Consider the following 56360-nt stretch of genomic DNA (forward strand, 5'->3'; position numbering starts at 1 on the left):
AACGTGGATTTCCTATTTTATGCTCCACTGAGAGATAGAAATAAATAACAAAGCCCATAGACTAGCACGTACCCGCGGCTTCGTTCAACAGGGATTTGCGCAATTGCCGCACAGCTTTTCTGCCCATATGATTACGACACTAAAGGCCTTCATTAGTGGTTATGAAGGTCTTTTTTTCGGGCAACTGCGCAACCAATCCAGAGTGTTATATGAGGGTCAGGTCGTCTTTGAAATGCTAACGAATATTTACTATTTTATTTATTTCTTCTTCAATAATTCTTAATTCTTCTTCTTCTGAATAATCCATTAATGGTGTTGTATCAGACGAAAAATATTTAAAAATACCAAGGACCGCAAAAACTCCCCCTATAAATGTTATTTACAAACAAACCTACCGGTACACCTGTACCGATACCAGCTCCAATACTTAGCAAATAGTTTTTTTGATTTTTCAATTCTTTTCTTCGAAGTAGTAGCTCATTTATATGTTGTAAATTATTATTTTGACAATATACAACAGCTTCATTCTGATAAAAATTCGCATTTTTGTAATGTAATCGCGGTACATAAATTGATTATTGTAAAAGCTTTGAATTCTAAACTTTCTCACTATATAACCATAATTAGACGAACTTTTCATAGATAAAAAGTCGAACATTTCATCCTTAGCATTAATTTTCTCTTTGATTCCCATGTATTGAAGCACTCATTCCTTAATTATTTGCTTTCCTGACTTTCAATAACGTAATATTCACGAAGTTCGCCAATTCCACTGGCGAAAGCATCTTAAAATTGATTCACACGAACATCCCATCAATGAAAAGTCTGCATACTGTAACTACGAATACCCAATAGATAACAAGAAAGGCTTCTTTCGTGCTTGGCGGTTTCAAAAGCCTCTTCCGACCAAGGGAACAAATTCACCGGGTTATATGTATATTGCAGCAAGTACGGCGACTTCTCCTTGGCAAATCTATTGGGTACTTTGTGAGTTGTCATGGGGCATCACCTCGTTTCCTGTTGTATTTGGGTAGAGTATTGCATAGGGTTAGTTTAATCAAAATGAGGGGGAAAGCGTAGAAAGGTGAAAAAAGGCGAGTCCAGATATACGAAGTCACCCTGCATTTCATAACATTCTTATTTACCTTTAAAATTAACTAGTAAAATACTTAGATAAAGATCCTCTGCTCGAAGACAGGAAACAGTTTCGCAAGCTGTTCAACCGTTACATGAGAAAAATCCTGTCTCATAATAAACACCGACTTTCTTTTGTTAAATGGCTATCCACCAAAACACACCATATTTATCAATCAGATTTGAACAACATCGGTTCCATTCGCATGGCCCCAAAGAATCAATAACGTTACCACCGTTGCTCAATACATCATATGCCCTTCGAACAGCTTCTTCACTGCCCATGTCATAGACATTGAATGCCATCGTCTGCCAAGACTTTTTTTCACTAGTATCACAGTTCTTTGGCGCTTCACTGACAGCCATAAACAACTTCCCATTTAATGTTAATTCGCAATGCATGTATTCGTTCTTCGTTTCATCTTTTATTTCCAAACTTTTCTCTAAACCAAAGGCTTTACAATAGAATTCAGCGGCTTCTATACTTCCTTTGACATAAACCTGTGTGCTAATTTTCATGGTTATCCCCTTTTCCTCATAAAAATTGTTATCCTCCTCGTGTTAATTACCTAACAACACATTAATACTATGTATTTCAATCCTATCTTTCTCTGCGCGGTAGTCATAATATTCGTGTTCCTCGTCAATAAGGATCTCTTTACTCCTTAAAAACCCGAGCAATCTGACTGCCTCTTTCCTTATGCTGTCCATGTAACTTTGAAATTTCAAATGATCTCTTTTAAGAATCTCCTTGTACTCATCAGAAGTTGTAATATAGGTTAAAGCAATATACCTCAGAAAGTTGTAGCCGTCACAATATTCATCATACAATGTTCCCAACATTTCCAATTGCTCTGTTGCATCCCCATTCGTTAAGAGGTCATCTAAAATTAAGATGATTCGTTCTTGCTCAAATGGGCCAAATGTGATCATTCTTCTGATTTGCTTCTCCGTTTCATCAAATGCACGTTTGTCCTTATAGTTTCTGGAGATGAGTTCGAAGTATTCCTTCTCACCAAAAATCTCTTCCAATTCATCATGCTCATACACCCATTGCTCAAATGTTAAAATGGAGTGCTCGTCCTTTTTATCTTTAATGAAATAATACAAGTAACGTTGTCCCGTGATTTGATCCATTACTCACACCTCTGCATAATCCAGTCTCGCGGTCTTTACTATGATGATATCATAATCCCTTCAATGTATAGACTCCAATACCATTATTCACTAATCATCCTTCTCCCCCGCCCCCATCACCTCAATCATCATCAACGCCCCCAGCCGGAACCCTTCCGTATATGCGGTAGCAGAATACATGGAGGTACTTTGCCCCAACAAATCAATTAACTTTTCCAACTCATCGAACTCTTCCGGAGAGAGTTTCTTGTGATAAGCTTCAATTAATGAAGAAATCTTTCGGTTAAGGTCGTAGTATTCGGAATGTTTAGGGTGTATGCCTTCGTCTGGTCTGATGTTGCCATAGAACAAGGCTTCCAATATACTGCCCATGATTCTCCTCCTTTGTATAGCTAATAAAAGCTTTCGGACACAGTGCCCCTCTGCTGTAGCATACCTGATCAAATGGCAATACATTGCATTTTAGCGATTTAATCACTAACATTTTTTATCACATAGAAAAAAGCAGCCTATTAGGCTGCTCCATCTGAAATCTTTTCCCGGAAACTCTCTCCTCACTTCACCACCTCAGCACCAACCACCGGATGCGGCACATATGGCTCTTCCAGCGAAGCAATTTCTTCAGGTGTTAGTGTAATGGACAGAGCGGCTGAAGCATCTTCGAGATGGGAGCTTTTGGTAGCCCCGATAATGGGAGCGGTCACGGGTTCTTTCTGCAATAACCAGGCTAGGGCAATTTGAGCGCGGGGAACGCCGCGTTGTTCTGCGATTGCTGCAACCTGTTCTGCAATCAAGCGGTCAGTATTTGCCGTTGCATCGTATTTGGATTTCTGAACTTGGTCCGTCTCGGAGCGGTGTGTGGTTTCGGACCAGTCCCGCGTTAATCTGCCTGAGGCCAGCGGGCTATAGGGAATCACAGCGATTTTTTCTTCCTTGCATAGCGGGAGCATCTCCCTCTCCTCTTCACGATATAAGAGGTTTAAATGATTCTGCATCGATACGAACCGGGTCCACCCATGTTTCTCAGCGACATGCAGCGCCTTCAGGAACTGCCATGCGAACATGGCTGAAGCCCCAATGTATCTTGCCTTCCCAGCTTCAACCACATCATGTAAGGCTTCCATCGTCTCTTCGATCGGCGTATGGTAATCCCAGCGGTGAATTTGGTACAGATCCACATAATCGGTTCCCAGCCGCTTTAGGCTTTTATCGATTTCACTCATAATTGCCTTTCGGGAAAGTCCAGCCCCATTGGGGCCTTGATGCATACGGAAATGTACTTTCGTCGCTAGAACAATTTCATCCCGATGGGCATAATCCTTCAAAGCCCGCCCCACAATTTCCTCGCTCGTTCCATCTGAATATACGTTCGCCGTATCAAAAAAATTGATACCCAGTTCAAGGGCTTGTTTTATAATGATACGGCTACGATCTTCATCCAGTACCCATGGATGAACCCATCGATCTGCTTCACCAAAGCTCATACAGCCCAGACACAGCCGGGAGACATCCAAGCCCGTATTACCAAGTTTCACAACTTCCATTTGATTGTTCCTCCCTTTCCCATTGAAATGTTTCCTTCATATACAGTTTACTCCTTAGAGTAAACTCTAAGGCAAGCCTTTTGCTGTTTCGGCAAAGATTGTGCAGTCTCCCATGATCACACCAAACAGCTGCTACGTATCCCGTGGGAAGGTCCGGTTGATTTCGGATGGTAATGATGATGTAAGCTAAATCGATAGTTTATGGAAGCTAAATCGGTAGTTTAGGCCTACCTGGTGGGATAAGGTTGGATAGGAAATACATTATCTCTAGAAAGGGGAATATTGATGAGGCTGTTTGAAGTTTTGCTTCTTGTATCGAACATAGGCTTGTTAGCATTAGCAACACTATTAAAAAAAGGGCGGCGTAGGATTCCGGTATTCGTCGCAAGCGGAACCGCCACGCTTTTACTGGTCATCCATGGGATGGTGGAAGGTTACAGAGCGTTGCTAATTTTCCCATACTGCATCACGATCTTGTTCTTGGCCATTTCGATTCATGCCTATTTCAATAAGGCTGGCCCCCTCAAGATCCCGCGGTTCCTATTGGGTTCGGCTTATACCGTTATGGCGATCGTGCTGGTCGTAACAACGGGATACGAATAGGGACGAGATTTTCGACGAAGCCGATGAAGGCAAAAGAGAATTGATGGTTCAAATATGGTACCCGGCGCAAAATACGAAGGGAAACCCTGCCCCTTTTATAGCGGATGAACCCATGCTGAAAGAGGAACCTTTGTCCAAAACTCTTGGACTACCGGCAATCATTATGAATTACCTGAAATACATTCCAAGCCATTCCTATGAAGGAGCCGAGATTTCTACCGAAAGCGGTTCTTATCCTCTCGTTCTCCTGAATCATGGTTACAAATCATCCAGAATCTATCACACGTCGCATGCCGAAAATCTGGCTAGTCACGGTTATATCGTCGCATCCATCGACCATACTTACAGCACGTTTGCGACCGTTTTTCCCGATGGACACACGACCACGATGAAAACGGACGAATATCAGATACGCGAAACGGATTATCGGAACAAGGTCGGGAAGGTTTGGACGGACGACGTGAAGTTTATCCTGGATCAGTTGGAGCAGATCCATTCCGGCCAAATTCCAACCCTGTTCATTCTCCGAAGATACATTCGACCGCTACGATAAAGTCAGCCAACATTACGTTTACACCGATGAAGAACTCCAGGAAATGGGAGCAACAAGAGAAGAAATCGACAAGGAGACGAAAGATGACGAAAATCAGATCGAACACTTTAAGAACGCGGCCAATCACGGCGGTCAAGTCCTGTATGTCGAAGGGATGCAGCATTATAATTTTGCCGACGCTCAGTTCCTTTCTCCGATCCTCCGGCTGATCGGAATGACCGGGAATATGAGTACGGCAAGAGCCGCTTCCATCGTTAATCACTATACGTTGGATTTTTTCGACAAGTATTTGAAAAACAAAAACGGAAGTTTGCTTGAAGGGCCGAATAACGAGTATCCGGAAGTGAAAATGGGTACATTTCTGTTTGGTGAAGATTCTAAGTAAATACAGTTACGGCAATCCGTTAGGCCTCATTATGTAAGCAGAATTCCCCCTAAGGCGAAGTCCTCAGGGGGAATTCTTTTTTTTGAATAGGGAGCAAGATAAATCTTTCCAAACGTTAAATCCGATTCATTCGTCTAGGAACATATCGTTGCCCTCGAGATCGTTCAGCTGACCGAATTCAAGTTCGAAATCTAACTGGAGGTTAGTATGGAAAAACCTCAAGGTTTTTTGTTGTAAATACAATAAAAAAGGTGTACTATTTTTTTACCACGTTTGAAAAATACAATAGTAGTGGAGTGAAATTATGAAGGAAATTTTACGTGAGATTGGAATGATTGCTAGGGCATTGGATTCAGTAAGTAATATAGAATTTAAACAATATGACCTTACAAAAGGACAGTACTTGTACCTCGTGCGAATATGTGAAAATCCGGGAATTATTCAAGAAAAGTTAGCTGAAATGATAAAGGTAGACCGGACAACAGCTGCTCGAGCTATAAAGAAACTGGAGATTAATGGATTCATTGAAAAGAATGATGATCAATATAATCAAAAAATCAAAAAACTTTTTCCTACAGAAAAGGGGAAGACTGTTTACCCTTTTATAAAAAAGGAAAACGATTATTCCAATAGGGTCGCACTATCTGGGTTCTCCGAAAGTGAAGTAGAAACGGTTTTCAACCTGCTGCAAAGAGTCAGAAAAAATGTAGAAAAAGACTGGGAGTTTGTAAAAAAGGGAAACAAGAGAATTTATTGATTGAGTAAAAGGAGGCACATAAAGTGACTATAAATATAACAAAGTGCACATTCGAAGATCTGGGATTGCTTCAAGAAATTAGTGTTGAAACCTTTAATGAGACCTTTATGAATCAAAATTCACCTGAAAATATGAAAACCTACTTGGAAAAATCATTTAACTTAACACAATTAGAAAAAGAATTATCAAATATCGCTTCAGAATTCTATTTTATTTATTCTAACGAGGAGATTGCCGGGTATTTAAAGGTAAACACTAATGATGCTCAAACTGAAATAATGGGCAATGATTCGCTTGAAATCGAGAGAATTTATATCAGGAAAAAATTTCATAAACAGGGGCTTGGCAGCTATCTACTCAATAAAGCTATAGAAGTAGCGATAAAACGGAACAAAGAGAAGCTCTGGCTCGGGGTTTGGGAAAAAAACGAGAGCGCAATTACCTTTTATAAAAAAATGGACTTTGTTCAAACAGGAGCCCACTCTTTCTATATGGGTGATGAAGAACAAGTTGATTTTATAATGACCAAAACACTCAGCTAAAGGGTAACTATAATTTAATTAGGTGTTTAATGTCACTTCCTCAGAATAAATCTCATTATATATTAACATTGTAATTTAATTCTATTTGTACATTTCATTTGTAAATCCAAAGAAATTGGAGCGGAATGTAAATGGTATACGAACAAGGCGCCTCAGACTCTGAAGGATATGCTATTGTCATATCAGGAGCAGGCAAAAGTCTGAACGACACAAAAATCATTAGGGAAGTTTCTTTTCATGTACCCCACAACAGCATTTACGCCATTATTGGACCTAATGGTGCAGGAAAAACAACACTTCTCCGCTTAATGATGGGCTTACTCGATTTGGATGAAGGAATGATCCATTTTGCCGGTGACGAACAAGCGGTATCTGTGCTCCTTGAAAATGATTATTTGTTTGAAGGCAAAACAGGATGGGAAAATCTACGGGATTTTGGTATTTATCTTGCTGTAGACTCTTCGCTGGTTTCAGCAACCACCATGAAGTATGCCAGTTTGTTACAATTAAACACCGCCCTTGATAAAAAAGTTGCCACTTATTCCAAAGGCATGAAACGAAAACTCTCCTTACTTATTACTTTACTCAAAGATTCACCCATTCTAATGTTGGATGAATTAACTTCCGGGGTTGACCCTGAATCTAGAAGAGTTATGCGGGGCGTATTACAGCTTCTGAAGGAAGAAGGTAAGACAGTCATCATCACTTCGCATGATTTGGCAGAAGTCCAAAAAATCAGTGACTGGATCACCATTCTGGCAAATGGAACAATCGCAGAGATTATCAATAATCAGAATTTCAAAGGAGATTTGGAGGAAAGATTTTTTGACATACTGGAGGAAGTAAAGTGATAGGCATTCATCCAATTGTTAAACTTAATTCTAGAGATGTTCTAAAAAGCTCTTCCTATTTAGCTATGGTTATAATGATGCTGATCATCCCACTTAACTCCGTTATTCAAATTTTAAAAACGAATACAGGTCCATTGGATTACCTTGCTGTGTATATCCTTCTAATTCTAAATATTTCTATTTTTTTCTTCTTGAATATGTTAACCATTAGCTTGATTGTCATCTCGGAAAAAACTACTGGACGCTGTGAATATTATCTCGCTAACAAATTGGAAATTCATAAACTTGTGAAAATATATGGCTGGTCCTCCTATTTACTATGTATTGGTCCCATCCTTATTTTCGATATTATGATTTTCGGTTATGCTCTCTTTACTAATCAGAAGGTGCTTATAGAGCTGTATCTGAGCGTATCATTTGGTTGCTTTGCGGTATCATTTATTCTATTTAGCTATTTCGTGACAAGCACACTAACTTTGCTTTCTATGTTATCAAAGTCACCTGAAAGAATTCGCACCTATTTGTCAGTCAGCTCTGTTTTATTCATTTTTGCTGCAACGTTTCCTGGAACGTTCATAAAAAAGTTGGGATTCACCCCCGATCGCAACTCCATTGCTTGGATAATCGGCTTAACTTTGCTCGTTCTTGCTTTCGTTTGTGCACTTATACGATATGTACTGAAAAAGAAATTAAAAAATGAAGTTGTTGTTCTATCTTTCAAACAATAGTTATGGCTCGGCTGAACCGTCTGACAAGGCCTCCCTTTGTGTCTTCACCGTTTCTCCAGTAAAAAATGGCTGCCTCTATGAGACAGCCATTTTTTTGCGGTTCTAAAATACTTTCGTCGTCCACGATTCGCAGTTCCACGTATCCGTCACGATATCACGGTAAAATTCGGGTTCATGGGAAATCAGCAAAATGCTGCCCTTATACGCTTTGAGCGCACGCTGTAGCTCGTCCTTCGCATCGACATCGAGATGGTTGGTTGGTTCGTCCAGCACGAGCAGGTTTGTCTCGCGGTTGATCAGCTTGCACAAACGGACTTTGGCTTTCTCGCCGCCGCTTAAGACCGCGACCTTACTCTCGATATGCTGGGTCGTCAGGCCGCATTTGGCAAGAGCCGCCCGTATTTCAAACTGCGTAAAGGACGGGAACTCGGTCCAAATCTCTTCAATACAGGTGTTGTAGTTCGTACCCTTTATTTCCTGTTCGAAATAGCCGATTTCCAGCAGGTCGCCGAGTCTGGCCGAACCTGAAATCGCTGGTATTTGGCCGAGAATACTGCGCAGCAATGTCGTCTTTCCGATCCCGTTCGCACCGACTAGTGCAATTTTTTGCCCCCGCTCCATTTGCAAGTCCAGAGGTCTCGACAATGGTGAATCGTAGCCGATCACGAGGTCCTTTGTTTCGAATATCAGCTTGCCGGAAGTACGCGCAGCCTTGAAGTTGAACTGCGGTTTCGGTTTATCCCTGGCGAGTTCGATAACCTCCATCTTGTCCAGCTTCTTCTGCCGGGACATCGCCATATTCCGCGTAGCCACACTGGCCTTGTTCCGCGCAACGAAGTCCTTCAGATCCGAGATTTCCTGCTGTTGACGTTTAAAAGCGGACTCAAGCTGCTGCTTTTTCGCCTCGTACACTTGCTGGAAATACTCATAATCCCCCACATAACGTGTCAGCGACTGATTCTCCATATGGTAGATCAGGTTGATGACGCTGTTCAGGAACGGAATGTCATGCGAAATCAGAATGAAGGCATTTTCGTATTCCTGCAAATACCGCTTCAGCCATACGATGTGCTGCTCGTCGAGATAGTTCGTAGGTTCGTCAAGCAGCAGAATGTCCGGTTTCTCCAGCAGCAGTTTGGCCAGCAGCACCTTGGTCCGCTGACCGCCGCTGAGATCATGGACATCCTTATCCAAACCGATGTCTGTAAGTCCAAGCCCGCGGGCGGTTTCGTCGATTTTGGCGTCGATCATATAAAAATCCTGATTCGTTAGCGTGTCCTGAATGGTTCCGACATCTTCCAGCATTTGCTCCAGTTCCTCCGCGGACACCTCGCCCATTCTGCCGTACATGTCGTTCATTTCTTGCTCCATATCGAACAGATATTGGAACGCCCCGCGCAAAACGTCGCGAATCGATTGTCCCTTCGTAAGCACTGCGTGCTGGTCCAGATAACCGGCCCGCATGCGTTTCGCCCATTCGACTTTACCTTCGTCCGGCTGAAGCTTGCCAGTGATGATGTTCATGAAGGTGGATTTACCCTCACCGTTGGCGCCGATCAGACCGATATGTTCACCTTTTAGCAGGCGGAATGATACATCGGTGAAAATCGCGCGGTCTCCGAATCCGTGACTCAATCGTTCTACATTTAATATGCTCATGAATTAACACCTTTTCCTTTATACTGTATACTCGTCATATTATAAAGGCTAAAGCGCCACAACTCCAGACAGGTTTTAAAAAAACACTCTCCTTGACCACCGAAAGCTGGGAATTGGGCAGAAAAAGCAGTGTTTGTATCGGCAATTTATCAGTGATGAAGATAGTCAAGAATAAAAAACCATATAGGCAATAGTCGTTACAGAGACAGGGACAGATACATATTATGGGTGTGTAAGTTATATCAAAGGAGGGACAGTTATGAGCGGTTGCGCAGGGTACGGAGGATTTACATCTACTACTGTAATCTTGGTGCTTTATATTTTGTTAGTCATTGTTCTGAAAACTTTCTAAATTGACATTTTTCAAAAAAACAGAGCCTCCGCAATAGAGGCTCTTGTTCCCCATTATGTGTACAATAAAGTAATGACGAGCAGTTCGTATAGGACAAGAGTTAGAATCAGTTCATCATCATTGTAGGAAGGACTTCCGAAAAAAGCACGATGACCCCCTTGTTTTCGAACGGCCAAATACATTAAACCCCTGTCGCAATTCACGATTCTCCCCATATACACTTGCCCGTCAAGTGTTTCAATTCGGACATATTGATTTGCATGTTGACTGCAAATTTTGTGCAGGTGATTCCTAATGGATTTTAAGTTTTGGATTGAATTAGTATCTGCTTGATACAGCACTTGTTGTTGGTATCCTCCCGGCTGAAAACTCATCGTTAACACACTCCTTCCTTCTAAACTAATACATCATATGCCTAGTGCGAGTTCGAGGTTCGCTCCTTTCGGAACAATAATAGGCCTGAATACGTAACCTTTTAACAGTCGAATGATACATCGGTGAGAATCGCACGGTCTCCGAACCCGTGACTCAGCCATTCTAGGACCTGTACCCTTTCGCGTACAAGTCATGAAAACACAATAAAAGTACGCTCCCTTGCCGAGGCATAGGAGCGCGCTTCTTTTTTAATCTCTTCTGTTAAATTTATTCCTTCGCTTCGCAATTATTTCCTGTCCGAAGATTGGAATACGTACTCCCCTTCGCCGATCCGCAAGGTTTGACCGTCCAGTTGTTCGGAGTCCGTGTCCAGAATTACCTGCATGAACCGGTTCTCCTCCCCCCTAATGAAATCGTAGTACTTGTCCCCGATCCGCAAGACAGCTGAAGTATCCGATGACTCTACGACATCCAGGCCAAACAAATTCGCCCAGTGCCCGGCGGCGGCGGCGGGGTCCGGCACGCGAAAGACCGCCCGCCTGATCTCAACATAGCCCACAGGATGAGGCCGGGCGATGCCGGCGGCCGTCAGCTTGGCCAACCGCTCCTCATCCGTCCCTTTCCACTGAATAATAAACGGATAGACCAGCCCGCCGAAATCTCCGGCAATGGTCATCATGCGCCATTCGATCAAGGCCCCGGACGTATCCAGACGTTTGCCATCCATAATGGGTGACACGCTTAATCCAGCAGCGGTTAACGAAGCCGCCATCGCTTCAATATCGTCGGTGCGGATCACAACCCGGCTCAGCACTTCATGTTCAGGCAAAGTAGCAACGGCATCCTTAACAACCAGGTTGTACTCCGTGGACCGGGCCAATTCGAGTGATTCAATGCCCAGAAACTCGATATAGCTCAGACCGAAGTAGCTTAACGTATTGAAGGTACCCCAGTCTTTATGAGAACCTCCCTTAAAGGCAATCAGACCCTTCTCCGCAAAGACCTCGACTACATTGTCCAAGTCGTTGATATAATGAACCAGGTGATCCCATTTTTTGCTCGCCATCGTCTATTTCACTCCCAGTTCAGTCGTTCGCTTGACCGCTGCCATTACGCTGCGCTGCAGGCCGGCCGCGAAATCGCTGTTGTTCAGTTCGTACAGACCGTGCATCCCCACCCCGCCCGGCGAGTTGTTGATGTCCAGCAGCTGTCTGGGATGCAGCCCCGTCTGCCGCAGCATAAGCACAGCTCCTGCCATATTCTCCAGTGCGACATTCCAGGCCTGCTCACGCGGCAATCCCGCCAGCACTCCGGCATCCACAAGAGATTCAATGAAATAATAGATATAGTTCGGCCCGGCTACACCGTATCCGGTAAAGACATCCAGAAGCGCTTCCTCCATATACTGGACTTTGCCGAAGCCAAGCAGGAACTCGTCCACCTGCTCCCGCGCAGCATCGGCATTCAGGACGACCCCGCTGTAGCCGTATCCCGTATCCGTCAGCGTATTCGGAATGACCCGGACGATCGGCCGTCCGGCTCCAAAAACTCCGGCCAGTTTCTCCAGCGTCAAACCAGCCACTATCGAAACAACCACGGCGCTCTGCGAAGCTAGCCGGGTTACAGCTTGTCCCAGCTCGTCCAGTGCATCCTGCGGCCGGACAGCCAGCACAATCAGTCCGGCTTCAGCCAGATACGCTTCCTGGCTCCGGCCCGTGTCCACACCATATGCCTTGGTCAACACCTGAAGACGCGCCTCATTGATATCCGTAACACTGATCCGGTCGGCGGCAATCGTCTGATTGGCTGTGATTGCCCGGATGATAGCCTCCGCCATCTGTCCGCCTCCGATAAAATGAATCCGTTGCTTGATCAACGTTCTCCCCCCTCTGTTTAGTTGTTCTTCCACGCTTCCGGCAGAATGAATCCGTCGTATTTCTCCAACCCGGTAATATATTCTTCAAATGCTTTGGACTCGTAGGCAGCCTTCAAATCCTTGGCCCACGGCGTATTCTCATCCTTCCGGTTCACGGATACGATGATGCGGTGCTGCATGGGTGTATTTTCAATTTTGAGTGCCTCGGTAATCTTCTTACCTGCGCTGGCGATGTAATTCCCGTTAATTACGCCGTAATCCACATCCTGCAGGGATACCATAATTTGCGCCGGATCGAGAATTTTGATATCGATGTTATATTTGTCCGGCTCCATGTTGTTGATGTTGAAATCCGCCAGGTTCGAGCCTTCTTTAATCTTGACCCAGCCCAGCTCTTCCAGTATGCGGAGCGCCCGCTCCTGGTTAACAGGGTCATTGGGAACAGCCACCGTTGTGCCGTCCTTCACATCATCTAGTGTAGTGTGCTTTACAGAGTAGACCCCTTGCGGTGCGCTTGGCACATAGGCGATTCCAACCATATCCGCGCCAATTTCGCCATTGATGGCTTCCATATACGCTGTGCTCTGAAACGCGCTCGCATCGATTGTACCTTCCTTCATAGCCGGGTTGACCTGCATATTCTGCGAGAAGGTCTTAATATCAACCTTGTAGCCCTGCTTCTCCAGAATCGGCAGAATCGCTTGGCGGAACTGTTCTTCATAGGTGCCGACGCCAAATCCCATAACAATCTCCTTCTTCCCACCTTCTGCGGCCCCAACTTTTGAGTTGTCCGCAGCATTGTTGGAGCCACAAGCCGTCAATACCAGAACGAAACCAATCAGGAATAAGGACATTGCTTTTTTCATACATGATTCTCTCCTTCAAATACAGATTTTTTTAATGACACCAGCGCCTCGTCGGTAACACTCAGTGGAATGGCGCAGTTGGGAGCGAGTATAAACGGCTGATCCTTCATCTGATTCAGCGCTGCTGAAGCTTGCTGCTGAATTTGCGTGACGTCACTTACGGCAAAAAGGGCGTGATCGACGCCGCCAACCTTCGTTGCTGTCACAGCCGCTTCCAGTCCCGGATTCCCTTCAGCCTTTGTATCCCAGCTGATCCCGTCTACCGGATAGTCGTTGAACCGCTCGGGATGGGCGTGAGTCCCACAGGTGTGGAGCACATTTTTCCCATAGCTCGCAGCGTCCAATACAATACTGTCATAAGGTCTGGAAAATTCGTTGAACAGCGACTCATCGAACATTCCAGGGTGTGCAGTACCCGTCACCGCATAGAACAGGCCGTCCGATCCCGCCCGCTTCAGCTCCTGCACATAATCAGCCAGCGTCAGGGAGATCGCATGCAGTGCATGATGCGCGGCCGCCCGGTGCTCTTTGAACAAGGAATCCAGGGTCACCGGCTGTTCGATGCCGAACACGGTCGGGTACACATAAGCGGAACGCCCGACAATGAACAGCAGCACCGTCAACGGGGAGAAGACGGTCTGGATCAAGGGTGTATCCGGCAGCCCCCGGCGGATTTTCGCTACAGCTTCAAGCTGCTCCGACAAAGGCACTGACTGTGTGGCCTTCTTCACTTCAAGCTGCCATAGATTAGATGCTGCCGGTACCACCGTTGTAAGCTGCCGGGGAAATACCGCCCTATAATGCCCGAAATCATATTCATTCCCCCAAGCTTCAGCCAAATAGGTGGCTCTGGGGTTGATCTTGACCCAGTCCCAATCATATTGCTTGGTAAAAGCGATGGTCGTCTCCGCCAGATCGTCTGCGTTCTGCTCCCTGTCAATGAAATGGCGCCAGCCGCTGACTATTGGCCGATCCGCCTGCTCCCCTGATAAAATGGCCTGAAACCGTTCCTGTCTGCTCCATTCACTCACTTCGTTTCCTCCTGTTGTTAGGACAGTCTCTAATACCGGCGGATCTTTCTCGCCAACGAGTTGCCCAAAGATTGAATTCCCTGTACGAAAATTACAAGTATAACCACCGTCGCAACTACAACTACGGTGTCAAACCGTTGGTACCCATACACAATGGCCAAGTCTCCGACGCCACCGCCGCCGACCGTCCCGGCCATTGCCGTCGCGCCGATCAATCCGATCGTTGCAGTCGTCAAAGACAGAATCAGCGAGCCGACAGCCTCCGGCAGCAAGAAGTAGCGGATAACCTGAAACGGTGTGGCTCCCATCGATTCCGCCGCTTCCATAATGCCCGGGTTTACCTCAAGCAGGGAATTTTCGACTAGACGTCCGATATACGGTGCGATATACAGGATGAGCGGTACGATTGCGGCGTTCGTCCCGATGGAAGTGTGGACAATCATCCGGGTGAACGGAATAATCGCGACAAGCAAAATGATAAAGGGCAGAGAACGGATGATGTTGATTACCGGATTGAGCAAGGTATACAGCAGCTTGTTCTCCAGAACGCCCCCGGGACGGGTAACGACGAGTAAGATGCCAATGGGTATCCCGATCAACGCGCCTACAAATAAGGACATCCCCACCATATAGACCGTATCGATGATGGCCTGTATAAATTGCTCACTGGTCACTGTTGTTGTAAACATGCTTTCCCACCTCCTCCAAATCGATTTCTCTACTCTTCAGGAAGGCCAGCGCCTTGTCCATCTCCTCTGAATTCCCCTTAAGTTGAATGATCATCGTCCCCAGTGTGGTGTCTTGAATCTCCGTCATATTGGCAAACAGAATATTGACCTTTACCTCACTGGAGCGAATCAAATCGTACAATACCGGCTCCGAGGCGCGTTCCCCGAAGAATTCAAGCTTGTACAAGCGGCTTCCCTCATCTGTAGTCAATGTTCTCTGCATACTGCTTGTCATGCTGGTCTGAATAACGGTACTCACAAAATTTTGTGTCGTCGGATGCTGCGGATGCCCGAATACCTCCAGCACGCTGCCCTGCTCGATGACCCGGCCTCCTTCCATCACCGCCACCTTATTGCAGATCTCCTGTATAACAGACATCTCATGGGTAATAATCATGATCGTAATATGATATTCCGCGTTAATCTTCTTGAGCAATTGCAGAATAGAGCGGGTCGTCTGCGGGTCCAGCGCCGAGGTCGCTTCATCGCACAGCAGCACTGAAGGGTTCGAAGCCAGTGCTCGGGCAATACCCACCCGCTGCTTCTGACCACCCGACAATTCGCTCGGATAGCTGCCTGCTTTGTCGCTCAAGCCCACGAACTCGAGCAGTTCCATAACGCGCTGGTGAATCTCGTTTTTATTCTTTTTCAGCAGCACAAGGGGAATGGCCACATTGTCAAAGACTTTTTTGGATTCCAGCAGGTTGAAATGCTGAAAGATCATGCCGATATTTTTTTTGGCGGCACGCAGCTCTTTATCGCTGTACGCTCCCAAATCATGCCCGTCAACAAACACCTGTCCCTTCGTCGGCCTTTCCAAATAATTGACCAGCCGGATCAGTGTGCTCTTTCCTGCGCCGCTATAGCCGATCACCCCGAAGATATCGCCTTTATCAACCTTCAGCTGAACTCCCTTAACGGCATCATTGGAGATCCCCTTGCGAATATACGTCTTGTAAACGTCTCTTAATTCGATCATCACCATTCCGCTCCTTTCATTCATATTCCGGGGCTAAGCCCGCTCCTTCAGCTGCACCAGCGCTTGCTCGGCCAGGAGCGCAAAATAGCAGGCGGCAGGAAGCAGTGCGGCTTCGTCCACGTCGAAACGCGGATGATGCAGTGCATAGGCGGGACCCGTGCCGATATTTACAAAAGCGCCCGGTATTTGCTGCAGATACAGCGCAAAATCTTCTCCCCCCATTTGCGGCGGGATATCGTGCACCTCATATCCGGCCTGCCCGGCGATCTCTTTGCTGAAGTCAGCCCAGAAGCCGTCGTTGATCGTCGCCGGCGGCCCTGGAGCCCAATGCAGCCGCGCCTTCGCTCCGGCGGCTCCGGCGATGCCTTCAATGATCCGGGTGATCCTCTCCGGCATGCTGCGGCGAATTTCTTCATTATAAGTGCGGACCGTTCCCTCCAGTTCCACCCGTTCCGGCAATACGTTCCAGGTATGGCCTCCGTTGATCCGGGTGACACTCAGCACTACCGTTTCCCTTGCACCACATTGCCGGCTGACGATGGTTTGGAGCGCGGTAATGATCTGGGCAGCCGTTACGATCGCATCCACGCCATTCTCTGGAGTGGCGGCATGAGCGCCAATCCCTTCCACCGAAATTTCAAACCGGTCGACACCCGCCGTTAGTGGTCCTGTTCTCGTTCCGAAGGTACCCGTCGGTAATTCCGGCGAGTTATGCAGCCCGAATATTGCGGCCACATCGTCCAGTCCTCCCGAAGCCAGCACGCTCTCGGCGCCATGACCGGTTTCCTCTGCTGGTTGAAACAGAATTTTTACTCTGCCAGGCAGCTCGGTTTCACGGGCTTTCAGTATCATTGCGGCTCCCAGAATGACTGCTGTATGAAAATCGTGGCCGCAGGCGTGCATTTTCCCCGGAATTTCGGACGCATACGGCAACCCGGTCTGTTCTTCAACCGGAAGCGCATCGATATCGCAGCGGATAGCCACCACTGGCCCTTCACTCTGCCCGACTTGGGCAATCAGCCCCGTTGGCAAAGGAAGATCCAAGACGGAAATATGAGCATCGGCCAGCCATGTCCTCAGCTTGTCCGTTGTCTTAAATTCTTCATAAGATAATTCCGGCTCGCGATGCAGATTTCTGCGAACGTCAATCAAGTGTTGGCCCAGTGCTTGCATCATTTCATCCTGCGGTTTCACCGGCATCATTCTTCCCCCTTGTATAAGCCCATATTTTATTTAGAAATGGAGTTCCGCTCAGCATAAGGGAACAATGCCGCCAGCGCTTGATCGAAATCTGCGATAATATCGTCCACATCCTCCAGCCCGACCGAAATGCGGATCAAACCGTCCGTAATCCCGAATCGAACCCGCTCCTTCTGCGGAATGGAAGCGTGGGTCATAGAGGCCGGATGCTGCACCAGCGTCTCCGGATCTCCCAGGCTGAAAGAAATCATCGCCAGCTTGAGCGAGTTGATCAGCTTCTTCCCTTCTGTCAACCCTCCTTTGACTTCGAAGGAGACGATACCGCCCATGCCTTTCATCTGCGCAAGAGCCAGCTTGTGCTGGGGATGGGATTCAAGACCCGGATAGAACACTCTTTCGATATAAGGATGAGCCTCGAGATATTCAGCGACTGTCTGGGCGTTGCGGCAATGTCTTTCAACCCGCAAGGCCAACGTCTTCATTCCTCTAAGAATCAGGAATGAGTCCCAAGCGTTCAGATTCTGCCCCAAATCACCCATCAGCTTTTTTCTCATAAAGCGGATCATATCTTTGTCGCCTATGACAAATCCGGCCAGCACATCCCCATGACCATTGATGTATTTAGTGGCACTGTGCACTACAACATCGGCTCCAAGCTCCAAAGGCTTTTGCAGACAAGGGCTCATAAAGGTGTTGTCAACAATGACGGGAAGCTTATGCAGCTTGCAGGCTTGGGTAATTTGCTTAATATCAAGGACCGTCAGCTTCGGGTTGGAGGGGGTTTCTATATAGACAGCTTTCGTATTGGGCTTAATCGCCTGGAGCATTGCCGCAATATCCGTACAATCGACAAAGTCGCATTCGATACCGAAACGGGGTGCGAGGGAAGTCAGGAAGTTATATGTGCCGCCGTACACATCCTTTGTTACCAGGACATGATCTCCATGCTTCAGGAAGCCAAGCAGGGCAATGGAGATGGCGGCCATTCCGCTGGAAACACCCAAGGCATCTTCGCCGCCTTCCAGTGCCGCGATCTTTTTCTCCAATATACGGGAGGTCGGATTTCCGTATCTGCCGTAATATACGCCTTCCGCTTCACCCGCCACCACGGATGCTGCTGTTTCCGCATCAGGAAACGCATAGGCAACCGCAGGGGTAACACTTTGGGAAATGGCGCCCGTCCGGGGATCGGGAGACTGGCTCTCATGAATAATCTGTGTGTCGATCTTCCATTCTGATTGCATGCTGGCTCAGTCCTTTCTGGTTTTGTCAACCTCTTTTAGACGTTTCAGCGCCGTGGACAAACTGTTGGATATGTGATCCTGCATCACTTTTTCCGCGCCCTCTTCATCTCTGTCAACGATCATCTGCAAAATCAGGCTATGCTCTTCATAGGCCTGCGTGTTCCACTCTCCGTGAAGGGAGACGTAGCGGCAATAACGTAGCGTGTGATCCCTGAGCTGGCCCAAGATTCTTTCAAAAGTATGCAGGCCGCTGATTTCCGATAAATAATCATGAAATTCAAAGCCAAACGGGAGCGCATCCTGATCGGAGCCTAAGTGCAAGGATTGATTCGTTTTTTCAACCATCGCCGTCATATGCTGAATATCTTGCGGTGTGGCGTTTTTGGCGGCATTTTTGGCAATATGTCCTTCCAGCATGCCGCGAACGAGAAAGATCTCTTCCAGCTCTTCCAAAGTCACGGGCGCTACCTTCAGCCTCCCATTTGGCTGGCGGACAAGAAAATCCTCATTCTCCAGACGCTGGATGGCCTCTCTCAATGGAGTACGGCTGACGCCTAGCAGTGCGGCAAGGCTTTCTTCATGCACGTTTTGACCTGGTTTCAGTTCGTTGTCAATGATTTTCTGCTTCAGTTCAAAATACGTATTATCCTTGGACAACCTGCGTGTCCGTAACATTGAGCTGCTCATTAGCGCATCCCCTCTAATTCCGAATTCTTAAGTCCAAGCTCTTAATTGTGCATTTGTGTAATTGTATAATTGTATACAATTAATGCTGAGGTCCCACCCCACTCTTTCCCTTTTTCACTTCGGTTTGTAGATTTAGGTTTATAATACCGATTGAAAATCACTTTGTCTATACCTTCATGTCATTTTTCATTACATTTCTACATATTTTTCTTAAAAAAACGCTCTCAAAGATATTAATATCGAATTTCATGTAATATTAGATTACATATAAAGCGCCCGGAATGCATAGCAACTCCTGCTCCAGCCTGCTTTTCAGGTAATGGGCATCTTGCGAAAATATTCCTTCTGGACTCTGCACAGATCACAAAGCCCTTCCTTCTACCTTCCACAGCCTGTCTACTTATCGAGCCTATCTCACCAAGCACTTTAAGCAGAAAATAAAGAGACACTAAACGAAGATTAGTGTCTCTTTACGTGTTATTTAAAGTTATATCGCCTTTAAAGGTCATATTGACGAATAAAATCCTCAAGCGAATCACATAGATATTCGGCATGACTTTGATTAAAGACTTCAGTATAGGCTGGATGTAAAATAACTTTTGTCGGGCGATAGTGCACAATATAAACATGTCTGTGCTTATCTATAGCGGCGTATCTATTCTCATCCAGACGCAGCACTGTATAATAGTGCCTATCTATTTTAAACAAACAAGTATGCTCAATATCCAACTTCTCCAAAAGTTCAAGCGGATATTTTTTTAATAAGCCTTTCAGCTTCTTCCGTTCACTTTGGTTCGTTAGCTGTTGAGTGATTTGAGCATGGGCCATGGATAGTTGATCAGGCACAAGTCCGAATCTATTAAAGTCGGGAATATAAAAGTGTGTCAAAATGTTATGATTGCCCAGTGCACGGAAAGGTAAAAAGCCTTGCGCTGTGGGACTGAATATCCCTAAATTATTAACTTCTGTCCGTATCGCCTGAAATGGAGCAAAAGGATCAAAGGTCTGGGTATCATAGCGGTAAAAGAGCTGGACTATCAACTCAGAATCATTCCAACTCCCTACCTTATATTCATAATGAGTACAAGCCAAATGATTGGTATAGAGATCCGGCAGACGCTGCCTTAATGAACGATAGGTATGATCTATGAACGTTTTTATATCAAAACCCTCATCTATGCTGTTCACCCGCAAAGCTCACTCCTTCTCCCAAAACGAGATGAATTGGATCTGCGGACTACGACTCTTCAGCGCCAATCCTCTCACAGCTCCGCAATCCGCCTCTGGATACGCGGAAACAACCCAAAGGCATTCTGGTAAAACACCTTCTCATGATGCTGCTCCGGTACAAGCCGGCGAACGAATTCTGCATACAGGTCGATCGGCGCGAGCGGCCAGTCGGTTCCGAAGAGCATTTTCTCGTAATGATCCGAATACACCAATGCCCGGCGGAAATGGTCCATGAATAACGGCTCGTTCATGAACCGTTCAAAATGAGGCCGGTCACCCACCACAAGGCCGGACAAGTCGGCATACACATTCGGGTTCTTGGCCACCACTTCGGCTGCGTCCATTACCCAGGGATCACCCAGATGACAGATCATGAAGTTCACCCCGCGCTGCTGGTAGGCCAATTCATCTACAGTGAGCGGATGTGAATACTTGAGCAGACCGTTCATCGAGTAGGTATCGCCGGTATGAATTACCACAGGCATATCGTATTTGGCAGCCAGTTCATAGACCGGTGTGTAGATTGGGTCATAGACGTAATGATGGTAGTACCCGGCATACAGCTTGATTCCCGCTACCTCGGGAGCTTGTAACCGCGTTTCGATCCGGTCAAACTCCTGTTGAGCTTGCTTCCCGGTGAGCCGGTTTGGATTGATGCCGACGCATTCCATCAGGAACGGTGGAACACTGTCTTCCAGGTCAAGGCCCATTGGATTGGGTGAATTGGAGTCAGGAAAAGCGCCCTTGGTCTGCTCCGTGACGCCCATTCCGATGCCAAGAAAAACGTCATTTTTGTCAAACTCCGCCTTGAGGCCTGCGGCGGTGTAATCAACTTTGGCCAGCTCCATCGCTGTGTGATGAAAGCTGTCGATATCTGACAGATGGATATGAATATCAATGATCGGCATTTAAGGTCTCCTTTTTGTCGGAAGGATTGGCAAAGGTCAGCTTAAGAAGGCCTTGGATATCCTCCAGGTTCAGCGCGATTCGTCCCAGAATCAGAAAGATCGGCTGCGTCCAGACCGTTTCACCATGGCGAAGAGTAAGCTGGTGTTCCACACCGTGACTGACTACCTTGTTATTAACATAAGCAGATGAATTCTGATTAGGATAACTGTTTACCACATGCAGCATATCCTGACGGGAAACTGCGCCGATTCGCACAAGCCCCTTGGAATGAAGTTCAGCTTCCAGCTTGCCGTGGAGGTATTGTCCTTCACCGGGAATTTCGATCCATCCTTCTGAGAAGACAGGCGAAGGTTGCAAAAAAAGATAATCTGCCAGCGAATAATGCGGCAGAAGCGCACCACTCTCATTGGTAACCGAGTGCAACATACAGAGCACAGGGACACCAGGCAGCATAAGGTAATGCTGGTCGACCGTAATTCCCCGATACGTTTCGTGTTTCTGGATGCGGGTGGTCATACGGATTCCCGTCCAGACATTTCCTTGCTCATCCCTGCGCTCCACCGTGGCCGCCTCTCTTGGCTCCTGCTGCCGGCTGAAGCCGCTGATGCCAGGGATATCTACGCCAAGTCCGCCATGCCAGGGATTCCACCACGAACGCGGGACCGGCTCCGGATACGAGCTGTCCAGCCATTCTTCCCCCCGGTGCTTCAGGGAATGCACAACGCTGCCGAATCCGGGGGCAGCCGCTATGGAGAGAACTCCGTTGTTCACCGTGTATACAGGACCGGCCGCTCCTTCTTCTATTTCACAAATGACGTTTGCTTCCGTCCGGGGGAACCACAGTGCAGACCGCTCCTGGATCCGGTCCTCACCGCGATATACCGCCCGCACCTTCCAACCGGATTCATTGTTCTTCTGGCTATTTTTTTCCTCAGGAGAGAAATCCACATGCGCAAAGTGCAGGTCCTGCTCTCGGCTCAGCTCAATGTCGGCGACCTTCCGCTCCGCTTCCCCATCACTTTGCGCATAAAGTTCGAGCCTCCCGGCCAGTGGAACCGTCTTGCGTTCGATTAGCGCCGCACTCAGCGTCCCTGCCACGAACGGATTACCGCTGCCCAGCGCCAGTTCGAGATGATTGTCCAGCACCGGAACTACCGGATTCGGCAATTTCCGGGCGAAGGAGCGAAAATCCGACCACTTGGCGAAGGCGTTCAGCGCAAATACAGTCGGCTTCGTCTTCACTGCGGCTCCGGCAGCGATTCGGCCGAGATCATGCTCCAGTCCGAGCGGATATTCCGAGCGAAGCAGCTTCAGGGAAGGGTCCCAGCAGATACCGCAAGCGAAATTCGCTTCCTGGCTGAACAGCCAGTTCTCAGTGATCTGAGCGCTGTCCCATTGATTCGGATCGCTGGAGTAAGCCTCGCCCAGATCGACATAACGGCCTTGGTAGGGCAGGATGAGCCGCTTGCCGAAGAAACCGAAGTTCGTCAGCAGATACAGGTTCTCTTCCAGCCTTGTACTGCTGATATTACAGATTTCATGATGAAATTCGGCGATGCCGCTTGCGTACAGCTTGGACACTGACTTGATCTGCAGGCCGGGGAAGTCTTCGGACTCGTAGAGGGCTTCGAGAACCTGACTCTCCCCTTCCGGATAGAACTTCACTTCTGTGGCCTGCTTCTTGGAGAATTCCTCTGCGAACGGCTTACCCAGCTTCGGATAGTTCCACCAAAAGCTATGATGGGAGCCTGGATACTCCACCCACATATTATTATCGAGCTTGCTCAGGTGAAGGGAGTATGCACCGTTCACGGCGACCCATTGATCCCCGTTCTCCCCTCCGTAACGGCCTCTCGTTCCCTTCATCAGAACGGACAGCTTGCTGGTGAAGGAAATCGCCTTCCCTCCCGCCGGAACAGCTGTTACCTCAATTTCGCGCGAGTAGAGTCCGTAAGACTGTAAGATGAAGGGTAACGGTACTGAGGCTTTACCCTTAGCGGAAACCGTGAAGCGTACCGAACGTTCGGCCCATTCCACGAATTCATCCTCCGGCAAATCAAACGAGAACTCCGCATCCGTGGTGAAATTGTTCTCTACATTCAGATACAGCTCAGCCGGAATGCCCGGCTGCAGCTCCCTGGCTGGCAGCACCATCTTCATCTTGACCGGAAATTTCGGAGCGATGCCAATACGGAACTCGGCCCGCCTGCCACCGATGATCCAGGTACTCTTCACTACGGGATGGGTCTTCTTGTCGTTCTGCTCCTCCAGAATCGGGTCTAACTCGAATTCCCCCTCCACGATTACCGTTTCGCCCGAAGCGATCGTTCGTGAGGCATCCAGGGCGAACCGAATACACTTATCGTCCTGACCCTTGATCTCTATCGTAAGTTCGGCTCTTGAGCGGTTCTCGATACGATAGCGAACCTTATAGGCGGAACCGAACACGAGATCATGCTCATCCATCTCAGTAGAGATTGCATATTCGGGCGTGTCGAGAGCGGTCAGCCCGCGGCCGGTCTTCTCAAACTCGGCTCGCAAGGCAAGCTCCCCCTTCTGCCAGGTGTAATCCAGGAAATCGAAACCTCGCTCATAATGGCCATCCGGCTCAATGATGAGTTCCCGGGTGCTGTCAACATACCAATCCAGCTCCTCGAAATAAGGGGCGAGCGCTTCGGTTTGTAATACCGTCGGAATGAAGTTCATCAGGTGGACGTAATCATCATTCCGCTCCCAGAAGAACCCGCATTTCTTGTACATCGGTACAGCCTTGGTGTTACCTGCCCAGGTGAACAGATCCAGCCTTGGCCAACCCGCTTCGACGGTCTTGCGGACGGCGTTCAATATCAAATTACGGCCGACCTTATGGCCGTGATAATCGGGCCGCACATTCAGCAGCGGAACATATAAAGCCCCTTCGTCTTGACGGTAGTGGGCAAAGCTGCAGAAGCCGACAACCTCCTTGCCGTCCACAGCCAGAAACGCATGGAGATTAGACGATATTTCCAACTCCCGACGCACACTGTCTTCCGTTCTCTGGTTGGTGCCGCCGCCCCAACTTTCGTTGCTGCGGTTCCACATATCTGCGAGTGCTCCGGCGTAAGATGGGTCGTATTCGATAATGCGGATTTGTTCAGTAGTGGTATTGGATGACATGTTCTCATCTCCTTATCTTCATCTAGTAGTGCAGCTCTCACAAATATTCCCATGAGCTATATTCCTATCATACTATAAAATGGAAGTATATTAGAAATGTACGATCCACCAAGGAAGGGGATTGGGATGGAAGCTTTGGGGCGGTCCTAACGCTCCTCCCGTTCTTTGCTTTTAATGGTGAAGCTACGGACTTTCATCCATTTCCCCGCAACCCACTCATCGATCGCTCCCGTTTTGGTTCTGACGCAAAATTTATGCTCCGTGCCCCGGTCAAAGCCTGATGCCTCAAACAATAAATCATCACCCGCTTGTCCTTTGTAATACACCTGCTTCAGTCCGAGCCTGTTTAATAACTCATGCTTTACATTTTCGATATATATACGCGAATATTCTTTGGGCATCGATGTTCCTCCTGAGATGTTCTTTTTCTTAATCTTTACTATACCAATATTTAGGCAACCCTGTTATCAATCATACAGCTATATCCTCGAGAATTGAAACAAGAACAAAAAAGGCGACCCTCCGTCAGGAGGAGTTGCCTAATCGTATCTTATATAGATTGGTATTTACCGTTACGTGTGGCGCATGTAAGCGCGGACTGTAATCGGTGCGAAGATTGCCACGACAACAGCGGCGCCAATAAGCGAATATAACAGATCTGAGCCCATCGTTCCATTATTGACAAGATCCCGGACAGCCGTAACCAGGTGGGAAATCGGGTTGATTGTTGCGAACCACCGGAGCCAATCAGGCATGGTATTGACCGGTACAAAAGCATTGGAGAGAAAGGTAATCGGGAACAGCACAATCATGGATATTCCTTGCACACTGGAAGCCGTACGCGCAATGACGCCGAAGAAAGCGAAGATCCAGCTGATGGCCCAGGAACATCCAATCACAAGAACCGCAGCGATGGCTACGTACCCGATCCCGCCTTCAGGACGAAAGCCCATCAAATACCCCATGATGAAGGTCAGCACAGTTGCTATCGTATAACGGACGGTATCAGCCAGCAGAGCACCCGCCAGTGGAGCAATCCTTGAAATAGGCAATGATTTGAAGCGGTCGAATACGCCCTTTTCCATATCCTCACGCAGCTGGACACCTGTAACAATTGAAGTCGTGATCACCGTCTGCACAAGGATACCCGGGATGATGACCGGCAAATAATTAATTACATCACCTGAAATTGCCCCACCGAAGATATAGGTGAACATCAGGGTAAAAATAATCGGTTGAAGCGTTACATCAAACAGTTGCTCGGGTGTGCGTTTGATTTTCAGCAAACCGCGGTAAGCCATCGTGAGTGAATTCCGCACCGCCTGACCGAAGCTGGAATGGTTTTTGAGACGGCGCTCGGCGCCCGGTTTAATTAATGTACTCATATTGTTGCCCCTCCACTTTGTTCGATTTACCGGACACCTTGGCTGCGTCCTCCTGTACACCATGGCCCGTAAGGGTCAGAAACACTTCGTCAAGGGTAGGTTTCTGCACACTCATTTCAGACAAGGGGATGCCTGCCTCCCGGAGAGCGAGCAACAGGTCCGTGACTTGATCCGCATTGCCCATCGGGGCAGAAATCTTGGCAGCTTCCGCCGATACTGCGGACTGCACCTTAAGCACCCGTTCGACGGTCTGACGGGCAAGCTCCATGTCCTGCAGATTCTGCACTCTCAGTTGCAGCGACGAGGTGCCGATAGACGACTTCAGATCATCCACTGTGCCTTCGGCAACCACCCGGCCATGATCAATCACCGCAATCCGGTCAGCCAGCTGATCGGCCTCTTCCAGGTACTGCGTTGTCAGCAATACGGTTGAACCCGATTCGACAAGCCGCCGGATCGTATCCCACATTTGGTTGCGTGTACGCGGGTCCAGACCGGTAGTCGGTTCATCCAGGAAAATGAGCGGTGGCTGCGCAATAAGGCTTGCGGCCAAATCCAGCCGCCGGCGCATGCCGCCGGAGAAGTTTTTGAGCGGACGTTTGGCCGCTTCGGTCAGCCCGAATTCCTCCAAGAGCTCCGCTGCCTTACGCCGGGACTCGGCGCGCCCCAGACCTAACAGCCGGGAGAAAATCACCAGATTTTCGGTGGCACTGAGCGACTCATCGACGGATGCGTACTGGCCGGTCACTCCGATCAATTGCCGTACGATATGCGGTTCGTTCACCACGTCATGCCCGAAGACCTTAGCTGAACCTGCATCCGGGCGTAATAAGGTCGCCAGCATTCGAATCGCGGTAGTTTTCCCCGCTCCATTCGGACCAAGCACACCATAGATCGAACCGGTAGCCACTTTAAGATCCACTCCGTCCACCGCGCGGTTGTTTCCAAATACCTTGACGAGCCCGTGCGCTTCGATGGCCCATTCCCCATTGTGCGGTTCTGTTTTTGTTTGATTCACTTGCTACTCCTCCTTGACAACTTTGTTTAAACTAAATATAAATAGGGTATGTATTCCTTCGGTGCTGCTTCATTATAATCCCAATCCCATGAGCCGCTTAACGGTCTGCAAGACCATTTATGTCTCGGTCCCAGGACGTAGGAACAGATCAACATCACCCTACGGGTGAATAACAACTCGGAGCTTACGAGGCCCGGATTGTTGTACAATAGGCAAGATTATCGTCATTTGGCTTGCTTAGAGCTCACATTGTTGTACAACGTGCACAACTCTCGCCCATATAGCGTGGTTAGGACATGCATTGTTAACCGTGCGATTGTGCGTGGGTGCCTCTACGGACATGATGAGGTCCCTTCACGATCTATCCGCGGCTGATGCGGACAGGAAATCCCTTATTGGGGAGGATTCGTCTATTCAGCAGGATAAACGGACAGAGATTCCGCTAATTGTCCTATCTCCCCTCATTCTAGGCCCAATCGAACGATATAACGGCTCCTGAGTCCGAATTCACCAGGAAAGCACACTTTTTCACAAAATAAGCTCTTCTCTGTCCGCTTCACTCCGTTGATGGAGCCCAATCCTCCTGCACTGCTATATCATCTGAAGCTTCCTAGATATCCACATTTTTTGGTATTGATAATTTCCTATACAACCAAAAAAGCCGCTCCTCACGGAACGGCCAGTTATTTCACTTAAATATCCTGTTACCCAGCAACCACCGAGGTTTGAGACGTTATCATCCTGACTTTGTTCAATCCGCCGTGAATAACGGAGGAAGATTGAAGATCTTATGAATAGACATTTCAGGTTCATTAAATCTGTTATAGTTGATGAGGAAACCTTCTATGTAATAGAAGGAACTAAGTAAAAGAAAAGGATGCGCATCAGCAATGCGGTTGAAGGCACCACGCACACTCAGTAAAAGATCCATACTATTTTTCTCTTTTATTATGCTTGCAAAAAGTTATTTTGCCTGGTTCTACTTGTTCGATGACGGGCCAAGCTGGAGTACATGGTTCAAAGAAATTCCTTTTGTACTATTAATCTTCTGCATGATTGAATGGTTCGCCACGAAACGGAAGATTGCCATCTATATGCTTGTTAATCTTCTAATTACTTTATTGTTCTTCTCCTTGATAGTCTACCATAATCACTTTGGCATTATTGCTACTTCTCAGGTGCTTGGCCAGGCCAAGCAAGTAGGAGCCGTCAAGAAGAGTATTTTTGCGGGCATCCACCCTCAATATATGCTTTTTTTTCTGGATATTATTATCATCAGCCTGATTATGCTCAGCCGGAAGAAAGCGCTGGCCTGGAAGAAATCCATGTCACGCCCTGGCAACCGGAAGGCGGTCGCTGGCTTGTTCTGTATATCCTTGGCGATATGTATGATGAATATCTTCCCGAACCAGGCCAGTATGAATGAAACCATCCAGGCCGAGCAAATGGGCATTCTGAATTACGAAGCTTACGCCCTGCTTGCGGATCAAGAGGAAGAGCAAATCGAGTTCTCCGAAATAACACAATCCGTCATTAATCAAACAAAAGGCGTTCACTTTCAGTTCAAACCGGCTTTATTTGGAGCTGCCAAAGGAAAAAACCTGATCATTATTCAAATGGAGTCCTTTCAGAACTTCTTAATCCATTTGTCGATCGATGGACAGGAAATTACACCGAATATGAATAAGCTTGCGGACAGTAGTACCTACTTCCCCCGATTCTTTCAACAGGTCGGGCAAGGCAACACCTCCGATGCCGAATTTATCGTGAACACTTCCTTTTATGTTCCGCCGGATGGCGCGGCTACGGAGATGTACGCTTCCAAAGAACTTCCAAGCTTACCCAGACTGCTGCAGGAACAAGGTTACGACACCGCCACTTTCCATACAAATGATGTTGACTTCTGGAACCGCGGTGAGCTGTACAATGCACTGGGATTTAACCGGTACTATGACAAAGCCTTTTTTGGCGAAAACGACACCGTGTTTTATGGAGCGTCCGATGAAGTTCTGTATTCGAAGACATCCGTAGAACTGGCCCGAATGAATGAAGGCAATTCGCCTTTCTATTCACAGGTCATTTCCATGTCCTCGCATAATCCGTTCTCAATTCCGGAGAACAAATACCACATGCAACTGCCGGAACGATTCGAGGGAACGTTCATTGGTGATTACATTCGTGCCCAGAATTACGCTGATTACGCGCTTGGCCAGTTCATCGAAGAACTCAAGCAGAACGGTGTATGGGATGACAGCTTAGTCGTACTGTACGGCGATCATCGCGGACTACCTATTTTCTCGCTGAAAGATGAAGATAACGCCTTATTGGCGGAAATTCTGGACCATGAATATACGGAACGCGATCTGATCAATATTCCATTGATCATTGCCTCTGGCGGGGTTGCGACTCCAAGCGTTAAGAATCAATTGGGCGGACAGGTTGATATTCTACCGACTGTAGCGAATTTATTGGGAATTCCCCTTCATGACCATATTCATTTTGGGCAGGATTTATTGAATCAGACAGCCTATAATTTGCTGCCACAGCGCTATTATTTGCCGACCGGATCATTCGTTAATAACGAAGAGCTGTTCTTATCCGGCAGCGGGTTCGAGGACGGCCAGCATTATACCTTGTCCGGTGACGGCAACAAACCGCTTCATTCCACAGAAGATGAATTCAATCGTGCGCTGAAGCTCCTCCACCTGTCCGACAGTTATGTATCACAATTACCGGATAGGGAAGTCAATGAGTAAAGCAGATACGGACATTCCTCTCGGCAAAGAAAGCAGTGTATAGGCACAGCTACCCCCGCTTCGCAACTATGAAACGGGGGTAACCAGAAAGAATATGAACCTCAAGCCTTGAACAATACAATAATCTCGACAAGCAGAACCAGCCCGGCGGTGGACACACCAAGCGAATTGATCACCGTCAGCGCGTCAGGGTAACTCTCCTTCCGGAACTGTGAGCAGAGCGACACTGTCCACAGCACACTGAAAAAGAGTCCCGCCGACCCGCAGCCTGGCTCGCCCAGCGCCCGTCTTCTCCGGTTGAAAAATCTGCCTAGCCCGGCAAAGGTGATTAACATGTAAAGAATAAGTTCAGCAGATGAAATCACTATGGCTTCACCTGCTGAAAACAGGTGCATTAAAGCGTACTGAATGCCGAGCCCCATAAACACAAGCAGGTTAAAGGAAACTTTGTTTAAGCTCAACCTTTTCTCTCCTCCTTTGCGTAAAAATGTACAACAGCATTTAGATAACGCTTACATTGTAACTGTAATCACTCCCTTTTACTGTGATATTTCCCTCTTCCATCCTTTTTATATAGGAAAAGAAGACTACTACTGATGAGCGATGGGCAACGTTGCTGCAGAATGGTCGGCTTTTGTTCAGGCCATGGGTGAGCGGGAGCGAAGGTTCCCCGGATTTCTGAATGAACCGGTTACAGAAGATGAAATTGCCGAAGACGAAGAGGATGATATTTTCTTAAGCCTGGAGTCCCATGCAATTGATGTATGGAAAAAGAAAAGCGAACATTGTTCTCCCTTAGACTTTTTTATCAAAAAACGTTGTTGTGTCACAAATAGACCGCTCCCTGTCAGGGAACGGTCCATCTCCTAGGGTTGTTGTATCAAATAGATTTCAAAAAGTCATTGACAGCCTGAGTTTTCTTATCTCCGTTCTTCTCCAGCAGCACCAGGAAATCACCCAGCTGTGTCAGCAAAGGGCTGGCCTCGGTCTGATCGGGCCCTGCTTCCGCCAATGTATTCTCATAAGCTATTGCTGCTTTCTCATTCATTATCTGTGTTTTATTGTCGAACAGCGGCGTGTTTTTGGTGCCGTAGAATACATACATCTTCGCTACGCCAAAAGCTTCTTTAACAGCCGTTGTACGGTTAGAGATCTTATAGGTTTTCAGAAATTCCTCATATTGCAAAGCCCTTTCCACGACCTTATACCAGTCGATCAGTAAAGTTCCGTTCACCGCAGACGGTTGCTCTGACTCGGCAGCCATCAGCTCGATATAGGCTTGCAGATCTTTGGTGACATAAGGTTTGAACACTTTGAAGCTTTTGTATTGAATAACCGGATAAAAATAGCCGCCGCCTGATTCTAGCTTATAGTCCATATAAAATAAGTCCTGCAGGACAACCCGGGTTCCGGGCTGCTTCACCTTGGAGCGGGCCAGCACCATCGGCATGCCTGGTGTATAAATACTCTTAATATCTTTTTGAATGGCCGGCGTATTCATCCGTTTGGTTGCTGTGGGCAGATAGGCTTTCAGCGCATTTTCTAGATGCAGGACCGCCAGACTAGCCTCTGTGGCTGTCATTTCATCAATACGGTTGACTAAGGTGGCTTGGGCCAGACCAAGTGAAGATGGCTTCTTCACTCTCTGTTCAAACAAGTCGAATGAGGCAGAAGACTTCACCACCGCTGCTTCTGTCCGTTGCGGGAAGACGCCGGATACGGCAAGCAGGCCACTCGTTAAGAACAGGATGGAGCCGAGACCGGCGGCTATGGATCTTGTAAGATTGGTTTGTTTCATAGAGAACTCCTTCTATAGATAATATTGGGAATGAATCAATATTACCACCAAATCTAACAGATAAACAGCAGCTTTAAATGATCGGGTAGTCCACGACAATGACACTTTCAATCCATCCGCCTACACTTTGCAAAAATTGCTGATGGAGCGGGTGATGGAAGTAGTCCTTGCTCGCCTGCTCATCTTGGAATGTAACCCGAATACCGAAGCTATATCCATTCATATTCTCAATTTCTTCAGTAACATTGATGCCTGCGCTGAGTTCGATAATTCCAGGAATACAGTCTTTAAAGGTTTTTACTGTCTGGATTATTTCTTCTTTTTGTTCCGTCGTAACGTTTCCCTTGAATTTAAATAGAACAATATGCTCGTACATGATTAAACCTCCAATTCAATGATCAAAAAGATCATTTCTATAATTGATTTTTTGTCAAAGGATGACATAAGCTATTGTACATAGAACCAAATTTCTCTGGAAGAGATGTGGTTATCCTGGGATTGGCAGTCCTACTCTTCTTATGAAGCTTATACGAAAGGAAAAATATATATGTCGATACCCCCATTGGATCGTTATCAAGAACTGGCCCGTTTTTTGCGGATTCGCCGAGAACGGATTACACCCGGGCAAGTCGGGTTGCCTTATAACGGACGCAGACGTACTCCTGGGCTCCGCCGTGGAGAAGTTGCTATGTTAGCGGAAGTAGGAGTAGATTGGTACACCTATCTGGAACAGGGACGCCACATTAATGTGTCCACCGAAGTCCTCGAACGATTGTCCAATGTGTTGATGCTTGATGCATCCGAACGCAAGCATATTTTTTCTTTGGCCCGCAAGGAACTGCCCTTAGAACAGGCTAAGGAGGCTTCCACCATCAGCGAGACACTGCAACGTTTTCTGGATGGTCTTGGCACCTCCCCTGCTTGCATCATGGACACCCGGATGAACATCGTCGCATGGAATTCTGCTTACTGCGTTCTAAACGGCGATTTATCCGTCATGTCGAAGCGGGAGCGGAATTTCGTCTGGATGACTTTTACCTCAGCACAGTTTCGGTATCTCAAAGGAGATCAATGGGAACCACACGCCCGGCGCATTGCAGCACAATTTCATGCCGGTTATGCCCGTTATATAGACGATCCCTGGTGGTCCGAGCAGTTCGAGGCTTTATCCAAGGCCAGCTCTGAATTCCGGGAATTTTGGGAAACCCATGATGTGAGAGAAGCCATCGACGGCCCTAAAGCTTTGCGTTGCCCGAACTTAGGCATGTTGAATTTCGACCATGTATCCTTTCAATCCTTGGAGAATCCAAATCTTATCGTATCGATTCACGTTCCGCACCAAGACGGCACAATCGAAAAAATGCGGCAGCTCATGGGTGAGATTTCATTATGATTCGCTTGCTCGAACATTTGAAAGAGCTTGCCGGTTTTAAGATCATTGGTAAAACAACGGATGGTGAAGTTAACAGAGCAAGAGCAGCCCACCCTTGGAGGATGGACTGCTTTTATTTAGGGGTATCTGTTTATCAATTCGATCTGCATTTTATACCAAGGTATGACTTTTACAGGGCTCTCCTATCAGCGCCATGCTACAAGCTTTTCCATATCACTTCTCGTTTTGGCACGTTTCGGCTCTTCTTGCCGGTAGCCTAACGCCATCATAACAGCACTTTGAAAGTTTCCGTTCTCCAGCAGGCCTTCATCTGCCAGTATGCGGTCAACTTCCGCATAATCAAATCCCTCAATTGGGCATGAATCAATGCCGATTAACGCTGCAGCCGTCATCATATTGCCTAATGCAATATATGCTTGCTTTGCAGACCACTCATACAGCAGCCGCTCATCGTCCAGCAAGCCGCGCACTTGTTGAACATCCTTTAAAGCACCGGATATATATTGTACAACCTCTTCCGGCATTTGCTGTACTTGTCTCATATGATCCAGCACATAAGGTGAATTATACTGAACATTTGTTCTGGCCAAAATAATAACAAAATGGCTGGCAGTGTCCAGTTGTCCCTGTGCCCCAAGCGCTAAGTGCTTGAGCTTATTCCTAAGTTGGCGATTTTGCACCACGACAAATTTCCACGGCTCAAGGCCGATGGAACTTGGCGACAATCTGCCTGCTTCCAAAATATACTGAGCATCCAAGTCGCTTATTAACCGGGCCGAGTCAAACACTTTTGTCGCATGTCTGTTCTGCAATGCTGCCAGCACCTGTTCTTTGCTGATTTCTCTCATGGTATCCATATCCACACTCTCCCTTGTTTGTTGTTCAAAAAATATCATATGATAAAATATTATCGTATAATAGTATTATAAAAGCTTCATTACAGCGTTTCTACGCTATAACTAGAGCGTAAGTATGTCATTGGATACTAAGCGAAAGAGGTGGCGATTATGCCATATACAAATGAAATTCTGGAAGAATGCGGCTTCACCAGTGCCCAAAAGATTTTATCGGGCAAGTGGTCTATGCTGATTATTTTGTTTTTGAGTGAAAAAACCATGCGCTTTAATGAAATTCAACGCTTATTTCCAGACATTACACATGCTACCTTGACTAAGCAGCTGCGAATTCTGGAGGACTATGGCATTGTAGACCGAACCGTTTATCCCCAAATTCCGCCAAAGGTTGAATATGCATTGAGCGATGTCGGCATGCAGCTCAAACCCATCCTGGACTCCGTCATGTTATGGGGAGAGGTATACAAAAAGCACCAAAACCAACCAGCGTCAGCCACTAAAGCCTGAAAAATGCGATTCATCGAAAGGTGTCTTAAATAAAAAATTTTATAATACCCTAATGTGGAATATGATGTCGATATAGACCATTACTTTAGAAAAAGCTTCATCAACCAGTTATAGATAGGATTTATGATATAACCTGTTGGATTAATTGCATACCTTTTGCCGGTGTTTAGCCGGCTGATTTTCTCCATTTCATCTGCATTCAGCCCAAAATCAAAAATCTGACTATTCTCTTTCATCCGCTTGGGATTTGATGATTTAGGGATAACAATAATGCCCCGTTCCAGATGCCAACGCAAAATAACCTGGGCCACCGTTTTCTGGTGTGCATGGGCAATGATCTGTAATTCAGGATGTGCCAATAATGTTTTATTTCCTTGGCCCAGTGGGCCCCAAGCCTGATGCAAAATCTGATGTTCCTTGAGATAGTTATGCAGTTTATTCTGCGGAAACTCCGGATGAGTTTCAATCTGATTAATCATGGGTGGAATCTTGGCATGTTTTAGCAATTCTTCGAGGTGCTGAATCTCAAAATTCGCCACGCCGATCACTTTGATTTTGCCTTGCGAATACAATTCCTCCATCGCCCGCCACGTTCCCATATAGTCCGGTGAGGCGAAATGGATCAAGTACATATCGAGATACTCTACCTTTAGTTTTTTAGCAGTTTGTTCAAAAGCCCTTTTAGTGGCTTCATATCCATGATCCGTATTCCAGACTTTTGATGTGATAAAAAATTGTTCGCGGGGAATCCGGCTTTTTTGAATTTCGATGCCCAACGCTTCCTCATTGCCATAAATTTTGGCGGTATCAAAATGCCGATAACCAATACGAATAGCCTCTCTTATCGCAGTTTCAAATTCACCCTTATTAGTCAGCTTATACACGCCAAAGCCCAATTGAGGGATTTGCACCCCGTTTACCGCTTCTATCCTCTGGTTTTCTAAATCCATTCTTATTCTCCTCCAGTTATCACTCCATATTTGCTTGTAAACAAAATCCCCATTTATATGTACATATATAATATTCTAAATATTTAATATATATAGTTTAGTCCAAAAAAAAGGGGCTGAATCCCCTCTTCTCTAACCCATTAAATCAATCAAGTAGGTTTCTTGCAGACGATTCTGCATGGCTATCTCCGCTGCTTGCAGACTATCGGCGATTTTTTGTTTCACTTCATCAACTTCCTTGCCTTGCAGCGTCACATCCGTATGAATTTTAAACAGCGCTTTTCCAGGCTCAACGGCCAGAAAAACATCCAATAAGGTAATTTCCGCTAAAGGCCTCGCCAGTAAGATGCCCCCCTTTGCGCCTTCTTTGGCAATTGTTAGCCGGGCATTGTTCAAGTTACGGATGACTTTAACTGTTGTTGGAACGGGGATATTCAATTGCTCAGAAATAACTTTCGTTGATAAAAAGTTATTGCAGTGTTCCTCCGCGATCCCATGAATATAAAGTAAAATTGAAATGCCTTGTGACAACGCCGTTGAGTAAGCCATTTGAATTCATCCCATCTGCTTAGCTTTCTAAATATACTATATATCTTTTAGATTCAGTTAGCAATAGGCACATAATTATTTCTCGGAACTATAAATATATTTATACCTTCATGCCCATTATCTAATTGGATATATTCCTGAGCCAACTATACAATGGGGACATCAAAACAAATTCCTTAAAGGAGAGAAACAACATGCCAAAAAATATAGCCATCATTGTTACATCAGCGGATAAAATGAATAACGGGAAGCCAACCGGTCTATGGCTATCCGAATTTGCTGAGCCTTATCTGGAATTCAGCAAACAAGGCTACCGCATCACCGTAGCCAGTCCACTCGGCGGACAGACGCCAATTGATGAGTCCAGTATAAATGCGGACACACCCAAGGAGATTCTTGACTCTGTCCGCTATCTGGAAAATACGGTGTCAATAGAGGAGATTAAATCCGAAGACTTTGATGCTATTTTCCTTCCCGGTGGTCACGGTACGATGTTTGACTTGCCCGGGAACCAGAAGCTCCAATTACTGCTGAGAGAATTTTACGAAGCGGGTAAAATTGTCGCCGCAGTTTGCCACGGACCCGCCGGATTGATCAACGCCACTTTATCCGACGGAACGCCTCTGGTTCAAGGAAAACGAGTGACAGCTTTTACCGACTCGGAAGAGAAAGCGGCCACTTTGGACGCCTATATGCCTTTCTTGCTGGAATCCTCATTGCGCCAAGCGGGGGCCAACTTTGTAGCAGAATCCGACTGGAGTAATCATTATGAGGTTGACGGAAATTTGATTACCGGACAAAATCCTCAATCTACCGAAAGTGTTGCCAAAGCAATCATTAATCAACTGGGTTGAAGAGTAGTGAACAAGCATTTGCGAAGCAACTGAGCTTGATATAAAAAGGCGTATAGCCAGCTTTCCCAAGTGTGGGAAGGCTGCTTTACGCCTTTTGGCTTAATCCGGATAATTCGTTATGATCCCATCTACGCCGAGCTTTTTCATTCGCTTCATATCCTGATCATTCCGTATCGTCCAAGCCATTACCTTGCGGTTTCGACTATGGATTTCCAGGGCGATTTCCTCGTTAAGCAGATCATGGTTATAGTTAATATATGATGCATAAGATGCGAGCTTATCCATTGTCTCGTCCGATAAGGGGTGCTGATCGGGGTGGATAAGGACGGCACCGGGAATGTCAGGCAGCAGGGTGTGAATACGGTACATCGCTTCGAAATCGAAGGATTGAATGATGATGCCTGCGGTATCTTCGTAGGGAAGCTCATACCGACGCACAATCTCAGCCAGTTTCTCTTCAATCCCCGGGTACAGTGGCGGGTCCTTGATTTCTATGAGAATACCGATCCTTCCCGCAAAACGGTCCATCACTTCTTCAAGCGATACTATGGCTTCGTTTGAATAGGCTGCACTAAAGAAGCTTCCCGCATCCATCCCATGAAGCTCCCGCAAAGTATAATTGTGTACATAACCGGTATACTTCGTCGTTCTGTCCACCGTTTTGTCGTGGAAGACGACAAGCTCCCCATCCCTGCTCATCCGCACATCGAGTTCGATGAAGTCGGAACCAAGCCGCTCGGCCAGCTCAAAAGAGGCCATTGTATTCTCGGGGGCATACCCGGATGCCCCGCGATGCGCGATGATCAAAGGACCCTCCGACTTAGAGAAGCTTGTAGCAGATACGGTTAGAGCCGCGCAGCACAGCGTTAATAATAGTAATCCGGTCTTATGCCAATCTAAAGATGCTTGTCGGCTGGCCATCGCTTCACCTCCTGACAGAACCGCTGACTTGGGGTGCTCCTTCCGTTCTTTTATTTCACGCCGTTATACACGAATGCTTTAATAATTTGACGCTGCGACAGGAAAAAAACGAGCAGAATCGGAGCTACCAAAATCAGGTTTCCGGCCATCAGGATATTCCATGTCGCCACGCCTTCCACTTCTCTTATCTTGGCGATGCCAAGAGGCAGCGTTCTCGCCGTTTCGTTCGTCGTCATGACGAGCGGCCAGAAGTAATCATTCCAATGGGCAATGAAGCTGAATAAGGCAAAGGTAACGAGCACCGGCTTCACCATTGGCACCATAATCTTTAAGATAATTTTCCACTCAGCCGCCTGATCGAGCCGCGCCGCTTCAAGCAATTCATCCGAGATTTGCTTGAATGCTTGCCGCAGCAGAAAGATGCCAAAGGCGCTCGACGCAAAGGGAAGAATGAGGCCAAGATGTGTATTAAGCAGTTTGAAGGCGCTCAGCTCCAGGTAGACGGGAAGAAAAATTAACTGGGCAGGAATCATCAATGTCACCATAACGATGCCGAACAGAAAGTTCGATCCTCTGAATTTATAACGTGCAAAAGCATAGGAGGCCGGAATAATCGTCAGCATCTGAAGAATGAGTATGCCGACCGAAATAACGACGCTGTTCACAAAATAGCTCAGGAACGGTCCCGTGTTCCAGGCATCGGCGTAATTTTGCCAAACCAGGTTCTTCGGTATCCACTCCGGCGGAAATATCATTGTCTCCGGCATGGTCTTCAACGATGTGGAGATCATCCAAACAAACGGCATGGCGAAGATCAGCACAAGCACCAGCAGGCCAACCACATTTAACACGCTGAGCACAACCCGTAGCGTTTTTCGCAAATTCGCTTGTATACTGCGCTGTCCCGTCCACTTGTCTTCGGCAGAAGCCCCGATAGGAGTCCCACCAATCGTATTGTTGTTAACAGCTTTCAAGAACTTCACCCACTTTCTAACGGTAATGAACGCGATTCGATAACATTTTGAAGTAAATCATCGTTAATATGCCTACGATGATGAGCAGGATGACGCCGGCAGCGGAGGCATAGCCGATCTTAAAGAAACGGAAGCCGTATTCGTAAATGTAATACACCAGCGTATTGGTCGAATTGACCGGGCCTCCCTGGGTCATAATCGCGATGGTCTCGAAGACTTGAAACGACCCGATCATGTTGATGATCACGAGGAAAAATAGAGTCGGCGACAACATCGGCAGGATCAGCTTCGTAAAGGTCCTCCAAGGTTTGGAACGGTCCAGAGAAGCCGCTTCGTAAATGTCGGTCGGGATGCTCTGCAGACCCGCGATAAACACAAGGGTGTTGTAGCCAAGCCCTTTCCATACGGCCACCATTACCAGCGAAATCAGTGACGTGCTCGGATGCGACAGCCACTGCAGCTTGTCGAAGCCAGCAAGGCCGATCACCCAGTTCAGCAGCCCGTATTCGGGATCCATCAGCCAGCTCCACAACAGCGAGATGGACACCAGGGAAATAATATGCGGGGTGAAAATGGCGCCCTGCACGAAGCCGTAGAAGTAGCTCTTCCTGTTCAGCCACAGCGCAAGCAACAATGCGATCACGGTCGTTAACGTCACCGTCAGAACCATATAGATCGTCGTATTCGAGAGCACCTGCCGGAAGTCCGGTTCCATTAGAAGATCCTTAAAGTTCTGGAAGCCGACGTACGTCTTGACCGGGCTTACAAAGTTCCAGTCGAACATACTTAAATAGATCATGTAAAAGATTGGATAAATAAAAAACAGGGAAAAAATGATAATGGCCGGGGCAACCATTCCGTAAGGGCGCAGCTTCTCCCATACTGTCATGTCAGATCCCTCCAGCAGGAACAGGCCGTTTTGTACTTACCTCAATGCCGCGCAGCCTTTCCCCGCTCAGACCGAAATAATAGAGATCGTCATGCGGAACCGTAACCGTCACACGATCGGCGGTCACTAAGGGCGCGAGGAATGTTTTAACGTAAAAGATGCCGGTCCGGGACTGGATCTGATAAATATTCTCCGCTCCCAGACTTTCACGGATCAGAATCTCGCCTTCCAACACGTAACCTTCGATATCCGCACCAGCGTTAATCATTGCTTGCTCCGGACGGAACCCTACATAGCCGATGCCAGCAGCTGACTGGATATCCAACCCTTGCACATCCTTCCTGTTCATTATGTTCATGGCCGGAGTTCCGATAAACTCCGCGGTGAACAAATTAGCCGGGTCGTGATAGATCTTCATCGGAGAGTCGGCTTGTTGAATAACCCCCTTGTTCATTACGACAATCTCATCCCCCATAGACATGGCTTCCACTTGATCATGCGTCACGTAGACAAAGGTTGTTCCCAGCCGCTTGTGAAGCTGAATCAGCTCCGTTCTCATTTGGTTGCGCAGCTTGGCGTCCAGATTGGACAAAGGCTCATCGAGAATGAATACCTTCGGTTTCTTCACCATTGCCCGAGCGAGGGCAACCCGCTGACGCTGCCCGCCGGACAAGCTCTGCGGCTTCTTATCTAGATGCGGAGTTAACCCGACAATCTCCGAAATGTCCTTCACCAGCTTCTCGCGCTCTTCTCTAGGAACCCCTCTATTCTTGAGGCCGAACTCGATATTGCCACGGACGGTCATGGTCGGATATAAGGCATAATTCTGAAAAACCATCGCCACATCCCGCAGCCCGGGCGGCGTATCGTTCACACATTTGTCGTCGATCCATATTTCTCCGCCGGACTGCTTCTCAAGCCCGGCTACCATGCGCAAGGTCGTTGATTTACCGCAGCCTGACGGTCCAACCAGAACCGTGAACGAACCGTCTTTGATCGTTAAATTCAAATCCTCAATTATGGTTTCATCTTTAAACTTCTTGCTTATATGTTTCAGCTCGATCTTCGCCATCCGGGTATTGCCCTCCTTTTAATGGAATCCCATACTTCAGGATCGCTGCTCGGGTACGGGGAAATAAAGCAGGTTCTGCCGCCTATTCTATTTGCTAAGCAGTTTGTTCGCTTTCTCTGCCCCTTGATTGAGTGCATCCTGCGGTGACGTTTTTGGATCAAGAATTGCCTTCTGGATCGATTCCTTAATAATCTTGGCTACTTCCGGATAAGCGTTCTCCATCGGACGTGGTCTTGCGTATTCCAACTGATCTACGGCAACCTTAAACTGCGGATTCTCTTTAAAATGCGCCTTCAGCTCTTCGCTCTCCACGGCAGATTGACGGGTCGGTAAGTAACCGACATGCTTATGCTGGTAGATCGTATTTTCCTTGCTCGTCATCCATTTGATGAATTCCCAAGCGGCTTCTTTCTCTTCATCGCTGCTCTTCGACGTCATCACAAGCTGACAGCCACCGGTCGGAACACCATAGCTGACGTTAGCGGGCATAAACGCCGTTTCCAATTCAAAGCCGTTACCCTTTGCGATTTCGAGGCTTCCGGTTACGCCGGCAGTTGAGCCGAACTTAAAGGCCGACATTTGATTCGCCCAGTCTTTATCCGCAGTAGCTCCCGCTTCATCGCCTACGGGCATTTTGATCAGCCCTTCACTGGACAGCTTCTTCCAGAACTCCACCGGTGCCACACCTTCAGGAGTATTAAATGCAGCCGTTTTGCCGTCCTCGCTCAGCATTTGACCGCCGCTTTGAGCAACCAGAGCTTCGTAGAACCAGATATCGACAGGAACCGTCATACCGACTTTCCCTTTCTCCTTCAAGACGCGGGAATACTGTTCCAGCTCATCCCATGTCTTCGGACCTTCCGGATCCAGGCCGGCATCTTTCAGCATCGTGACATTTTTGTATAAAATCGGGGTGCTCCGCATGAAAGGAAGCCCGAACAGCTTATCGTCCACATAGGCGTTCCCCATTAAGCCAGCATTGAAGTCTTCGAGCTGAAGCTGATCCTTATCTTTCTCTGCATAGGCCGTAAGTTCCTCCAGCATTCCGGAACGGGCGAACACGCCGGTAGACGCGATTTCGAGATCAGTTACCGCAGGAGCATCACCCGCTGCGAATGCCGCCTGTACTTTGGCATGAAGATCCTCATAGTCGCCTTGATGTTCTGCTATAACTTCAATTTTGTCCTGCGATTCGTTGAATTCTTTGACCATGTGCAGTTTCGCTTCCTCGATCTTCTCCCCATATGCGTACCAGTACTTAATGACAGTCTTATTGGACGATGCAGATTCCGCACCCTCCGCTTTGGCCCCGCTGTTTGTATTGCCTGTACTTACATTCGTACCGTTTGATCCGCAAGCCGTAAGTACCCCCATGGAAAACGCAAGCGAAAGTGCAGTAAGCTTCTTAACCATTGTCCAATCCTCCACCTTTTCTTTGTTTGGTATAGGTTGCCAGCAAAAAAAGAAACCTTAATCCTGCCGAGGACATTGACGTCCACAGCGGATAAGGTTTCTCCAGTGCTCCAACCGTTTGCTATTTACTTTTCATAATGAATGTTACAGGACAACCATTAACGTTATGTTATCTAATTGCAAAGATAATATAAATTTCTCCGGAGCCGGTTGACTTAGACGATATGCCGGACTTGCTTCTTAGCCGGAAGAGGCTCCACGCCTTTCCACAGCTCAGGCTTGGACGACGAGATAGCCGTTGCTCCGTATTTCAAACATTCCTCTATATGGCTGTGTTCATACAATAAACCCCCGGTAATAATAGGCAGAGAGGTGAATTCTTTGACCTGGCCGATCATATCGGGAATTCGGGCGGGCATAACTTCAATGATGTCCGGCTGGATCTGGCAGAGGCTTTTGGCGATATTGTCCAGGCCTTCACTGTCAACGAGGAAGAAACGTTGAATGGTGATCAGATCCATTTTCTTTGCGGTTTTGACCACATTGGTTTTCGTTGAAATAATACCCGACGGCTTAATGACCTTCGCCAAATATTCGAGACCATAGTTGTCCGTGCTGAGACCGCCAATCTTCTCCAGGTGCAGAAAAATCGGCAGATTATGCTCTTTGAATACGTCAACGTAACCTTTCACGACGCCGATGTGCCCCGTTAACAGGAAGATTCCGCTTAATTGGTTCCGCAACGCCAGAGCGGCTTCGATATGCCTCGGATCTTTGATCGAAGCAATCAACCTGTGCGTAGTGAGGCGCTTAAAGAAGCTGTCATGGTTCATTGCGTTCTTCATTCCTATAACCTCCTTGCTGTTGTTAATGCAGTCGCATCCCGGTCAGAAAAGGAACATTGAACTCGCGATCTGCGTCTTTTCCTCGAGCGTCAGGGTTAGGTTTGAAGTGTTTCATATATTGATGCAGCAGAGGAGCATGATCCAGAATATCTGCGTCCGTCAGATCTACGGCAGAAATACGGATCTCTTCTTGTGCAAGTTCTACGATCCGGAAGCCGTGTTGGTCCAGGCAGGAGGATAACTGCACGAATGTCCAGTTGTTCTGAGCTACAATCGAATCCACATGCGTGTGACCATTGAAATACACACCCACACCTTTTTTTCGGCCTAAAATGCGCCACATGTCTATGCCCGGGTGAATCGAGCCTTTCTCCTTTTCCGATCCCGCCGTAGTGTTATAGACTGGATGATGGCCGAAGACGAGCAGGGGCTTCGTTCCGGAAGCTTCAACCATACCTTCAAACCATTGCAGCTGCTCTTCGTCGATCCAGCCGCCCCAATCGGTGAAGTCCATTTCTTTGGCCGTGTCCAGAAAGACCAGCATCGCAGAGTCGGTGTTAATGGCGTGATAACGCTGCTGTCCCGTGATCTCCAATACTTCCTTTCGCGTCTGTCCATAGAGATCATGGTTACCCAGCACATGGATAAACGTTCTATCCTTGCGCCGTAAGAGTTCGTATACTTCCTGTAGCTCCAAGGATGATCCAAAATTCGTAAGGTCTCCGAGCGATACATGCAAATCCGCATCCATTTCCATAAAACGTCCCAGTAAGGTGTGATAGAAAGCTGTTCGCGCCTCCAGCAATCCTGGAATCGTCTTATCGATTTCGTGATAATGCAAATCTCCCATCAGAACTAATCTCATTATAGCTCTCCTCCCAGCTTAACCATGTTTGTCTTCTCACTTATGGTATAGGCCGAGTATTAAGTACCCGTTAAAAGGGGAAGGTGTTTGTGTAAAGGTACCTAAAGCCGAAGAGTCCATTTAGAAGGATGAGGTATGATTCTTTTTTATTATGGTTTTTAACTTTTCAATCACCATTTGGAGATTCGGGTGTTCTTTGTCCTTCATCCTATACGCAAGATAAAGCTCATTTTCGACAGTGTAATCCGGAAGAATCACCTTCGTTTTGCCGAGAGACAAGGATTCACGAATAAGATAGGTTGGTAAAAGACTCATCCCCATATGACTTTCGATTCCTTTCAGGATCCCACGTAAATCAGGTATAACATGAACCGGTTCCCATTGCGGACGTTTATTGAAGTGCTGCCGCCAAAATCTTCGTATGATTGGCAATTCCAGTCCGTAGCTGAGCCAGGGCTGCAGATTTAGCCATTCTTCAATATTATCCACAGGTGATTCATAATTCATTGGAGCGACGAGTACGAAGGTTTCAACTTCCAGCTTTACGTATGAAAAGCCCGGAACATCGTTTTTTCGCGAGGTAATAATAAAATCGACTTTATCCTCCTGCAGATATTCCAAGAGTTGTTCAGCCGTTCCCAATTGTGTAATCATGCGAAAACCCATAGATTCCCCATACTCCAAAAGCCGATAAAGCATATATTCAGGTGCCGCACCTAAGCGTACCTTTGGAATTTCGGTAAGGGACGGAGCTTTGATACGCAATGTAATATTCTCTAGACGCTCCAAAACAGGCGCTACGAGTGTGTACAACTCTTTGCCCTTGTCCGTAGGAACCATCTTTCGCGGAGTCCGCACAAACAATGGCTCTCCCACTTCACTTTCCAAGGCCGACAAATGCTGGCTCATCGCCGGTTGCGTAAGGTAACGGCTTTCTGCCGCTTTAGAAACAGATCCATTCTGGTAGATGCTTATGAAACTACGGTACCATTCAAAGTCAATCTTAATCCCTCCAATTCTAAGAACCTTATCCTTCAGTCTTGATTGGATAATCGGCCACAATAACATCATCCACCCAGCCATCCAAAGAAGCTACAAATTCCTGATGTGCAGGATGCGGGCCATAGGCGCGCAGAGATTCCAGATGGTCAAAAGTAACCCGCAAGCCAAGCGTATACCCTTGAATCTTATCCGACTCTTCTGTTACATTAATCCCTGCACTCAGATCCACTATCCCTGGGATACGTTCGCGCAAGGACAGTAAGCGGTCCACGAATTCCTGCTGTTTGGCAGGCGTGATCTTACTATTGAACTTGAATACGACTAGATGTTCATACATTTTGTTGATCCTCCTGTGTAATAGTTTTGGTATGTTCTTTGAGCCAGGCTTTATCTTCCCTCAATATACAAGAGTACACCGATGTTCGCAATGAGACATGGCCGGGATGCAATTTCATCCATCCGCCAAATGGGCAGCCCTCCATGTCAATGCGATCAAGCTGCTGTTCGAAGGTATTTCTGTCTGTCGTTAAGTTGTTGTCATCGCGGATCACCCATTTGGTGCCGATTTGCTAGAACGAGCAAACGTTTATTACAGTATTGCCATTACTTTCGTTAAAATAAAAAGGAAAAAGGAGCTGTCCCATGCCATGAAATGGCTGCTTGGGACGGCTCCGCTGTTTTTGAGTCGGATTGACTTGTTCACTTGGTGTGGACGCTCCGCGAACGGACCGTTGCTCCAATCGCTGTGCTCTCCAGATTTTATTTATTTCCCATAGCGGTAAAAATCCGGAGAGCAAGGCGACCGCTACCGCTTTTCCGCAATCAGTCCGTCCTCTCCGCTGCTTTGAGCAGAAAAAGTTTCTACAATCCTCTTTAAAATCATAAAAAGAAATCGCCCTTTTGATAAAATGGAGGTACCACCCAACCATTCAAAAGGAGCGATTTCTTTGTACATTCAATATACCATGGACCAACTTTGCTTGCCAATGAATCTGGAAGAAGATATCCCGGAAAATCACCTCGTTCGTGTCGTTAACGCAGCCGTCAATCGGCTGGACGACACCATCTTTGACGCTGCCTATCCCGGCGGCGGCCGCGACAGCTACCACCCTAAAATGTCACCAAATTCATTATCTACGCGTACACCCAGCGAAATTTATTCGTCTCGCAAATCGCCAAAGCGGTACGGGAGAATATTCCCTTCATGTGGCTGGCCGGACGGCAGTGCCCGGATTTTCGCATCATCAACCGTTTTCGCTCTCAGCGGATGAAAGATGTCCTCGAAACCATATTTACTGCGGTCCTTCAGTTGGCGGACGAGAATTACATCTCCCTGGAGCATTATTTTGTGGATGGCACCAAAATCGAGGCGAACGCCAATCGATACACCTTTCGTATGGGGTAAGGCCGTTCGTAAACATAAGGCCAAGCTGCAAGAAAATGTACATGCCTTGTTTGCCGACATTGAGGCCGCAGAGAAACAAGAAGAACAGGAACTCCGCGGCCAGGACCTGAGCGAACTTGGCGAGTCCGCCGAGCAGGAAATCGGGAAGTGGTTGTCAGTCAGGAACGACTGCGGTACCAGAAACAGGCTCGGGCAATCTTGCAAAGCGAGGAAAGCTACGCTTTGGCCGTACGTCGAATGACAGAACCGGAAAGTGTGTTTGGACAACGGAAGAACAACCAGGGCTTCCGGCGGTTTCTGCTTCTCAGCACGGAAAAAGTGACGCTTGAAGTCGGGTGCTTTCCCTTACCCACAATCTACTGAAGCAAGCAGTAAATGACCAAAAACCCAGAGCAGCGATCCTCCAATAATAGGAGAATCGCTGCTCTGTTGACTTTTTACGGTTTTGAAAATGAAGAGGGTCTGTCTCCGCTCGTAGAAAATAAACTTATGGGACACCCCCTTTTTTATGGGTGGCACATTGTTTAATCTGCTGATTAATTTCCTGTCCATACTATTTATAATAAGAAGTTGTCAGTGGAATGAAAAAGCCTCCATCATTCGGCTGCGTGACATTAATTGCAATATTACGTACCCCGGTGATGGCCACCTCAATCGTCTGGATGCCGGCGGAAGGAGAAATTTTCTCTACTTTTTTGAGCAGGGTGTTTTTGTCGGAATCCTTGATTTCAAGGGCTTCCACCTCTTTGCCGGTTGCCGCAAACTGCAGGATCAGCTTCATATACTTGCCTCCCGGGCTAAGTGCAGTATACTTAATATTGGTGCCAGGGGCACTGTACAGAACCTCACCATAATCTTTGCCGCCAATTCGAATACTTCAAAATTTTACAAATAGTATAGCAAAGTAGCTACACAAGGGCAAATGTCCTAGTAGATCAAGAGAGTTGTACTTTTAATATTATGGCCCCTCCCAGAGCTTCAACTGAACAAAATCACTATTTGTTAATCATAGGTACAATATTTGAAATAGAAAAATTGTTAAAAAATAGTCGGCACCATTCCCCCATCCATACGGATCGGCGAACCTTTAAATGCAGAAGCATAAGGACTACATACAAATGTAGTTAGTCTGCCTATTTCAATAGGCTTGATAAATCGCTGTATTTCAGATTGAGGCAGGTTTGTTGTCATAAATTTTTTCTCTTTTTCTGAAAAGGTCATCTCTTCATTAGGGTATATCCCCTCAATGATTTGATGCACATTCTCTGAGAGTGTGGGTCCTGGCAGGATCGTATTGACGGTAACTTCAGTTCCTGTTGTTAATTTGGATAAGCTTTTTGACAAGGACAACAGCATTGATTTTGTCATTGCATACTGAGGCATTTGGCCTGAAGGCATAATAGCTTCTTCACTCGCAATAAAGATAATGCGGCCGTAATCATTTTTCAACATTTTAGGCAAATAAAATTTAGCTAATCCATTCGCAGCAAGAACATTAGTACGGAAATATTTTTCCCATACTTCATCGTCAACGTCCTCATATTGCATAATTTCATAGACCCCCATATTGTTAACTAAAATATCAATATTGGGGTATTTTTCAAATAAAGCTTCTCTTTGCCCTATATCCACCATATCGGCTGTAGCATTTTGAGGAGAGGTAGCCGGGAAATTTGCCTTTATTTCATTTACAGTTTGTTCTACCTCTTCATAACTTCGTCCATTAATTAGTACATTGACACCTTCTTTGGCAAGTTCAATAGCAATTGCTTTCCCTATCCCTTTTGTTGATCCTGTAATTAAAGCTGTTTTATTGTTTAATCCCATATCCATTGTATATGTTTCTCCTTCTGTGCTCCGGATAGTGATTATATTACCTTGTAGGGATTATTCAGTAACTAGCCTATTGCGCCAAAGTTCTTGTTTAACACGCCAATTAGAAGGCGTATCCCCTTCCCAAAGGCGGAAGGCACGGTAGAATGAATTCTGGTCTTCATATCCAACCAAAAAAGCCACTTCTTTAATATCGAGTGAGGGATCTGCCAAGTACTCTCTTGCCTGCTCATGTCTTGCTTGCGTCAAAAGATGCTTGAAGCTCGTGTTCTCGTCTGTAAGCCGGCGCTGCAAGGTACGATCGCTCATCCTAAGCTCCTTCGCGACAACCTGAATATCGGGGCGCCCTCCTGTGAAGCTGCGTTTCATGATCCATTTAACCGTCTCGGAAATTGAGCGGCATCGCTGCTGTTCATCGAGTGATCGGTCCAGAACCGGAGTCAGAATCTCCAGCAGCTCTTCGTTGTACGAGACAAAAGGGCGGTCCAGATCACTTCGATGTAACGTCAACCGGTTTCCTGGTGCCCCAATCCGGACACGGCAGCCGAAGTAAGCTTCAAGGGCCTGTACATTGCCCATGGAATGTGAAAATTCGACGAGCCTCGCCGTCAATGGTTGGCCTGTGCCCCGGCGTCCAAGCTCCAGAAGAAATGCCAGCGTGATACCCACCAGCATCGGCGGACCGGATTGCCCGGTATGCAGCCAATCCAGTTCGATTATACAGTGCTCGCCTTCCTCGGTAATACGTAAGCTTTCGGGTGGACACTGTTGTTTGTACCGAGCCATTCGGTTCAGAGCGTCGCGGTAGTCACGAGCGTGGTAAGTCGCTAAGACGGTCGGTGGATACTGCGCTGTTTCGAAGACGGTCGCAAGCTTGATGATTCCTGTGGCCGTGTCACCGATGAGATCGGAATAAGCCTGCCAGATCGCAAAATATTGGGCGGTGGTGACTACCGGTTCAGTAATAATGGTGAGCGGCAGGTGTGCTTGACGAGCTACGTCGTGGGCGGTAATCCCTAATTGATGTAATCCTGCCCAAAATCCTGGCGGGATCTTTATACGTTCAGTGGTATGAGACTTCATACCTGTGGGCCTCCTTTAGCTATGTACATATTCATTAGTTTGCTCAGCTTTTTTTACTTATAAGGCACCATACGGTGATCTGCGGGTTGGATTCCAATGACAGGTCTGAAATATCCTTTGACCCAAATCGCTTTGGTTGTTCGGTGAAAATAAAGTATTAGACTGGAGTCGTTGATTTAACGCGGTTTTTGAATTGAAGAATCGTCAGCTTTTGAAAAATAAGTTTTAGACTAATCCATTAAAAGAAGCAGCGATGGAACAAGACTTGAAAAATAAAGTCTTAGACTGCCGCTGTTGTCGTTCAACTAATGTTTCTCGTTAGTTCATGACTTTTCACTACTTAGGATGGCTTCAAATATTTTTTTACCTGTAGCGTCTATCATAGTTCCTTGAGAAGGCTCTTTTTTAGTAATCCATTTTATTAATTGAGCAACATAATAATCCATAAGAGAATTCGAGAAAAAAGAATAATTGGATAGCAATACAATTCCTACACGGAGTTCCTTGTTGAAAGCTAGATAACTGTTAAAACCAGCTGAACCCCCGTTATGCCAGAGGATACCTTTATCTAGAAGTTTATCCTCACCCCAGCCAAAATAACGGTTTGAATTTCCGATCCATATAGGGATATGACTTTTTTGGAGTGTAGAGGCTATCGGATTATCATCATTTAGATTGGCTTGGACAAATAAACTCAAATCGTTAACCGATGACTTAATCCCCCCAGCTCCTTCATGTATAGAGAGATCCCAGTGAGGGACTCTCTTCCCAGTTGAAGCATGTCCATTCAAAAATCTTCTATTCTGTTCTGAATCAAGTGTAACGGCTGTCTCATTCATCTTTAATGGGCTCGTTATGTATTTTTTTAACAGTTTATCATACTTGCTTCCTGATACCTTGCATAGAATATTCCCCAGTAAGCCCACACCGATATTCGAATATCCAAATGAACCAATACTATCCGTGTAGTCAGCATTAGATAGAAAAGCAGTTAAATCTTGCTCGGTATACATTGAATAAGGATTCGATCTTTTTTTAGCCAGATTGTGGTTTGTTGCCAATATAGGTAAACCAGAGGTATGAGTAGCAAGGCTTTTCAAGGTAATCTTATTCAAATAATCGTTTTTAACGTTTGGCACAAACTTACCAACCATGTCATCCGAGGAGAGCAGTTTTTCCCGTTCCATTTCTAATAAGAGAATGGATGTGAAAACTTTGGTTATGGAGCCGATTTCAAACAACATATGCTCAGGAGGAATCGTACTTCTCTTTTGATTATTACTGAACGAAAAGTATTCAATACCGCCCTCTCTAATAATCCCGATCGCAAGATGTAAATGTTTCTTATCTTTCGTGTAATCTGAAACAAAATTATGTAAATCCTTCATAGTAACAGCTACTCCTTTTAGTTTTATGATTCTTACAAAAATCCTCGGTTGTTGAAATCACGCTAATCAACCTATTTTGGATACTGAATTATGTACTCGTTTCCATTTCTTTATATTCCTGCTCGTTACTTCAATTAGAAACGGCAGCTGAGCATTAGACCAGCTACCGTAGTGTATTGAACAATCGTTTCCCGTTCTTAAAACCTAAATCGAACTGAATGCAAACATTATTTCAGTTTCACAAACCATTTCATTGTTAACCATGGCAACACCTTTTCCTTTGACTATCTGTCCCTTTACTCGAGTTACCTCAAACGTAAGGAGGAGTTGGTCTCCAGGTTTCACTTGCTGTCTGAATCGACAATTATCAATACCAGTTAATAAGCCTATTTTGTGATTACTGTTATCTCCTTGGGACATAACGATACCACCGACTTGCGCCAATGCTTCTACAATCAAGACTCCAGGCATAACTGGATAGTCGGAAAAATGACCAAGGAAATAAGGTTCATTGATTGTCACATTTTTAATTCCAACAGCTTTCTTGCCCTCATCTATTTCTAAGATTTTATCAACCAATAGAAATGGGTATCTATGAGGAATAACCTTTTTTATTCTTTCAATATCAAGCATGGAGTGCCTCCTCTTGTGGGTTTATTATCATTTTACCGCCGTTTGGGAAAATCAACCATAGTGAAACTAAACTGCCCGTTACTTCAATGAGAAACGGCAGCTGAGCATTAAGCCAGCTGCCGTAGCGCTGTATTGAACAATCGTTCTCAGAAAACTAAATCATTTCGAGGGAGCTTATGAAGCATCGTCAGTCTAATACTTTATTTTCTCAGTCTACAACTATATTTACCTAGTACAGCATCAGATTAAAAATAAGGGATTCCTGAAGGCTGGTTGATATGGATTAGCGTTCGTCACCAGTCTTCGAGCAGTTCTAATGTATATAGTACCTCAGAATGGTTTAAACGAGGCTAAAACATCCATAATGATGTATTTTGTACATTCAGAGGACAGCCATAAGGCACTTTTCGGCTAATGCAGCGGTTCCTGCTGCACCAAATACACTGAAATCCTAAAACGAGCCTCCTTTTCCCCCTCCTGATGTATAAAGTGCATTCTAGCGATCTCCGCCCTAGGCTTACAGCGTGCCTCCCGGGAAGTAACTTTCGAATGCGCCATCTATTCCCACCTTTTAAAGATTGATGGAGTACTAGTCTAACACTTTATTTTTCAGTTAAGTGATCTGAGCGTAAACAACCTATACAATAAAATCCCCACAATGATTAGGCAAAAAACAACCCACCCCCAACGAAAGGTGAACAGAAGCGGTTTCTCGTTATAAGTGACATGATTCATTCTAATGCTCAGTATTTGTATTCCTGCGATAAGACTTATCGACAACAGCGAAGCGAGATCTGCCGGCCGTCTCACGGGGTACACCTGTGCGTTCTCCATGTATCCGCCTCTCCTCTATACCTCTTCCATTGCAAAAACAATTGTAATGCCGTTCTCCTTGGGAGGGAAAGGGCTACAGCCTTCTTTAAATACCAGCACTAATCCTGAGAGTTCATAGAACCAGGGCGCCTATGCATTCTGTTTCAATGAGACTACGCCATGCATAATAAGGGGAACGGTTCTTTGGGCTAACACAACAGTGGATTCTTGCTTCCCATCTTCATGCCAGCGATAGGTTACGCCATAGATGGACCAGCTTAATAAAGTTGCTGTGTATTCCAAGGTCCTCTGGTCTGCCCCCTTCATCTCACGGGTCAACAGCTGAAGAATGAATTGCTCCAATTGCGTCTTTATGCTGTCTGCAATAATAGGGGCAACGGTATTGTACTTTTTGACACAGCTGTTGCTGGATCTGTGATAATCACATAAGGAATAGATAAGCTGCTGGACGGTTTCCTCGGTCAAAAGCGCCTCAGGATCCACTCTTTTAAGTACATATTCCAGAAAAGCATCTGCCAGCAGCGCCTCAAGCAGCGCATATTTGTCCGGAAAATGCGCGTAGAACGTGGCCCGGTTAATTGTGGCTTTTTTGGTGATATCACAGATTGTAATATTGTTGAAGTCAACGGTATGCAGTTGCTGCATAAAAGCATCCAGTATTAATTGACGGGTACGAATGACCCGCGGATCCAACCGGTTGGGCGTGAATACTCCAGCCATGCGGTTTGCTCCTCTCTGCCTAAGGGAATAACCCAATTATAATACAAGTGTCGTTTAGACCACAATCGGTGATTAGAACAGACAACAATATTTCCTGTCTTTTGTTTAAGCAACACAACGGACGAATTGTCGGTTGAATGCCTGATGTGTGCTTGCTAATATTGCACTCATACCCCGCTTGAACTTACACAAGTCGCAGGTATATATAGCACACCATTCTAACTATTGGAGGTCTTACCCTTGAATCATTCTCAGCAAAATACCGTTTCAACCGCTTCCCTGTTCCAACCATATACCATTCATAACCTGTCTCTGCAATCCCGTATTGTAATGCCGGCAATGGCCCGCGCCTTTTCTCCGAACGGAATTCCAGGGGCAGATGTAGCCGCTTATTACCGCCGCCGTGCAGAAAATGGAGTCGGTCTGATCATTACCGAAGGGGCGGTGATTGATCATCCATCTGCATCCAGTGAGCCAAGACTGCCCCATATGTTCGGAGAGGCTGCGCTTGCGGGCTGGGCCGAGGTCGTCAGACAAGTCCATGAAGTTGGCGGGAAGATTATTCCGCAAATATTACACATGGGCATGGTCCGGCCGGCGGGCTCAGAGCCGCATCCGGAAGCGCCGTCGATTGGACCGTCCGGACTGGATCTTGCCGGCAACCCGGTAGGTGAACCGATGACCGAAGAGGAGATTTCAAACGTCATTATGGCCTTTACAGATGCTGCCATGAATGCAAAGCGGGCCGGATTTGACGGTATTGAACTGCACGGTGCCCATGGCTTTCTGATCGATGAATTCTTCTGGGAGCACACGAATAAACGGACTGACCGTTACGGTGGAAGCCTGCTTAAACGTACCCGGTTCGCTGTTGAAGTGATTCAAGCTATCCGCGCCGCCGTTGGCCCAGACTTCCCGATTGCCATTCGCCTCTCCCAATGGAAAATGAATGATTATTCGGCCAAACTGTTCGACACGCCGGAACAATTGGAAGAATTCCTTAGCGCCCTCATTCAAGCTGGCGCAGACATCTTCCACTGCTCCACCCGTCGTTTCTGGGAGCCGGAGTTTGCAGATTCCCCGCTCAGCTTGGCCGGTTGGGTAAAGAAATTGAGCGGGAAAACAACCATCACCGTCGGCTCGGTAGGCCTGGACAGGGATCCCGCAGAAGGTGAAGCTGCCGGTTACGAAGGAGTGGATGACCTTGTGAAACGGCTGGACAACCAGGAATTCGATCTGGTAGCCGTCGGACGTGCGCTCCTGGGCGACCCTGCCTGGGCAGTGAAGATCCGCGAAGGGCGGATGAGCGAGATTCAACCGTTTACTCCTGAATCCGTGGCTACCCTGTACTAACAAACAGAGCCCAAATCTCAAGCTCCGGCTTGGATTTGGGCTCTGTTCATTCGATTATGACTCACTAAGTCTGTTCGCTGGTTGTTGATTTAGTGCTGTCAAAAGAGGCCCGTCCTTAATCAAACGTGTCAGCGTTACAGCCAGATCATACGGAGGCAGTGCCCGGCCTGTGTTGAACCAATGTTTGATCACGCCAAAATGAGCGGAGCTGAAATAAGCGACGATATAATCAGCAGGTACTGGCAACGGTTCGGAGGTAAGGAGTGGCTTGGGGATTTTATCAACTATGGAGTCTTGGATCAGTACCCTTAATCTTTTTCCGAATAATGCTCCCTCCTGGGCAAAAAAAACCTGGAAGAAACGGTGCTCCTCATTCATAAAGTCGATAAACTGCGCTATGGATGGGAAAGGTTCGCCCTTCATTTCAGCGCTCAGCATCTCTTGGGGTCCGCTCTTTACAGGTAATTGCTTCATCTGTTCCATGATGCGGTCCTCCATCTTCTCCATCAGATCATAGATGTCCTGATAATGTAAATAAAAGGTCCCCCGGTTAATACCCGCCTGTGCCGTAAGTTTTCTGACCGTTACCGCCTCTATTCCCTCCTCCTCAACCAATGTAAAAAAAGCATCCTCGATTAACCTTCTGCTTCTAATTACGCGAAGATCTTCGTTTTTGTCCATCGTCATACACCCTTCTATTCAAATGAACACAATTTGAAATTCTGTTTATTGTAAGTCCTTTATCCCTTTATTATAATGAACACACAGCCTATAAATCAACACTATGTTCATTATGAGGAGGAGAATTATCATGCTGCACAATAAAACCGCCGTCATTACAGGAGCATCCAGCGGCATCGGACGTGCAATTGCCAAAGGTCTTGCCGATGAAGGCGTGCACGTCTTTTTGACCGGCAGAAGCCAGACGCAGTTAGAGCAACTGCAAGCACAGATAGAACAAGAAGGCGGACAAGCTAGCATTATGGCTTTTGACATTAGGAATACGGATAAGCTGCAGAGCTTTATCCACGAGGCTCAGGTGGAGACAGGCCAGCTGGATATCATGGTGAATAATGCCGGTCTGCACATTCACGGGGATATTATGGAGACGAATATTGACGATTGGCGGGAAATGATTGATGTGAATATTCTGGCACTTCTGGCCGGTTCACAGGCGGCTGTTCGGGCGATGCGCCTGAATCCGGAAGGTGTTACCGGACGAATGATCAATATCTCTTCAGGAAATGCCTATGAGCCGGGCAGGGATTTCTATAGTGCCACCAAACATATGGTGAATGCACTCAGCCAAGCGCTAACGCGTGAGCTTGCCGATGCTGCAGTTGAAGTTACTACCATTATGCCAGGTGCTGTTGCAACGAACTTCGGCCGTAACCTGGAGCCGGAAACTGTCATTCAGCTTGCCCGGAAGCTGGGCATGGAAGTAGACTTCCAACCTGGAGATCACCTGCCGGATGAACTGATCGAACGAATTCAAGCTGCCATGGGCCAGACCTTTATGAGTGCTGATGATATCGCGAGGGGTGTAATCTACACACTGAAGCAGCCCCGGAATGTCGTGGTACGGGAGCTTTATTTGACCGCACCCAATGTATACCTGGGAAGCAGTTTATCCATGTAAAAAATTCAGCATAAAGAACCCGCTGCAGCTCCGACATGAGTTAGGCGGGTTCACTTCTCTTCCAGACTATTCCTGCGATCTCTTTTTAATCATCCGCATCTGCCCTCTATGGTTGATCTCATCCTCAAAGACATGAAACCACATAAAATAATGATTCGCCGGCTTATCATGCCAAAAAGGCTTCTCGATATGTAGCCACTCGTCATCCACAGCCCAAGTGACGTTTCATCGTCCCGAAAGGGTGCTCAACGATTGCCGCTCTTTGCTTATAAATATTACTTTGACTACGTGTATTTTCGGTAATCTGCTCAATCACTTCTTCGTCTTTAAGTCTGGTTACCGCCCTTCCGCCTTTGGCAGACGTGCAGCACTCTTTCTGTCCGCAAATATCGAAGGCTTCGCAAGTGTAACGCCTATACTCTTTTCCATTTTGTTTTCCATTCCATTTAAAGGGTAATTCATAACCCAACGGGCAAATATATCTATCGTTGATGGCGTCATATTCAAAGTTCTCTTTATCAAATCCGCTAGCTACTTTGTTTTGCATTCCCATTCTCGCAGGGCCAAACTATCGACGTAAGCATCGATGACTCGGACAGGATTTTCTTTTCTACAAAGTCATCCAACGTATTTGGCAGTAATTGAATTTGATGTCTATCTTCACCTTCGATATAAGGCATACACGCTCATCTCCTTTGATATAGAGATTCGCCAAAGGTCATCTATTTTCATGTCAAAAAACGAAGATTTAGTAATAATTGTTAGACAGTCTGACGTACGGTTTGATGAGGAGGGGTTGGATACCCAGCCCTTCACTCTACTATTTTCCAAGTCCTAGAGCGCCGCTGTTTCATGTTAAAGCCAGTCAACTATATCGTGAGTGCCATCTACACGATATTCT

General features: G+C 46.7%; 62 protein-coding genes and 2 pseudogenes (1 of these 64 running past the window's edge). 17 read left to right on the forward strand and 47 right to left on the reverse strand.

Features of this window, described 5'->3' with window-relative positions; translation table 11 throughout:
- Positions 1 to 813 precede the first annotated feature (813 nt).
- The 5 genes from IEY53_RS36150 to IEY53_RS24095 all read right to left on the reverse strand — a co-directional run bounded on the left by IEY53_RS36150 (position 814) and on the right by IEY53_RS24095 (position 3815).
- The gene (locus IEY53_RS36150; protein ID WP_373293918.1) at positions 814 to 999 is read right to left on the reverse strand and encodes a DUF255 domain-containing protein; all 186 of its coding nucleotides are present in this window, start codon (positions 997 to 999) and stop codon (positions 814 to 816) included.
- A gap of 273 nt (positions 1000 to 1272) precedes the next feature.
- Positions 1273 to 1653 carry a VOC family protein gene (locus tag IEY53_RS24080; protein ID WP_189029563.1) on the reverse strand — a complete coding sequence of 127 codons (381 nt, stop codon included), beginning with the start codon at positions 1651 to 1653 and terminating at the stop codon, positions 1273 to 1275.
- Between the two features lie 42 nt (positions 1654 to 1695).
- Positions 1696 to 2271, reverse strand: a complete 576-nt coding sequence (locus IEY53_RS24085; protein WP_189029565.1) for a hypothetical protein — start codon at positions 2269 to 2271, stop codon at positions 1696 to 1698.
- Positions 2272 to 2361: 90 nt separating this feature from the next.
- Positions 2362 to 2643 carry a DUF6809 family protein gene (locus tag IEY53_RS24090; RefSeq protein WP_189029566.1) on the reverse strand — a complete coding sequence of 94 codons (282 nt, stop codon included), beginning with the start codon at positions 2641 to 2643 and terminating at the stop codon, positions 2362 to 2364.
- A gap of 182 nt (positions 2644 to 2825) precedes the next feature.
- The gene (locus tag IEY53_RS24095) at positions 2826 to 3815 is read right to left on the reverse strand and encodes an aldo/keto reductase (protein WP_189029568.1); all 990 of its coding nucleotides are present in this window, start codon (positions 3813 to 3815) and stop codon (positions 2826 to 2828) included.
- A 285-nt stretch (positions 3816 to 4100) separates the two neighbouring features.
- Between IEY53_RS24095 and IEY53_RS35265 the strand changes: the two genes are divergently transcribed.
- The 7 genes from IEY53_RS35265 (at position 4101) to IEY53_RS24120 (ending at position 8234) form a co-directional block, all read left to right on the forward strand.
- On the forward strand, positions 4101 to 4418 hold the full coding sequence (locus IEY53_RS35265) for a hypothetical protein (RefSeq protein ID WP_229696315.1): 318 nt from the start codon (positions 4101 to 4103) through the stop codon (positions 4416 to 4418).
- A gap of 43 nt (positions 4419 to 4461) precedes the next feature.
- Complete coding sequence (locus tag IEY53_RS35270) at positions 4462 to 4971, forward strand: alpha/beta hydrolase (protein WP_229696316.1); 510 nt, start codon at positions 4462 to 4464, stop codon at positions 4969 to 4971.
- A 43-nt stretch (positions 4972 to 5014) separates the two neighbouring features.
- Positions 5015 to 5356 (forward strand): hypothetical protein, encoded by a 342-nt coding sequence (locus IEY53_RS35275; protein WP_229696317.1) that lies wholly within the window; start codon positions 5015 to 5017, stop codon positions 5354 to 5356.
- 304 nt (positions 5357 to 5660) lie between these two features.
- Positions 5661 to 6113, forward strand: a complete 453-nt coding sequence (locus IEY53_RS24105; protein ID WP_189029570.1) for a MarR family winged helix-turn-helix transcriptional regulator — start codon at positions 5661 to 5663, stop codon at positions 6111 to 6113.
- 23 nt (positions 6114 to 6136) lie between these two features.
- Positions 6137 to 6655: a spermidine/spermine N(1)-acetyltransferase gene (paiA, locus tag IEY53_RS24110; RefSeq protein WP_189029572.1), complete on the forward strand. Its 519-nt coding sequence runs from the start codon at positions 6137 to 6139 to the stop codon at positions 6653 to 6655.
- A gap of 131 nt (positions 6656 to 6786) precedes the next feature.
- Complete coding sequence (locus IEY53_RS24115; protein ID WP_189029574.1) at positions 6787 to 7506, forward strand: ABC transporter ATP-binding protein; 720 nt, start codon at positions 6787 to 6789, stop codon at positions 7504 to 7506.
- Positions 7503 to 8234 (forward strand): hypothetical protein, encoded by a 732-nt coding sequence (locus IEY53_RS24120; protein ID WP_189029576.1) that lies wholly within the window; start codon positions 7503 to 7505, stop codon positions 8232 to 8234. The genes IEY53_RS24115 and IEY53_RS24120 overlap by 4 nt, the downstream gene beginning before the upstream one ends.
- Positions 8235 to 8336: 102 nt before the next feature.
- Here IEY53_RS24120 and IEY53_RS24125 read toward each other — a convergent pair whose 3' ends face one another.
- Complete coding sequence (locus IEY53_RS24125; protein WP_189029578.1) at positions 8337 to 9893, reverse strand: ABC-F family ATP-binding cassette domain-containing protein; 1557 nt, start codon at positions 9891 to 9893, stop codon at positions 8337 to 8339.
- Between the two features lie 259 nt (positions 9894 to 10152).
- Here IEY53_RS24125 and IEY53_RS35280 point away from each other — a divergent pair, with 259 nt between their 5' ends.
- Entirely contained in the window at positions 10153 to 10245 is a 93-nt protein-coding gene (locus tag IEY53_RS35280) for a YjcZ family sporulation protein (protein WP_229696318.1), read from the forward strand.
- Between the two features lie 661 nt (positions 10246 to 10906).
- On the opposite strand, the gene IEY53_RS24130 is transcribed toward IEY53_RS35280, so the two are convergent.
- The 15 genes from IEY53_RS24130 to IEY53_RS24200 all read right to left on the reverse strand — a co-directional run bounded on the left by IEY53_RS24130 (position 10907) and on the right by IEY53_RS24200 (position 26929).
- Positions 10907 to 11686 carry a VOC family protein gene (locus IEY53_RS24130; protein WP_189029580.1) on the reverse strand — a complete coding sequence of 260 codons (780 nt, stop codon included), beginning with the start codon at positions 11684 to 11686 and terminating at the stop codon, positions 10907 to 10909.
- A 3-nt stretch (positions 11687 to 11689) separates the two neighbouring features.
- The gene (proC, locus tag IEY53_RS24135; protein WP_308424248.1) at positions 11690 to 12496 is read right to left on the reverse strand and encodes a pyrroline-5-carboxylate reductase; all 807 of its coding nucleotides are present in this window, start codon (positions 12494 to 12496) and stop codon (positions 11690 to 11692) included.
- A 17-nt stretch (positions 12497 to 12513) separates the two neighbouring features.
- Positions 12514 to 13362, reverse strand: a complete 849-nt coding sequence (locus IEY53_RS24140; RefSeq protein ID WP_189029582.1) for a MetQ/NlpA family ABC transporter substrate-binding protein — start codon at positions 13360 to 13362, stop codon at positions 12514 to 12516.
- A complete protein-coding gene (locus tag IEY53_RS24145; protein WP_189029584.1) occupies positions 13359 to 14393 on the reverse strand; it encodes a uroporphyrinogen decarboxylase family protein in 1035 nt (344 codons plus the stop codon). The genes IEY53_RS24140 and IEY53_RS24145 overlap by 4 nt, the downstream gene beginning before the upstream one ends.
- A gap of 29 nt (positions 14394 to 14422) precedes the next feature.
- Positions 14423 to 15082 carry a methionine ABC transporter permease gene (locus tag IEY53_RS24150; protein WP_189029586.1) on the reverse strand — a complete coding sequence of 220 codons (660 nt, stop codon included), beginning with the start codon at positions 15080 to 15082 and terminating at the stop codon, positions 14423 to 14425.
- The gene (locus IEY53_RS24155; protein WP_189029588.1) at positions 15057 to 16100 is read right to left on the reverse strand and encodes a methionine ABC transporter ATP-binding protein; all 1044 of its coding nucleotides are present in this window, start codon (positions 16098 to 16100) and stop codon (positions 15057 to 15059) included. The genes IEY53_RS24150 and IEY53_RS24155 overlap by 26 nt, the downstream gene beginning before the upstream one ends.
- 33 nt (positions 16101 to 16133) lie before the next feature.
- A complete protein-coding gene (locus IEY53_RS24160; protein ID WP_229696319.1) occupies positions 16134 to 17300 on the reverse strand; it encodes an amidohydrolase in 1167 nt (388 codons plus the stop codon).
- 29 nt (positions 17301 to 17329) lie between these two features.
- Complete coding sequence (locus IEY53_RS24165) at positions 17330 to 18544, reverse strand: trans-sulfuration enzyme family protein (RefSeq protein WP_189029590.1); 1215 nt, start codon at positions 18542 to 18544, stop codon at positions 17330 to 17332.
- 6 nt (positions 18545 to 18550) lie between these two features.
- Positions 18551 to 19231 carry a GntR family transcriptional regulator gene (locus tag IEY53_RS24170; protein WP_189029592.1) on the reverse strand — a complete coding sequence of 227 codons (681 nt, stop codon included), beginning with the start codon at positions 19229 to 19231 and terminating at the stop codon, positions 18551 to 18553.
- 498 nt (positions 19232 to 19729) lie between these two features.
- Positions 19730 to 20419, reverse strand: coding sequence for a hypothetical protein (locus IEY53_RS24175; protein WP_189029594.1), 690 nt, complete (start codon positions 20417 to 20419; stop codon positions 19730 to 19732).
- A gap of 74 nt (positions 20420 to 20493) precedes the next feature.
- Positions 20494 to 21369, reverse strand: coding sequence for an amidohydrolase family protein (locus tag IEY53_RS24180; RefSeq protein ID WP_189029596.1), 876 nt, complete (start codon positions 21367 to 21369; stop codon positions 20494 to 20496).
- On the reverse strand, positions 21356 to 24526 hold the full coding sequence (locus IEY53_RS24185) for a GNAT family N-acetyltransferase (RefSeq protein ID WP_189029598.1): 3171 nt from the start codon (positions 24524 to 24526) through the stop codon (positions 21356 to 21358). The genes IEY53_RS24180 and IEY53_RS24185 overlap by 14 nt, the downstream gene beginning before the upstream one ends.
- 146 nt (positions 24527 to 24672) lie before the next feature.
- The gene (locus tag IEY53_RS24190) at positions 24673 to 24927 is read right to left on the reverse strand and encodes a hypothetical protein (RefSeq protein ID WP_189029600.1); all 255 of its coding nucleotides are present in this window, start codon (positions 24925 to 24927) and stop codon (positions 24673 to 24675) included.
- 171 nt (positions 24928 to 25098) lie between these two features.
- Complete coding sequence (locus IEY53_RS24195; RefSeq protein WP_189029602.1) at positions 25099 to 25911, reverse strand: ABC transporter permease; 813 nt, start codon at positions 25909 to 25911, stop codon at positions 25099 to 25101.
- Complete coding sequence (locus IEY53_RS24200) at positions 25895 to 26929, reverse strand: ATP-binding cassette domain-containing protein (protein WP_189029604.1); 1035 nt, start codon at positions 26927 to 26929, stop codon at positions 25895 to 25897. The genes IEY53_RS24195 and IEY53_RS24200 overlap by 17 nt, the downstream gene beginning before the upstream one ends.
- Before the next feature lie 890 nt (positions 26930 to 27819).
- Here IEY53_RS24200 and IEY53_RS24205 point away from each other — a divergent pair.
- A complete protein-coding gene (locus IEY53_RS24205; protein WP_189029606.1) occupies positions 27820 to 29685 on the forward strand; it encodes an LTA synthase family protein in 1866 nt (621 codons plus the stop codon).
- A gap of 101 nt (positions 29686 to 29786) precedes the next feature.
- Here IEY53_RS24205 and IEY53_RS24210 read toward each other — a convergent pair whose 3' ends face one another.
- Positions 29787 to 30146: a hypothetical protein gene (locus tag IEY53_RS24210; RefSeq protein ID WP_189029608.1), complete on the reverse strand. Its 360-nt coding sequence runs from the start codon at positions 30144 to 30146 to the stop codon at positions 29787 to 29789.
- A gap of 142 nt (positions 30147 to 30288) precedes the next feature.
- Between IEY53_RS24210 and IEY53_RS24215 the strand changes: the two genes are divergently transcribed.
- A complete protein-coding gene (locus IEY53_RS24215; RefSeq protein ID WP_189029610.1) occupies positions 30289 to 30555 on the forward strand; it encodes a hypothetical protein in 267 nt (88 codons plus the stop codon).
- A 10-nt stretch (positions 30556 to 30565) separates the two neighbouring features.
- On the opposite strand, the gene IEY53_RS24220 is transcribed toward IEY53_RS24215, so the two are convergent.
- Positions 30566 to 31483: a hypothetical protein gene (locus tag IEY53_RS24220; protein ID WP_189029612.1), complete on the reverse strand. Its 918-nt coding sequence runs from the start codon at positions 31481 to 31483 to the stop codon at positions 30566 to 30568.
- A gap of 73 nt (positions 31484 to 31556) precedes the next feature.
- The gene (locus IEY53_RS24225; RefSeq protein WP_189029614.1) at positions 31557 to 31859 is read right to left on the reverse strand and encodes a Dabb family protein; all 303 of its coding nucleotides are present in this window, start codon (positions 31857 to 31859) and stop codon (positions 31557 to 31559) included.
- Between the two features lie 186 nt (positions 31860 to 32045).
- Between IEY53_RS24225 and IEY53_RS24230 the strand changes: the two genes are divergently transcribed.
- Complete coding sequence (locus IEY53_RS24230) at positions 32046 to 32876, forward strand: helix-turn-helix transcriptional regulator (protein ID WP_229696320.1); 831 nt, start codon at positions 32046 to 32048, stop codon at positions 32874 to 32876.
- 185 nt (positions 32877 to 33061) lie between these two features.
- Here IEY53_RS24230 and IEY53_RS24235 read toward each other — a convergent pair whose 3' ends face one another.
- Positions 33062 to 33733: an NAD(P)H-dependent oxidoreductase gene (locus tag IEY53_RS24235; protein ID WP_189029616.1), complete on the reverse strand. Its 672-nt coding sequence runs from the start codon at positions 33731 to 33733 to the stop codon at positions 33062 to 33064.
- A gap of 150 nt (positions 33734 to 33883) precedes the next feature.
- On the opposite strand from IEY53_RS24235, the gene IEY53_RS24240 reads away from it, so the two are divergent.
- A complete protein-coding gene (locus IEY53_RS24240; protein WP_189029617.1) occupies positions 33884 to 34237 on the forward strand; it encodes a winged helix-turn-helix transcriptional regulator in 354 nt (117 codons plus the stop codon).
- A gap of 80 nt (positions 34238 to 34317) precedes the next feature.
- Here IEY53_RS24240 and IEY53_RS24245 read toward each other — a convergent pair whose 3' ends face one another.
- Entirely contained in the window at positions 34318 to 35187 is an 870-nt protein-coding gene (locus tag IEY53_RS24245) for an aldo/keto reductase (protein ID WP_229696321.1), read from the reverse strand.
- Positions 35188 to 35319: 132 nt separating this feature from the next.
- Positions 35320 to 35736, reverse strand: a complete 417-nt coding sequence (locus IEY53_RS24250) for an RrF2 family transcriptional regulator (protein WP_189029618.1) — start codon at positions 35734 to 35736, stop codon at positions 35320 to 35322.
- 194 nt (positions 35737 to 35930) lie between these two features.
- Here IEY53_RS24250 and IEY53_RS24255 point away from each other — a divergent pair, with 194 nt between their 5' ends.
- Positions 35931 to 36590 (forward strand): type 1 glutamine amidotransferase domain-containing protein, encoded by a 660-nt coding sequence (locus IEY53_RS24255; RefSeq protein ID WP_189029619.1) that lies wholly within the window; start codon positions 35931 to 35933, stop codon positions 36588 to 36590.
- Between the two features lie 99 nt (positions 36591 to 36689).
- Here IEY53_RS24255 and IEY53_RS24260 read toward each other — a convergent pair whose 3' ends face one another.
- The 10 genes from IEY53_RS24260 to IEY53_RS24305 all read right to left on the reverse strand — a co-directional run bounded on the left by IEY53_RS24260 (position 36690) and on the right by IEY53_RS24305 (position 45526).
- Complete coding sequence (locus IEY53_RS24260) at positions 36690 to 37511, reverse strand: glycerophosphodiester phosphodiesterase (protein WP_189029620.1); 822 nt, start codon at positions 37509 to 37511, stop codon at positions 36690 to 36692.
- A gap of 50 nt (positions 37512 to 37561) precedes the next feature.
- Positions 37562 to 38392 carry a carbohydrate ABC transporter permease gene (locus IEY53_RS24265; protein WP_373293924.1) on the reverse strand — a complete coding sequence of 277 codons (831 nt, stop codon included), beginning with the start codon at positions 38390 to 38392 and terminating at the stop codon, positions 37562 to 37564.
- Positions 38393 to 38501: 109 nt separating this feature from the next.
- Entirely contained in the window at positions 38502 to 39374 is an 873-nt protein-coding gene (locus IEY53_RS24270) for a carbohydrate ABC transporter permease (RefSeq protein WP_189029621.1), read from the reverse strand.
- 1 nt (position 39375) lies between these two features.
- Complete coding sequence (locus IEY53_RS24275) at positions 39376 to 40446, reverse strand: ABC transporter ATP-binding protein (protein ID WP_189029622.1); 1071 nt, start codon at positions 40444 to 40446, stop codon at positions 39376 to 39378.
- Positions 40447 to 40533: 87 nt separating this feature from the next.
- Positions 40534 to 41859, reverse strand: coding sequence for an ABC transporter substrate-binding protein (locus IEY53_RS24280; protein WP_189029624.1), 1326 nt, complete (start codon positions 41857 to 41859; stop codon positions 40534 to 40536).
- A 215-nt stretch (positions 41860 to 42074) separates the two neighbouring features.
- A complete protein-coding gene (locus IEY53_RS24285; protein ID WP_189029626.1) occupies positions 42075 to 42704 on the reverse strand; it encodes a glycerol-3-phosphate responsive antiterminator in 630 nt (209 codons plus the stop codon).
- A gap of 22 nt (positions 42705 to 42726) precedes the next feature.
- The gene (locus IEY53_RS24290; protein ID WP_189029628.1) at positions 42727 to 43569 is read right to left on the reverse strand and encodes a metallophosphoesterase family protein; all 843 of its coding nucleotides are present in this window, start codon (positions 43567 to 43569) and stop codon (positions 42727 to 42729) included.
- Between the two features lie 120 nt (positions 43570 to 43689).
- Positions 43690 to 44631 carry a LysR family transcriptional regulator gene (locus IEY53_RS24295; protein WP_308424250.1) on the reverse strand — a complete coding sequence of 314 codons (942 nt, stop codon included), beginning with the start codon at positions 44629 to 44631 and terminating at the stop codon, positions 43690 to 43692.
- A complete protein-coding gene (locus tag IEY53_RS24300; protein ID WP_189029630.1) occupies positions 44597 to 44908 on the reverse strand; it encodes a Dabb family protein in 312 nt (103 codons plus the stop codon). The genes IEY53_RS24295 and IEY53_RS24300 overlap by 35 nt, the downstream gene beginning before the upstream one ends.
- Before the next feature lie 468 nt (positions 44909 to 45376).
- On the reverse strand, positions 45377 to 45526 hold the full coding sequence (locus IEY53_RS24305; RefSeq protein WP_189029632.1) for a hypothetical protein: 150 nt from the start codon (positions 45524 to 45526) through the stop codon (positions 45377 to 45379).
- On the opposite strand from IEY53_RS24305, the pseudogene IEY53_RS36320 reads away from it, so the two are divergent.
- Positions 45519 to 46106: pseudogene (locus IEY53_RS36320) on the forward strand (transposase); the annotation flags it as partial. The gene IEY53_RS24305 and the pseudogene IEY53_RS36320 overlap by 8 nt on opposite strands.
- Before the next feature lie 17 nt (positions 46107 to 46123).
- Complete coding sequence (locus IEY53_RS35300) at positions 46124 to 46339, forward strand: transposase (protein WP_229696323.1); 216 nt, start codon at positions 46124 to 46126, stop codon at positions 46337 to 46339.
- 190 nt (positions 46340 to 46529) lie between these two features.
- On the opposite strand, the gene IEY53_RS24315 is transcribed toward IEY53_RS35300, so the two are convergent.
- The 6 genes from IEY53_RS24315 to IEY53_RS24340 form a co-directional block, all read right to left on the reverse strand.
- Positions 46530 to 46757: a hypothetical protein gene (locus IEY53_RS24315; protein WP_189029633.1), complete on the reverse strand. Its 228-nt coding sequence runs from the start codon at positions 46755 to 46757 to the stop codon at positions 46530 to 46532.
- A gap of 257 nt (positions 46758 to 47014) precedes the next feature.
- Positions 47015 to 47809, reverse strand: coding sequence for an SDR family NAD(P)-dependent oxidoreductase (locus IEY53_RS24320; protein ID WP_189029635.1), 795 nt, complete (start codon positions 47807 to 47809; stop codon positions 47015 to 47017).
- A gap of 54 nt (positions 47810 to 47863) precedes the next feature.
- Positions 47864 to 48892 (reverse strand): helix-turn-helix transcriptional regulator, encoded by a 1029-nt coding sequence (locus IEY53_RS24325; RefSeq protein ID WP_189029637.1) that lies wholly within the window; start codon positions 48890 to 48892, stop codon positions 47864 to 47866.
- Between the two features lie 323 nt (positions 48893 to 49215).
- Complete coding sequence (locus IEY53_RS24330; RefSeq protein ID WP_189029639.1) at positions 49216 to 50280, reverse strand: serine hydrolase domain-containing protein; 1065 nt, start codon at positions 50278 to 50280, stop codon at positions 49216 to 49218.
- Between the two features lie 204 nt (positions 50281 to 50484).
- On the reverse strand, positions 50485 to 50913 hold the full coding sequence (gene fabZ, locus IEY53_RS24335) for a 3-hydroxyacyl-ACP dehydratase FabZ (RefSeq protein WP_189029641.1): 429 nt from the start codon (positions 50911 to 50913) through the stop codon (positions 50485 to 50487).
- Positions 50914 to 51876: 963 nt separating this feature from the next.
- Positions 51877 to 52467: a TetR/AcrR family transcriptional regulator gene (locus IEY53_RS24340; RefSeq protein ID WP_189029643.1), complete on the reverse strand. Its 591-nt coding sequence runs from the start codon at positions 52465 to 52467 to the stop codon at positions 51877 to 51879.
- Positions 52468 to 52707: 240 nt separating this feature from the next.
- Here IEY53_RS24340 and IEY53_RS24345 point away from each other — a divergent pair, with 240 nt between their 5' ends.
- On the forward strand, positions 52708 to 53820 hold the full coding sequence (locus IEY53_RS24345) for an NADH:flavin oxidoreductase (RefSeq protein WP_189029644.1): 1113 nt from the start codon (positions 52708 to 52710) through the stop codon (positions 53818 to 53820).
- A gap of 54 nt (positions 53821 to 53874) precedes the next feature.
- Here the strand turns inward: IEY53_RS24345 and IEY53_RS24350 are convergent, their stop codons facing one another.
- Positions 53875 to 54501, reverse strand: coding sequence for a TetR/AcrR family transcriptional regulator (locus IEY53_RS24350; RefSeq protein ID WP_189029645.1), 627 nt, complete (start codon positions 54499 to 54501; stop codon positions 53875 to 53877).
- A 130-nt stretch (positions 54502 to 54631) separates the two neighbouring features.
- On the opposite strand from IEY53_RS24350, the gene IEY53_RS24355 reads away from it, so the two are divergent.
- Entirely contained in the window at positions 54632 to 55459 is an 828-nt protein-coding gene (locus IEY53_RS24355) for an SDR family oxidoreductase (RefSeq protein ID WP_189029646.1), read from the forward strand.
- A gap of 66 nt (positions 55460 to 55525) precedes the next feature.
- Here IEY53_RS24355 and IEY53_RS35305 read toward each other — a convergent pair.
- The 3 genes and pseudogenes from IEY53_RS35305 to IEY53_RS24365 all read right to left on the reverse strand — a co-directional run.
- A pseudogene (locus IEY53_RS35305) lies at positions 55526 to 55672 on the reverse strand (DinB family protein); the annotation flags it as partial.
- On the reverse strand, positions 55662 to 56012 hold the full coding sequence (locus tag IEY53_RS24360) for a transposase (RefSeq protein ID WP_308424251.1): 351 nt from the start codon (positions 56010 to 56012) through the stop codon (positions 55662 to 55664). The pseudogene IEY53_RS35305 and the gene IEY53_RS24360, both read right to left, overlap by 11 nt.
- Positions 56013 to 56346: 334 nt before the next feature.
- On the reverse strand, positions 56347 to 56360 hold the final stretch of the coding sequence (locus IEY53_RS24365; protein ID WP_189029648.1) for a hybrid sensor histidine kinase/response regulator transcription factor. The gene runs 1780 nt beyond the window's last position; only the last 14 of its 1794 coding nucleotides appear in the window; its start codon lies beyond the right edge, outside the window; the stop codon is at positions 56347 to 56349.

The organism is Paenibacillus albidus (assembly GCF_014644435.1).
Lineage (GTDB): Bacteria > Bacillota > Bacilli > Paenibacillales > Paenibacillaceae > Paenibacillus_AQ > Paenibacillus_AQ albidus.

What these genes read in the sequence shown, in the direction of transcription:
- IEY53_RS36150 (WP_373293918.1), bottom strand. Translation starts at nt 999, where the DNA reads ATGACAACTCACAAAGTACCCAATAGATTTGCCAAGGAGAAGTCGCCG.
- IEY53_RS24080 (WP_189029563.1), bottom strand. Translation starts at nt 1,653, where the DNA reads ATGAAAATTAGCACACAGGTTTATGTCAAAGGAAGTATAGAAGCCGCT.
- IEY53_RS24085 (WP_189029565.1), bottom strand. Translation starts at nt 2,271, where the DNA reads ATGGATCAAATCACGGGACAACGTTACTTGTATTATTTCATTAAAGAT.
- IEY53_RS24090 (WP_189029566.1), bottom strand. Translation starts at nt 2,643, where the DNA reads ATGGGCAGTATATTGGAAGCCTTGTTCTATGGCAACATCAGACCAGAC.
- IEY53_RS24095 (WP_189029568.1), bottom strand. Translation starts at nt 3,815, where the DNA reads ATGGAAGTTGTGAAACTTGGTAATACGGGCTTGGATGTCTCCCGGCTG.
- IEY53_RS35265 (WP_229696315.1), top strand. Translation starts at nt 4,101, where the DNA reads ATGAGGCTGTTTGAAGTTTTGCTTCTTGTATCGAACATAGGCTTGTTA.
- IEY53_RS35270 (WP_229696316.1), top strand. Translation starts at nt 4,462, where the DNA reads ATGGTTCAAATATGGTACCCGGCGCAAAATACGAAGGGAAACCCTGCC.
- IEY53_RS35275 (WP_229696317.1), top strand. Translation starts at nt 5,015, where the DNA reads ATGGGAGCAACAAGAGAAGAAATCGACAAGGAGACGAAAGATGACGAA.
- IEY53_RS24105 (WP_189029570.1), top strand. Translation starts at nt 5,661, where the DNA reads ATGAAGGAAATTTTACGTGAGATTGGAATGATTGCTAGGGCATTGGAT.
- IEY53_RS24115 (WP_189029574.1), top strand. Translation starts at nt 6,787, where the DNA reads ATGGTATACGAACAAGGCGCCTCAGACTCTGAAGGATATGCTATTGTC.
- IEY53_RS24125 (WP_189029578.1), bottom strand. Translation starts at nt 9,893, where the DNA reads ATGAGCATATTAAATGTAGAACGATTGAGTCACGGATTCGGAGACCGC.
- IEY53_RS35280 (WP_229696318.1), top strand. Translation starts at nt 10,153, where the DNA reads ATGAGCGGTTGCGCAGGGTACGGAGGATTTACATCTACTACTGTAATC.
- IEY53_RS24130 (WP_189029580.1), bottom strand. Translation starts at nt 11,686, where the DNA reads ATGGCGAGCAAAAAATGGGATCACCTGGTTCATTATATCAACGACTTG.
- IEY53_RS24140 (WP_189029582.1), bottom strand. Translation starts at nt 13,362, where the DNA reads ATGAAAAAAGCAATGTCCTTATTCCTGATTGGTTTCGTTCTGGTATTG.
- IEY53_RS24150 (WP_189029586.1), bottom strand. Translation starts at nt 15,082, where the DNA reads ATGTTTACAACAACAGTGACCAGTGAGCAATTTATACAGGCCATCATC.
- IEY53_RS24155 (WP_189029588.1), bottom strand. Translation starts at nt 16,100, where the DNA reads ATGATCGAATTAAGAGACGTTTACAAGACGTATATTCGCAAGGGGATC.
- IEY53_RS24160 (WP_229696319.1), bottom strand. Translation starts at nt 17,300, where the DNA reads ATGCCGGTGAAACCGCAGGATGAAATGATGCAAGCACTGGGCCAACAC.
- IEY53_RS24165 (WP_189029590.1), bottom strand. Translation starts at nt 18,544, where the DNA reads ATGCAATCAGAATGGAAGATCGACACACAGATTATTCATGAGAGCCAG.
- IEY53_RS24170 (WP_189029592.1), bottom strand. Translation starts at nt 19,231, where the DNA reads ATGAGCAGCTCAATGTTACGGACACGCAGGTTGTCCAAGGATAATACG.
- IEY53_RS24180 (WP_189029596.1), bottom strand. Translation starts at nt 21,369, where the DNA reads ATGCCGATCATTGATATTCATATCCATCTGTCAGATATCGACAGCTTT.
- IEY53_RS24185 (WP_189029598.1), bottom strand. Translation starts at nt 24,526, where the DNA reads ATGTCATCCAATACCACTACTGAACAAATCCGCATTATCGAATACGAC.
- IEY53_RS24190 (WP_189029600.1), bottom strand. Translation starts at nt 24,927, where the DNA reads ATGCCCAAAGAATATTCGCGTATATATATCGAAAATGTAAAGCATGAG.
- IEY53_RS24195 (WP_189029602.1), bottom strand. Translation starts at nt 25,911, where the DNA reads ATGAGTACATTAATTAAACCGGGCGCCGAGCGCCGTCTCAAAAACCAT.
- IEY53_RS24205 (WP_189029606.1), top strand. Translation starts at nt 27,820, where the DNA reads ATGCGGTTGAAGGCACCACGCACACTCAGTAAAAGATCCATACTATTT.
- IEY53_RS24215 (WP_189029610.1), top strand. Translation starts at nt 30,289, where the DNA reads ATGGGCAACGTTGCTGCAGAATGGTCGGCTTTTGTTCAGGCCATGGGT.
- IEY53_RS24220 (WP_189029612.1), bottom strand. Translation starts at nt 31,483, where the DNA reads ATGAAACAAACCAATCTTACAAGATCCATAGCCGCCGGTCTCGGCTCC.
- IEY53_RS24225 (WP_189029614.1), bottom strand. Translation starts at nt 31,859, where the DNA reads ATGTACGAGCATATTGTTCTATTTAAATTCAAGGGAAACGTTACGACG.
- IEY53_RS24235 (WP_189029616.1), bottom strand. Translation starts at nt 33,733, where the DNA reads ATGGATACCATGAGAGAAATCAGCAAAGAACAGGTGCTGGCAGCATTG.
- IEY53_RS24240 (WP_189029617.1), top strand. Translation starts at nt 33,884, where the DNA reads ATGCCATATACAAATGAAATTCTGGAAGAATGCGGCTTCACCAGTGCC.
- IEY53_RS24245 (WP_229696321.1), bottom strand. Translation starts at nt 35,187, where the DNA reads ATGGATTTAGAAAACCAGAGGATAGAAGCGGTAAACGGGGTGCAAATC.
- IEY53_RS24250 (WP_189029618.1), bottom strand. Translation starts at nt 35,736, where the DNA reads ATGGCTTACTCAACGGCGTTGTCACAAGGCATTTCAATTTTACTTTAT.
- IEY53_RS24255 (WP_189029619.1), top strand. Translation starts at nt 35,931, where the DNA reads ATGCCAAAAAATATAGCCATCATTGTTACATCAGCGGATAAAATGAAT.
- IEY53_RS24260 (WP_189029620.1), bottom strand. Translation starts at nt 37,511, where the DNA reads ATGGCCAGCCGACAAGCATCTTTAGATTGGCATAAGACCGGATTACTA.
- IEY53_RS24270 (WP_189029621.1), bottom strand. Translation starts at nt 39,374, where the DNA reads ATGACAGTATGGGAGAAGCTGCGCCCTTACGGAATGGTTGCCCCGGCC.
- IEY53_RS24275 (WP_189029622.1), bottom strand. Translation starts at nt 40,446, where the DNA reads ATGGCGAAGATCGAGCTGAAACATATAAGCAAGAAGTTTAAAGATGAA.
- IEY53_RS24280 (WP_189029624.1), bottom strand. Translation starts at nt 41,859, where the DNA reads ATGGTTAAGAAGCTTACTGCACTTTCGCTTGCGTTTTCCATGGGGGTA.
- IEY53_RS24285 (WP_189029626.1), bottom strand. Translation starts at nt 42,704, where the DNA reads ATGAAGAACGCAATGAACCATGACAGCTTCTTTAAGCGCCTCACTACG.
- IEY53_RS24290 (WP_189029628.1), bottom strand. Translation starts at nt 43,569, where the DNA reads ATGAGATTAGTTCTGATGGGAGATTTGCATTATCACGAAATCGATAAG.
- IEY53_RS24300 (WP_189029630.1), bottom strand. Translation starts at nt 44,908, where the DNA reads ATGTATGAACATCTAGTCGTATTCAAGTTCAATAGTAAGATCACGCCT.
- IEY53_RS24305 (WP_189029632.1), bottom strand. Translation starts at nt 45,526, where the DNA reads ATGTACAAAGAAATCGCTCCTTTTGAATGGTTGGGTGGTACCTCCATT.
- IEY53_RS24315 (WP_189029633.1), bottom strand. Translation starts at nt 46,757, where the DNA reads ATGAAGCTGATCCTGCAGTTTGCGGCAACCGGCAAAGAGGTGGAAGCC.
- IEY53_RS24320 (WP_189029635.1), bottom strand. Translation starts at nt 47,809, where the DNA reads ATGGATATGGGATTAAACAATAAAACAGCTTTAATTACAGGATCAACA.
- IEY53_RS24325 (WP_189029637.1), bottom strand. Translation starts at nt 48,892, where the DNA reads ATGAAGTCTCATACCACTGAACGTATAAAGATCCCGCCAGGATTTTGG.
- IEY53_RS24330 (WP_189029639.1), bottom strand. Translation starts at nt 50,280, where the DNA reads ATGAAGGATTTACATAATTTTGTTTCAGATTACACGAAAGATAAGAAA.
- fabZ (WP_189029641.1), bottom strand. Translation starts at nt 50,913, where the DNA reads ATGCTTGATATTGAAAGAATAAAAAAGGTTATTCCTCATAGATACCCA.
- IEY53_RS24340 (WP_189029643.1), bottom strand. Translation starts at nt 52,467, where the DNA reads ATGGCTGGAGTATTCACGCCCAACCGGTTGGATCCGCGGGTCATTCGT.
- IEY53_RS24350 (WP_189029645.1), bottom strand. Translation starts at nt 54,501, where the DNA reads ATGGACAAAAACGAAGATCTTCGCGTAATTAGAAGCAGAAGGTTAATC.
- IEY53_RS24355 (WP_189029646.1), top strand. Translation starts at nt 54,632, where the DNA reads ATGCTGCACAATAAAACCGCCGTCATTACAGGAGCATCCAGCGGCATC.
- IEY53_RS24360 (WP_308424251.1), bottom strand. Translation starts at nt 56,012, where the DNA reads ATGGGAATGCAAAACAAAGTAGCTAGCGGATTTGATAAAGAGAACTTT.